49 protein-coding genes and 1 riboswitch (1 of these 50 running past the window's edge) are annotated in these 57,671 nt (G+C 58.0%); of the genes, 26 read left to right on the top strand and 23 right to left on the bottom strand.

Annotated features, from left to right (window positions below; all coding sequences use genetic code 11):
• Nucleotides 1-396, top strand: coding sequence for a RidA family protein (locus CR254_RS08695; RefSeq protein ID WP_097929447.1), 396 nt, complete (start codon nt 1-3; stop codon nt 394-396).
• Between the two features lie 6 nt (nt 397-402).
• Here the strand turns inward: CR254_RS08695 and CR254_RS08690 are convergent, their stop codons facing one another.
• On the bottom strand, nt 403-1,749 hold the full coding sequence (locus CR254_RS08690) for an aminotransferase-like domain-containing protein (RefSeq protein WP_097929446.1): 1,347 nt from the start codon (nt 1,747-1,749) through the stop codon (nt 403-405).
• Nucleotides 1,750-1,847: 98 nt separating this feature from the next.
• On the opposite strand from CR254_RS08690, the gene CR254_RS08685 reads away from it, so the two are divergent.
• Genes CR254_RS08685 through CR254_RS08665 form a run of 5 tightly spaced genes read left to right on the top strand, consistent with a single transcriptional unit; the run spans nt 1,848 to nt 6,685 of the window.
• Nucleotides 1,848-2,819, top strand: a complete 972-nt coding sequence (locus CR254_RS08685) for an ABC transporter substrate-binding protein (RefSeq protein ID WP_097929445.1) — start codon at nt 1,848-1,850, stop codon at nt 2,817-2,819.
• A 17-nt stretch (nt 2,820-2,836) separates the two neighbouring features.
• Nucleotides 2,837-3,718, top strand: coding sequence for an ABC transporter substrate-binding protein (locus CR254_RS08680; RefSeq protein ID WP_097929444.1), 882 nt, complete (start codon nt 2,837-2,839; stop codon nt 3,716-3,718).
• Nucleotides 3,719-4,693, top strand: a complete 975-nt coding sequence (locus CR254_RS08675; protein WP_097929443.1) for an amino acid ABC transporter permease — start codon at nt 3,719-3,721, stop codon at nt 4,691-4,693.
• Nucleotides 4,690-5,481: an amino acid ABC transporter ATP-binding protein gene (locus tag CR254_RS08670; RefSeq protein ID WP_097929442.1), complete on the top strand. Its 792-nt coding sequence runs from the start codon at nt 4,690-4,692 to the stop codon at nt 5,479-5,481. The genes CR254_RS08675 and CR254_RS08670 overlap by 4 nt, the downstream gene beginning before the upstream one ends.
• Nucleotides 5,482-5,515: 34 nt before the next feature.
• The gene (locus tag CR254_RS08665; RefSeq protein WP_097929441.1) at nt 5,516-6,685 is read left to right on the top strand and encodes a M20 aminoacylase family protein; all 1,170 of its coding nucleotides are present in this window, start codon (nt 5,516-5,518) and stop codon (nt 6,683-6,685) included.
• Nucleotides 6,686-6,745: 60 nt separating this feature from the next.
• On the opposite strand, the gene CR254_RS08660 is transcribed toward CR254_RS08665, so the two are convergent.
• The 8 genes from CR254_RS08660 to CR254_RS08625 all read right to left on the bottom strand — a co-directional run bounded on the left by CR254_RS08660 (nt 6,746) and on the right by CR254_RS08625 (nt 15,715).
• Entirely contained in the window at nt 6,746-7,762 is a 1,017-nt protein-coding gene (locus CR254_RS08660; protein ID WP_097929440.1) for a nucleotidyltransferase family protein, read from the bottom strand.
• A 221-nt stretch (nt 7,763-7,983) separates the two neighbouring features.
• Nucleotides 7,984-8,406 carry an Hpt domain-containing protein gene (locus CR254_RS08655; protein ID WP_145996725.1) on the bottom strand — a complete coding sequence of 141 codons (423 nt, stop codon included), beginning with the start codon at nt 8,404-8,406 and terminating at the stop codon, nt 7,984-7,986.
• Between the two features lie 772 nt (nt 8,407-9,178).
• A complete protein-coding gene (locus CR254_RS08650; protein ID WP_097929438.1) occupies nt 9,179-9,880 on the bottom strand; it encodes an RraA family protein in 702 nt (233 codons plus the stop codon).
• Nucleotides 9,881-9,887: 7 nt separating this feature from the next.
• Nucleotides 9,888-10,745, bottom strand: coding sequence for an ABC transporter permease (locus CR254_RS08645; RefSeq protein ID WP_097929437.1), 858 nt, complete (start codon nt 10,743-10,745; stop codon nt 9,888-9,890).
• Nucleotides 10,745-11,668, bottom strand: a complete 924-nt coding sequence (locus CR254_RS08640) for an ABC transporter permease (protein WP_097929436.1) — start codon at nt 11,666-11,668, stop codon at nt 10,745-10,747. Before CR254_RS08640 ends, CR254_RS08645 begins: the two co-directional genes overlap by 1 nt.
• Nucleotides 11,665-13,275, bottom strand: a complete 1,611-nt coding sequence (locus CR254_RS08635; protein ID WP_097929435.1) for a dipeptide ABC transporter ATP-binding protein — start codon at nt 13,273-13,275, stop codon at nt 11,665-11,667. The genes CR254_RS08640 and CR254_RS08635 overlap by 4 nt, the downstream gene beginning before the upstream one ends.
• The gene (locus CR254_RS08630) at nt 13,276-14,850 is read right to left on the bottom strand and encodes an ABC transporter substrate-binding protein (RefSeq protein WP_180955943.1); all 1,575 of its coding nucleotides are present in this window, start codon (nt 14,848-14,850) and stop codon (nt 13,276-13,278) included. It abuts the gene before it with no gap.
• A 25-nt stretch (nt 14,851-14,875) separates the two neighbouring features.
• The gene (locus CR254_RS08625; RefSeq protein ID WP_097929434.1) at nt 14,876-15,715 is read right to left on the bottom strand and encodes a carbon-nitrogen hydrolase family protein; all 840 of its coding nucleotides are present in this window, start codon (nt 15,713-15,715) and stop codon (nt 14,876-14,878) included.
• Nucleotides 15,716-15,820: 105 nt separating this feature from the next.
• Here CR254_RS08625 and CR254_RS08620 point away from each other — a divergent pair, with 105 nt between their 5' ends.
• Complete coding sequence (locus CR254_RS08620; RefSeq protein WP_180955942.1) at nt 15,821-16,690, top strand: LysR family transcriptional regulator; 870 nt, start codon at nt 15,821-15,823, stop codon at nt 16,688-16,690.
• 39 nt (nt 16,691-16,729) lie between these two features.
• On the opposite strand, the gene CR254_RS08615 is transcribed toward CR254_RS08620, so the two are convergent.
• Both CR254_RS08615 and CR254_RS08610 read right to left on the bottom strand, forming a co-directional pair.
• Nucleotides 16,730-19,777: an efflux RND transporter permease subunit gene (locus CR254_RS08615; RefSeq protein ID WP_097929432.1), complete on the bottom strand. Its 3,048-nt coding sequence runs from the start codon at nt 19,775-19,777 to the stop codon at nt 16,730-16,732.
• Between the two features lie 8 nt (nt 19,778-19,785).
• Entirely contained in the window at nt 19,786-20,823 is a 1,038-nt protein-coding gene (locus tag CR254_RS08610; RefSeq protein WP_097929431.1) for an efflux RND transporter periplasmic adaptor subunit, read from the bottom strand.
• A gap of 358 nt (nt 20,824-21,181) precedes the next feature.
• Nucleotides 21,182-21,271, top strand: a riboswitch (TPP riboswitch).
• A gap of 31 nt (nt 21,272-21,302) precedes the next feature.
• Between CR254_RS08610 and thiM the strand changes: the two genes are divergently transcribed.
• From thiM to CR254_RS08570, 8 genes are all read left to right on the top strand, one after another.
• Complete coding sequence (gene thiM, locus CR254_RS08605; protein ID WP_245851509.1) at nt 21,303-22,094, top strand: hydroxyethylthiazole kinase; 792 nt, start codon at nt 21,303-21,305, stop codon at nt 22,092-22,094.
• A complete protein-coding gene (gene thiE, locus CR254_RS08600; protein ID WP_097929430.1) occupies nt 22,085-22,717 on the top strand; it encodes a thiamine phosphate synthase in 633 nt (210 codons plus the stop codon). Before thiM ends, thiE begins: the two co-directional genes overlap by 10 nt.
• Nucleotides 22,714-23,514 carry a bifunctional hydroxymethylpyrimidine kinase/phosphomethylpyrimidine kinase gene (gene thiD, locus CR254_RS08595; protein ID WP_097929429.1) on the top strand — a complete coding sequence of 267 codons (801 nt, stop codon included), beginning with the start codon at nt 22,714-22,716 and terminating at the stop codon, nt 23,512-23,514. Before thiE ends, thiD begins: the two co-directional genes overlap by 4 nt.
• A gap of 13 nt (nt 23,515-23,527) precedes the next feature.
• Complete coding sequence (locus tag CR254_RS08590) at nt 23,528-24,466, top strand: ABC transporter substrate-binding protein (protein WP_097929428.1); 939 nt, start codon at nt 23,528-23,530, stop codon at nt 24,464-24,466.
• Nucleotides 24,463-25,149 carry a thiaminase II gene (gene tenA / locus CR254_RS08585; protein WP_097929427.1) on the top strand — a complete coding sequence of 229 codons (687 nt, stop codon included), beginning with the start codon at nt 24,463-24,465 and terminating at the stop codon, nt 25,147-25,149. The genes CR254_RS08590 and tenA overlap by 4 nt, the downstream gene beginning before the upstream one ends.
• Nucleotides 25,146-25,871 carry an ABC transporter ATP-binding protein gene (locus CR254_RS08580; RefSeq protein WP_097929426.1) on the top strand — a complete coding sequence of 242 codons (726 nt, stop codon included), beginning with the start codon at nt 25,146-25,148 and terminating at the stop codon, nt 25,869-25,871. The genes tenA and CR254_RS08580 overlap by 4 nt, the downstream gene beginning before the upstream one ends.
• Nucleotides 25,868-26,620 (top strand): ABC transporter permease, encoded by a 753-nt coding sequence (locus CR254_RS08575; RefSeq protein ID WP_097929425.1) that lies wholly within the window; start codon nt 25,868-25,870, stop codon nt 26,618-26,620. Before CR254_RS08580 ends, CR254_RS08575 begins: the two co-directional genes overlap by 4 nt.
• A gap of 159 nt (nt 26,621-26,779) precedes the next feature.
• Nucleotides 26,780-29,014, top strand: coding sequence for an ATP-binding protein (locus CR254_RS08570; RefSeq protein ID WP_180955941.1), 2,235 nt, complete (start codon nt 26,780-26,782; stop codon nt 29,012-29,014).
• On the opposite strand, the gene CR254_RS08565 is transcribed toward CR254_RS08570, so the two are convergent.
• The 4 genes from CR254_RS08565 to CR254_RS08550 all read right to left on the bottom strand — a co-directional run bounded on the left by CR254_RS08565 (nt 29,011) and on the right by CR254_RS08550 (nt 32,650).
• Nucleotides 29,011-29,793 (bottom strand): ion transporter, encoded by a 783-nt coding sequence (locus CR254_RS08565; protein ID WP_097929423.1) that lies wholly within the window; start codon nt 29,791-29,793, stop codon nt 29,011-29,013. The two genes, CR254_RS08570 and CR254_RS08565, sit on opposite strands and share 4 nt — an antisense overlap.
• A gap of 64 nt (nt 29,794-29,857) precedes the next feature.
• Complete coding sequence (locus tag CR254_RS08560; protein ID WP_097929422.1) at nt 29,858-30,559, bottom strand: GntR family transcriptional regulator; 702 nt, start codon at nt 30,557-30,559, stop codon at nt 29,858-29,860.
• Nucleotides 30,532-31,563: a Gfo/Idh/MocA family protein gene (locus CR254_RS08555; protein WP_097929421.1), complete on the bottom strand. Its 1,032-nt coding sequence runs from the start codon at nt 31,561-31,563 to the stop codon at nt 30,532-30,534. The genes CR254_RS08560 and CR254_RS08555 overlap by 28 nt, the downstream gene beginning before the upstream one ends.
• On the bottom strand, nt 31,556-32,650 hold the full coding sequence (locus CR254_RS08550; protein WP_097929420.1) for an isocitrate/isopropylmalate dehydrogenase family protein: 1,095 nt from the start codon (nt 32,648-32,650) through the stop codon (nt 31,556-31,558). Before CR254_RS08550 ends, CR254_RS08555 begins: the two co-directional genes overlap by 8 nt.
• Nucleotides 32,651-32,781: 131 nt before the next feature.
• Between CR254_RS08550 and CR254_RS08545 the strand changes: the two genes are divergently transcribed.
• The 7 genes from CR254_RS08545 to otnC all read left to right on the top strand — a co-directional run bounded on the left by CR254_RS08545 (nt 32,782) and on the right by otnC (nt 39,080).
• Nucleotides 32,782-33,789, top strand: coding sequence for a Bug family tripartite tricarboxylate transporter substrate binding protein (locus CR254_RS08545; protein ID WP_097929419.1), 1,008 nt, complete (start codon nt 32,782-32,784; stop codon nt 33,787-33,789).
• A gap of 83 nt (nt 33,790-33,872) precedes the next feature.
• The gene (locus CR254_RS08540; protein ID WP_097929418.1) at nt 33,873-34,631 is read left to right on the top strand and encodes a hypothetical protein; all 759 of its coding nucleotides are present in this window, start codon (nt 33,873-33,875) and stop codon (nt 34,629-34,631) included.
• Nucleotide 34,632: 1 nt separating this feature from the next.
• Nucleotides 34,633-36,144, top strand: coding sequence for a tripartite tricarboxylate transporter permease (locus CR254_RS08535; protein ID WP_097929417.1), 1,512 nt, complete (start codon nt 34,633-34,635; stop codon nt 36,142-36,144).
• On the top strand, nt 36,144-36,434 hold the full coding sequence (locus CR254_RS08530) for a putative quinol monooxygenase (RefSeq protein WP_097929416.1): 291 nt from the start codon (nt 36,144-36,146) through the stop codon (nt 36,432-36,434). The genes CR254_RS08535 and CR254_RS08530 overlap by 1 nt, the downstream gene beginning before the upstream one ends.
• A complete protein-coding gene (locus CR254_RS08525) occupies nt 36,431-37,228 on the top strand; it encodes an N-acyl homoserine lactonase family protein (protein WP_097929415.1) in 798 nt (265 codons plus the stop codon). Before CR254_RS08530 ends, CR254_RS08525 begins: the two co-directional genes overlap by 4 nt.
• A complete protein-coding gene (gene otnK, locus CR254_RS08520; protein WP_097929414.1) occupies nt 37,225-38,439 on the top strand; it encodes a 3-oxo-tetronate kinase in 1,215 nt (404 codons plus the stop codon). Before CR254_RS08525 ends, otnK begins: the two co-directional genes overlap by 4 nt.
• Nucleotides 38,436-39,080 (top strand): 3-oxo-tetronate 4-phosphate decarboxylase, encoded by a 645-nt coding sequence (gene otnC, locus CR254_RS08515; protein ID WP_097929413.1) that lies wholly within the window; start codon nt 38,436-38,438, stop codon nt 39,078-39,080. The genes otnK and otnC overlap by 4 nt, the downstream gene beginning before the upstream one ends.
• A gap of 5 nt (nt 39,081-39,085) precedes the next feature.
• Here the strand turns inward: otnC and uxuA are convergent, their stop codons facing one another.
• The 3 genes from uxuA to kduI are packed head-to-tail and all read right to left on the bottom strand — an operon-like array spanning nt 39,086 to nt 41,851.
• Nucleotides 39,086-40,240 (bottom strand): mannonate dehydratase, encoded by a 1,155-nt coding sequence (gene uxuA, locus CR254_RS08510; RefSeq protein WP_097929412.1) that lies wholly within the window; start codon nt 40,238-40,240, stop codon nt 39,086-39,088.
• A gap of 43 nt (nt 40,241-40,283) precedes the next feature.
• Entirely contained in the window at nt 40,284-41,027 is a 744-nt protein-coding gene (gene kduD, locus CR254_RS08505; RefSeq protein WP_097929411.1) for a 2-dehydro-3-deoxy-D-gluconate 5-dehydrogenase KduD, read from the bottom strand.
• On the bottom strand, nt 41,024-41,851 hold the full coding sequence (gene kduI, locus CR254_RS08500) for a 5-dehydro-4-deoxy-D-glucuronate isomerase (RefSeq protein ID WP_097929410.1): 828 nt from the start codon (nt 41,849-41,851) through the stop codon (nt 41,024-41,026). Before kduI ends, kduD begins: the two co-directional genes overlap by 4 nt.
• A 114-nt stretch (nt 41,852-41,965) precedes the next feature.
• Between kduI and CR254_RS08495 the strand changes: the two genes are divergently transcribed.
• Entirely contained in the window at nt 41,966-42,667 is a 702-nt protein-coding gene (locus CR254_RS08495; protein ID WP_097929409.1) for a GntR family transcriptional regulator, read from the top strand.
• A 53-nt stretch (nt 42,668-42,720) separates the two neighbouring features.
• Here CR254_RS08495 and CR254_RS08490 read toward each other — a convergent pair whose 3' ends face one another.
• Both CR254_RS08490 and CR254_RS08485 read right to left on the bottom strand, forming a co-directional pair.
• Nucleotides 42,721-44,928 (bottom strand): NADP-dependent isocitrate dehydrogenase, encoded by a 2,208-nt coding sequence (locus tag CR254_RS08490; RefSeq protein WP_097929408.1) that lies wholly within the window; start codon nt 44,926-44,928, stop codon nt 42,721-42,723.
• 158 nt (nt 44,929-45,086) lie between these two features.
• Nucleotides 45,087-46,196 carry a trypsin-like peptidase domain-containing protein gene (locus tag CR254_RS08485; RefSeq protein WP_097929407.1) on the bottom strand — a complete coding sequence of 370 codons (1,110 nt, stop codon included), beginning with the start codon at nt 46,194-46,196 and terminating at the stop codon, nt 45,087-45,089.
• Nucleotides 46,197-46,351: 155 nt separating this feature from the next.
• On the opposite strand from CR254_RS08485, the gene CR254_RS08480 reads away from it, so the two are divergent.
• From CR254_RS08480 to CR254_RS08470, 3 genes are all read left to right on the top strand, one after another.
• Nucleotides 46,352-47,023 carry a winged helix-turn-helix domain-containing protein gene (locus tag CR254_RS08480; RefSeq protein ID WP_097929406.1) on the top strand — a complete coding sequence of 224 codons (672 nt, stop codon included), beginning with the start codon at nt 46,352-46,354 and terminating at the stop codon, nt 47,021-47,023.
• Nucleotides 47,023-48,393 (top strand): sensor histidine kinase, encoded by a 1,371-nt coding sequence (locus CR254_RS08475; protein WP_097929405.1) that lies wholly within the window; start codon nt 47,023-47,025, stop codon nt 48,391-48,393. Before CR254_RS08480 ends, CR254_RS08475 begins: the two co-directional genes overlap by 1 nt.
• A 69-nt stretch (nt 48,394-48,462) precedes the next feature.
• Entirely contained in the window at nt 48,463-49,905 is a 1,443-nt protein-coding gene (locus CR254_RS08470) for an aldehyde dehydrogenase family protein (RefSeq protein ID WP_097929404.1), read from the top strand.
• Here CR254_RS08470 and CR254_RS08465 read toward each other — a convergent pair.
• The 3 genes in view from CR254_RS08465 to CR254_RS08455 are tightly spaced (at most 15 nt apart) and all read right to left on the bottom strand, a layout consistent with a single transcriptional unit that may run on beyond the window.
• Nucleotides 49,897-50,904, bottom strand: a complete 1,008-nt coding sequence (locus tag CR254_RS08465) for a radical SAM protein (protein ID WP_219617995.1) — start codon at nt 50,902-50,904, stop codon at nt 49,897-49,899. The two genes, CR254_RS08470 and CR254_RS08465, sit on opposite strands and share 9 nt — an antisense overlap.
• A complete protein-coding gene (locus tag CR254_RS08460; protein ID WP_097929403.1) occupies nt 50,891-51,745 on the bottom strand; it encodes a hypothetical protein in 855 nt (284 codons plus the stop codon). Before CR254_RS08460 ends, CR254_RS08465 begins: the two co-directional genes overlap by 14 nt.
• A 15-nt stretch (nt 51,746-51,760) precedes the next feature.
• On the bottom strand, nt 51,761-57,671 hold the 3' portion of the coding sequence (locus CR254_RS08455) for a hypothetical protein (RefSeq protein WP_097929402.1). Its footprint extends 5,783 nt past the window's final position; only the last 5,911 of its 11,694 coding nucleotides appear in the window; the start codon falls outside the window, past its right edge — the gene reads right to left on this strand; it ends in the stop codon at nt 51,761-51,763.

Raw genomic sequence — 57,671 nt, 5'->3', positions numbered from 1 at the left:
ATGCATCGCACACCCGTGAACCCATGGAACTGGTCCCTGAACCTTGGCTATAATCAAGGAGAAGTCATCGAGGGGACCTCACGCCAACTTATCATCGCCGGACAAACAGCCGTTGATCACGAGGGAAACCCCCAACACCCAAATGATATGCGCAGCCAGATCGACCTTGCGCTCAACAACTTGCAAGCGGTTTTGCAAAGCGCGGATATGGACCTTGGCAACGTCATCCGGCTGGGCGTTTACACCACTGATGTTGACGAGGCCCTAAAAAATTTCGACCTGCTCGGTATGCGGTTCGGCCCAATCCAATGTGCCCCGCCCATGACCCTGCTTGGCGCGACACGATTGGCCATGCCCAGTCTGATGTTTGAAATCGAAGCCACTGCGGCTGCGTAACTACACCTAGGTCGCAGCCGCGCCAAATGGCTCAGCTGCGGCCAATGCGACAATATCTGCCAGCCAGTGGCATTTATCCTCGCATAGGTTGCTTGTACCAATCCTGATATGTCCGGTGGGCTCGGTAGAGAAGCTGGCCCCCGGCACCACGGCAATGCCGTGAGCCGCCAATGTGATGAGCGCGAAGGTTTCGGAATGTACTGGCGCGAATAAACACAATCCGCTGCCATCAGCCACATCCACGCCGCGCTGTCGCAACGCGGCGGCCAACCGGTTGCGGCGTAGCTTATAGCATTCAGCGGTTTGCAACACGCTGGTGGTTGTCTCGGCATCTTGCAACAACCACGCAACTGCGGCCTGCAACAAACGGCTCGTCCAGCCAGCACTGAAGGCACGATAGGATTGTATTTGCTCAACCAGATCCTCAGCACCCGACAGAACCCCCATCCGCAAATCCGGCCCGAAGGATTTAGAGAAAGACCGGATATGGATTGTTCGTGCCGGAAACCTATCGCCTAACGACAATGCCTGACGCCCGGAAACGGCCCCCAGGCCATCATCCTCGATAATCAGCGTATCGGTTTGCTCTAACAGATCACCCAAATCCTGCATCCGCTCGGGACATAGATAATAGCCCGTGACGGAACTGATATTGGGCTGCAACAGGATCGCCGTCGGGCGCGATTTCAACACGTCCTTCATAGAGTCAAGCGTCGGCCCTTGCTCATCACTGTGCAAAGGCAGGATTTCCATTCCCAGATCCTCAAGAATATCCAGCAGGCGCAATGGCGCAGGCATTTGCAACGCGACAGATGCCCCCTGCGGCACCAGTGCCTGAAGTGTGATGTACACGGCATTATACCCACCATTCGTGGCGAGCATCGCCTGCGCATCACAGGGCCACAACGGACGCAGCGCCTGCTCCAACTCTGGCAGGATCCGCACACGCGCATAACTGTTCAGCCCCTCAGTGCCAGTCGCATGTAGCAATGCCTTATCCAGCCGCGGCAGCAGGCTGATATCCGGCGTTGCCATGGTTAGATTCAGGGCATCCGGCCCAAAATATCCCACCGCCGATGTCCGCGGGGGGCGCTTCGCGAATGTGGAGGCGCTGACATATGTCCCATTCCGCCCACGCCCCGTCAAAACACGCAGACGGCGAAGTTCCTTCCACGCTTCGGACAGGGTGCTGGGACTGACCTGCATCGCAAAGGCCAAGGCCCGCAGCGAGGGCAATCGCGCCCCGACGGGCAACACGCCGTTGCGCACAAGCGCGGCTGTGTCTCGCGCTATCCCACGTGTTGTTCTATCAGATAATTGAGCGGCCAATATCTCAGGATCAATGGATTGCACCGATACATTCCTTTAAATGTTCAGGTGCATCATAACATTTGATTCAGTAACAGACAAAGGCCAATGCTGTGAAAAATACACAGAGACAGGCTTACCAAATGCTGAACATTCGACTGGCAGTACGCGATTGGGACTATCTGACACCCCTTGCCTTGGGTGAGGTAACATCGTCCCGCATTTCGATCGAGCTCGACCGCGTCGGCACCCTGCCCGCGACGATCGCAGGCGACACTGGCTATGATGGTGGCGAGGCCTCGTTAAGCCGCTTCATTTCCGGCATCGCATCGGGTGATCGCAGTACAGTTGGGTTGCCGAATTTTCTAATGCGCAGCTTTCGTCACCAATGCATCATCACACGCAAGGACAGCCCCCTGACACGGGTAACGGACCTTGTGGGGAAACGCATTGGCGTAACCGGCTGGCGCGACTCCGGCAATATCTGGACCCGCGCAATTCTGCGTCAAGCTGGCGCAGAGATCGAAGATGTCCGCTGGTATGCCGGTCGCTTGACAGAGGCACATCCGATCATTGATCGCCTAGACGGCTTTGGCCAACCGGGCCTGATTGAACCGATGCCGGATGAGGCGGCCATGATGACCAGCCTGGCCGATGGATGGCTGGACGCTGTCTTTACCCCCTTTATGCCAGACGGATTTTTCGAGAACTCGTCTCAATTCCGGCTTCTGCTGCCAGACTGCACCGCGCAACAGGTCGCCTATTACGGTGCGGTCGGTTACGTGCCGGGCATTCACCTGCTGTCACTAGACGCCGAATTGGTTCAGAAAGCCCCGTGGGTCACTGAGGAAGTGTCCCGAATGGTCGATGCTTCGCGTGCCATCTGGACGCAAAAGCGCCGCCGCTACGCGGACACAACACCCTTCATGTTGCAGGAAATGATCGGCACTGCTGCGTCACTGCCCACCGACTGGGCCGCCAGCGGAATGGCCAAAAACCGCGACATGATCTGCGCCTTCATCGCAGAAATGCAGGCCCAAAACATCCTGCAAGAAACGATAGAGCCCGAAACCATCTTCGCTTCACAAGCCAGCGCTTCAGAACTGGCACTTTAAACCCAATGGAGAAGAATATGACACAAAATCGAATTCCGCAGGGCCTTGCGCTGACCGCACTGGTCGCATCGCTTCTCACACCGCTGAGCGCAAAGGCTGAGCAAGAGTTCAACGCTGACCTGCATGCGCGCCTTCCACAGGCAATTCGTGATGCGGGTGAGATGGTCGCGGTGAATAACGGCTCGTTCCCTCCCTATGAAATAGTTGAGGGCACAGACCTGACCGGCGCAACTGCTGATCTGTCCGCCGCGATTTCCGAAATCATCGGCGTAGAAATCCACCATGCATCGGTCGCTGGCCTATCCGCCTTGCTCAGCGGGATCAGCGCGGATCGCTACCAGTTTGCAATGGGGCCTGTAGGTGATTTCCCATCCCGTCGTGAGGGCAATGACTTCGTTAACTGGGTTCAGGAATACGTCGTCTTCGCCGTACGCGCAGGCAATCCAGAAGGCATCGAGGGCCTTGAAACCGTTTGCGGCAAGCGGATCGCGGTAATGTCCGGCGGATCGGCCGAGCGCGTATTGCTAGCCCAATCCGAGAAATGTGAGGCTGATGGCGATGACGCAATCGACATGCAGTCCTACACCGATCAGCCAACGTCCATTCTGGCCGTGCGCTCGAACCGCGCTGATGCATTCTTCTCCTCGCAGGCACCGCTGACCTACTTCGTTCAGCAATCTAACGGCCAGCTGGAACTGACAGGCGTTGGCTTGTCCAACGGCTTCCCTAACCTGTTCCAAGGCGCTGTTGTGCCAAAGGATTCCGAGCTTGGCCCTGTCTTGCTGGATGCTGTCGAGATCCTGATGGAAAACGGCACCTATGCCGAGATCATGACCGAGTGGGGTCTGGAAAATAATATGATTACCGTACCCGGCATGAACCTTGGCGAGGCTCTCTAAATGACTGATGCGCCCCATGCTATCGCCTCGCCCGTCACCGCGCCCACAGCTGCGCCACATCGCAATGGCTCGGATGATGCGCTGCGCGATGTAGCAGGGGCGCATTTGCCAATCCCGAAAACCAAGGTGCTTTTGTGGTTGGTTGTCCTGCTGTTCTCCTGCGACTTCCTGTTTGGAGTCAGCCAGAATCCGAATTTCGGCTGGCCTGTCGTGGCTGACTACTTCTTCTCACGTACGGTGCTGGATGGTCTGATCGTGACCATGTCACTCGCCGTTGTATCGATGATTATCGGCGTTGCGCTTGGTCTGCCCATCGCGATTGGGCGTATGTCATCGGACCCGCTGGCACGTGGTTTATCAGGCGCATTCGTGTGGTTCTTTCGCGGGACGCCACTGCTGGTCCAATTGATTTTGTGGTACAATCTGTCGATCCTGTTCCCACAGATTTCTCTCTCGATCCCGTTCGGGCCAACATTGGCTGCGTGGAATTCGAATGACGTCATCACGCCCCTAACAGCCGCAATTATCGGTTTGGCACTGAACGAAGCCGCCTACATGGCTGAAATCATTCGCGGTGGCCTGCTTTCGGTTGAACGGGGTCAGATGGAAACGGCTGAGGCGTTCGGCATGAAGCGGATGCGCGCCTTGCGCCGGATCGTCATTCCACAGGCGATGCGCACCATTGTGCCGCCCACCGGCAACCAGTTCATCAGCATGATCAAGGCAACCTCGCTGGTTTCCGTCATCGCTATGGCTGACCTGCTGTACTCGGTTCAGTCGATCTATAACCGCACCTTCGAGGTTATCCCGATGCTGATGGTCGCTGTACTCTGGTATCTGTTCATCACCTCCGTGCTCAGCGTGTTCCAGTCCATGATCGAGCGTTACTACGCCCGCGGCGATCAGCAGCGTGTGGTCTTTGAAAAAGTAGAAACACCCGCAGTGACGGTTGAGACGAAAGAGGCGACACAATGACCGCTTTAGCTAACCCTTCGACGCAAACCCAACCAATCCTGCGGGCCTGCAATGTTCATAAGTCATATGGCAACAATGAGGTTCTCAAGGGAATCGACCTGGAAATTGCACCCTCGGAGGTGGTCGCCATCCTAGGGCCGTCCGGCTCAGGCAAGTCCACATTCCTGCGATGCATCAACCGCTTGGAGGAGATCAACAAGGGCTTCATCGAGGTAGAGGGTGAGCAAATCGGCTACACCCTGCGCAACGGTAAACTGCTCGCGCTGACAAATTCGCAAGTGGCCGCGCAACGCAGCAAGATGGGGATGGTGTTCCAAGCCTTCAATTTGTACCCCCACATGACCGTCTTGCAAAACGTGATCGAGGCGCCCATCGGCGTGCACGGTGTAAAGCGGGCCGAGGCCGTGCGCGTCGCAACCGAGCTAATCGCCAAGGTGGGCCTGTCTGACAAGCTCAACGCCTATCCGCGCCAATTGTCCGGCGGCCAACAGCAACGCGTCGCCATTGCGCGTGCGCTGGCTGTGCAACCCAAGATCCTGCTGTTTGACGAGCCGACATCCGCCCTCGATCCGGAGCTGGTAGGCGAAGTTCTGTCAACGATGCGCGATCTGGCCAAGCAGGGCCTGACGATGGTTGTCGTCACCCACGAAATCGGCTTCGCGCGTGAGGCAGCAGATCGCGTTGTCTTTATGGATGGCGGGCATGTGGTGGAACAGGGAACACCGGATCAGGTCCTGTCGAACCCGCAGCACCCCAGAACCAAAGCATTTCTAGGCCGCTTCCTCTAATTTTTGAAAGGTGGGGCCAAGGCCCCAAACATTCATGACCCAATTCGCAAGTCTTAATGATTTTGCGGATGCTGAAGACATGCTCGTCAGTATCCGCCATCACCTGCACCAAAACCCGGAACTGTCCAACGAGGAGGAAAAAACAGCAGCCTTTGTCGCAGAGAAGCTGGAGGCATGGGGTTACGACGTCACGCGTGGCGTTGGTGGGCACGGTGTTGTTGGTGTCCTGCGCGCAGGACAAGGCAACCGGTCGCTGGCCATTCGTGCCGATATGGACGCCCTGCCAATCGCCGAGGATACAGGCAAGCCCTATGCCAGTCATGTCCGCGGTGTGATGCATGCTTGCGGGCATGACGGGCACACGACGATGCTGCTGGGCGCTGCGCAATACCTCGCCAAAACCAGAAATTTCTCAGGCACGTTAAATCTGGTATTTCAACCAGCCGAAGAAGCCGGCGGTCATAGCGGCGCCTGCGCCATGATTGCCGACGGCTTGTTCGAGAGGTTTCCCTGTGACGCGATTTTCGGCCTGCATAACCACCCCGGCGCACCCGCAGGCACTGCACTGATGCGTGAGGGGCCGCTGATGGCCGCCGCTGATAGCGCTACGATTACAGTTCACGGCAAGGGTGGTCACGCATCGCGCCCACACCTGTGCATCGACCCGATCGTTGTGATTTCCTCCATCGTGCTCGCCTTGCAGACGGTGGTGTCGCGCAGCGTGGATTCCACGCAAACGGCTGTTGTTACTGTTGGTACAATCAATGGCGGCACTGCCACGAATGTCATCGGTGAAAGCGCGGAAATCTCCGTCAGCATTCGTACCTTTACGCCGCAGGTTCGTGACTTGATCAAAGCTCGGATTGAAACCATCGCCCAGACCCAAGCCGCCACATGGGGCGCCACTGCAAGCGTCACATTCGATAGCGGCCACCCCCCCGTTGTTAACAGTGCTGAGGAAACAGCCTTTGCCACCGAGGTTCTGCGCGAATTGCTACCCGAAGAAAGGGTTTTGGAATGCCCTCTCATCCCCGGCAGTGAGGATTTCGCCCATTACCTCGCCCATAAACCCGGCTGTTTTGTACGCTTGGGCAATGGCGAGGAATCTGCTGGACTGCACAATCCAAAATACGACTTCAATGATGGCAGCTTGACCACGGGCGCAGCCCTATGGGCACGGATCGCGGAACGCTATTTGACATAACTACAGATTGCGGCGGGACTGACCCATGCCGTTAGTCCTGCCGTTAATACTGTAGGGTATCTAGCCTGCTAAGATAGCCGCAGTATCGGGTATCCGGCGCAAACTAGCGGCAATTGCGCCTCGCCAAGCAGGTCCCTTTTCACGCGCCTCATCTAATGCATCATATAAAGCATCGGGATCTTCCTGCACGAGAACCTTAATCAAAAATCTCGCCTGTGCACGATCCTTTCGCGCCTTAAAGGGGGCCTCACCGCCAAATCGGCGATGGGCCACGATTAGCTTATGGATAGCAAAGCGCGCGGGTTGTGGCACCTGCACTTGCGCGCCATCGCGATAGGCGACCGGCACGCGCACAGGTTCCGCAATCAGATAGTTCAGGAAATGCAGTGCCTGCGCGCTAACACCCAAGGCGGGAAGCGGGCGCACCCCCTCATCCGCCTCAAAGCTGGGCGTCAAGAACTCCACCAATGTACCCCGTGTACTTTGCCGCCACCGCCAAACTGCACCGGGCTGAAGTGACGGCTGTGGATCGAATTTCAGCTCCGCGAACACCTGCTGCAAATCAGGATCAGCCCGATCCCCAAGCGCAAGTGACAAGCGTTCAAAACTGGCAATATCAATATCATCCGTGGCGACGGCCTGATCCAAGCCCATTCGCACGCCCAATAGGCCCTCGTACAAGCGGAATGCTTGCGTCCCGACGACCGTTCCGCCCAATCGAAACACGCCCGCCCGTGCCATTGCCGATATTATCTGACCCGTGGCGAGGTCAGGCATTACCATTCCCTCCGCGCGCAGCAACCGGACAAGGCGAACCCTCTCACGCCGCGCCCCATCTTGTGCATCACGCAATGCACCAGCACGGGCAATCCGGTCGCGCAATTCCTCAGTATCTTCGCCTAGATAACGATCCGTAACCTGCGCACCGATCCGATAGCGATCATACCAATACTGCTTTGCCCCGACCCGTTTGCATGTCGCCTTGCCTCGCAAATCAGACAACGCGGCATCACCGAGCAATCGGTTCAAATCAATCCACGCGGCCTGCGCCACGGCACTTAAAGGGTTAATGGCCATGCCATACCCTACAAAAGATCTATCGTTAGGTAAACATCGCGCCACCTTACCCTACAAAATAACAGATGTAGGGTATACACCGGACACACGAATTCCGGCCGCCCATAAAGACGCGCCTTAATGTAATACTAAAAATGTGTGCGGGCGGAGGGGGGGGGTAAGTAGAGCGGATCACTGGAAGCAAAAAACGCCAGATCCGCCAATAAGCAACATATACAAAATTACAGCACGGCTGCGATCTGATCAATCATTTCCGTGATCTCATGTTCCAATGACGCGACAGAAACCTGATCCAACTGTTCGGTTTGCCCTTCAATAATTGCGGCACGCGCTGCAATATCGGTAAAGCCAAGTGTCACCGAAGAGCCACGCAACGAATGCGCCTGGCTTACAACACTATTGCGATCACCAGCATTGTTCGCCTCCGCCAACTTCGCCAAACGTGATCTGGTGTCGGCAATGTACTCACTCACACAATCGACAAGATCATCAGGGGACAAGAAGTTCAGCAACTCGTCTACGATTGAGCGCGCCATATAGGCAAACACTGGTGGTTCGACTGCCCCGCCATCAGGCACAGCTGCCGTTTCAGGGATGTCCCTGACTTTTGGTGATATCGTATTGATGGCCGTCTCCAATGCCAATTAAGTTCTACAAGTGGATAGGTTCGCACAAAACCTATCAGTTCAAACATGGATAACATCCTCGCCAGTCGCATCCATACCATGATCGGCGACTGCCAGAATAGGCGGCACATACTTAACCAACCATTTAGCACAAGCACCCCATCTCAGGCTTTGTAATATTCGTGAAATCTGAGTGAATTTTCCCTGTCGGCGCATAGTTAAATTGTTTCGGCAAGTGGCCGCATCAGAAGCATTTTACACCGCCCTTATCAGCTTAACAAATTGCACCCGTTATCCGCGATAGCTCCTCCTTAAACGCCCCATAGGCGGTGGGCAGGTTTTGACCTAAGGAACGCATCGCAATTACGCCCATGTATGTTTTCCACTCAGCCGCTTAGATAAATTAAAGTCAATGCTATACACTTTAACCACCACAACACTCCAAAATTCCACTGACACATAAAAATCATATACATTGGCAATAATCAGCCGATTATCATCAAAAATACTCTGAAATCACTGACCTAAAAATCAAAATTTAATCACAAATATCTAAATATTTTTAAAAATTAAAAATAATATGTTAAAATAATACTACACAAAAAATCCAAGAAAACTTTAAGTTCATACAATCAATTCAGCTTATCCGCGCCGATAACCCTGAAACTTCATCAGATGAACCACTCCCCTCCACAGAGTGCCGTTGCGTAAATCTGTGACAATTCGCACACTTTGTAAGTGCAGTGCTCCACTGTGAACAGCGCAATCGAATCCGAACTGCTCACAGTTTTCAATTTTCACCCGCCAAATCAGCCTCAATCATCTTCGTCGCGCCCGTCACTTGGCCCAAGGGCAATCCAGGTGCCCGCGTCGCCCGCCGTTGCTGCGCCATTTGCCCACGTGTTAACGCGATTTGCCCCATATAACGGGCCTCATCCGGTGGCAGCGCATAAACACCGTCAGCATCGGCCAGAACGATCGCGCCCGGCATCACAACGACACCGCCACAGCTAACCGGCACATGGGCGCGGCCCGCTGTGTTCAACAACCGCGTCGTAACCGGCGCCGTACCACGGCACCAAACGGGAAATCCTAGCTCCGCCATCTCAACCGCATCGGTACAGGGGCCATCGATGATAGCGCCGATAATGCCCGCACTCTGCGCAGCACTGGCGACGCCATCACCCAAACAGGCGTATTTATCGTCGCCCAAGCGATCAATCACCAGAATATCACCGGCACGACCCAAGCCGATCGCATGGTGCAGCATGGTGGAATCCGCACCCGGACATTGCACCGTCAACGCCCGTCCAACCGTACGCGGACCGAACCCTCGACTGGCCTGAATACCGCGATCCATGCATCCCCAATACAGGATATGGCCCAGCATGGTGGTTTCTAGCTGTGAGACCATATCAATCAGATATTGATCCAATGGTGCAGGCTGATCCCCAATGAAATACTTCTTTGGCTTAGGTAATGGCGTATTCATCTGGCCCTCAATTCTCTGTTCTTAATGTGGGATCAAATTTGTCGCGCACCCAGTCGCCGACCAAGCTGATCGACAGCGCGAGGAGAAAAATGATGACGCCCGGAAACAGCGTCAGCCACCAAGAGGTCAGCAGACGATCACGCCCCTCGCTCATAATCTGGCCCAAGCTGGTCAGCGGCGATTGCACCCCAAGGCCCAGAAAGCTAAGCGCGGTTTCCAGTAGTACCGTCAGCGGCAGGTTCACCGTGAACTGGACCAAGCCGACGGATATGACGTTGGGCAAGATATGCCGCAGATAGATGCGATAGGGCGATGCCCCCAATGCGCGCACGGCGGTGACGTATCCTTGCTCCTTGGCCGTCAATACAGCACCGCGCATCAGGCGGGCATAAACCTCCCACCCGCTCAGCCCGATCAACAGCAAAAACAGGGTGAAGCTGCTGTCAAACATGGCCAGCACGAACAGCGCCACCACGATAATCGGCAGCGAGGCTTGCACATCAACGGCCCCCACGACCAGCGTTTCGGCAAAGCCCCGCCGCGCCGCCGCCAGAATGCCCAGTAGTGAGCCAAGGACCGCGCCAATCAACGTACCAACAACCGCCACGATCAGCGTAATTTGCGCCCCTACGGCCAGCCGCACCAGCAGGTCACGCCCCCGCGCATCGGTGCCCAGTGGATATTCCCACGTGCCTCCGAACCCGACCGGCGGCTTCAACCGGTCAAATAGTGAGGTCGCCCGAAACTCATGGGGTGACAACCATTGCCCAAACAGCGCGAACAGGACGAATAGCGCAATAAAGATCAGCGCCAGACGTACCGCCATCGGCATGCCCGACCGGCGATTTTGTGTATTCGTATCCATCAGCGTGCCCGAATTCTGGGGTCGATCACCAGATACAGCAGATCGACGATAAGATTGGCGATGACCATAGTCGCGGCAATCGCAAGGACTAGGAACTGCACCGTCGCGATATCGCGGGTAGCGACAGACCGGACCAATAATTGTCCGACACCGGGCCATGCAAAGACTTGCTCGGTCACAACCGACCCCGCGATCAAGCTGCCCAGCGACAGCCCGACCAGCGTAACCAACGGGATCGCTGCATTGGGCAGGGCGTGGCGCAGCAGGCGGCGTTTATATGGAATGCCCCGCGCCTCCGCTGCCAACATGAACGGCTTATTTATTGTCTCCAGCAGCGAGGACCGCGTGAACCGCGCATAACTGCCCATTGAGGCAAGCCCCAGCGTCAGCGCCGGTGCGACCACTCCGAAAATCGAACCGCTCGCCCCCTGTCCGCCCAGATAGACCTGAAACATCAGCGAGCCCGTCAGGATCACCACCAGCCCGAACAGGAAATTCGGCATGGCAAAGGCAAAGACGGAAAACCCCATCACCGCCCGATCCACCGGACGCCCACGGTTCAACGCCGCGACCGCGCCCAGCCCCAGCCCCGCCACCAGCGAGATCACCAACGCGATCCCCCCTAGGCGCAGTGTCGCGGGCAATCGGTCGAGGAAGATTTGCAGCGAGGGCCGCCCCGAATGGATCGAATAGCCAAAATCACCATGGGCCAACCGGTTGAGATAACCCGTATATTGCACCCAAAACGGTTGATCCAATCCCAGTGCACGGCGGTACTGGTCAATCACCTCCTGCGGGGCATCAGGCGGGGCCAGCGCCGCCGCCGGATCGCCTGAAAACCGGATGAAAATGAAAACCAGCGTCACCGTAACCAGCAAAGTGATGACGGCGCGGGCGACCTTGGAAAAAATGAAGCCGATCATGCGACACGCCCCCGTTTCTGACCCGGCGCGGACTCTAGCAACGCGCGGGTATAATCCTCAGCAGGGTTGGCGAAAACCTCCACCGTCGGCCCCTGCTCCACCACGCGGCCATGCTGCATCACCAGAACCTGATCCGAGATTGCAGCAGCCACGTGCAAATCATGGGTGATAAACACCATCGAAAACCCCAGCCGTTTCTGTAGATCGGCGAACAGCTCCAACACTTGCACCTGAATCGAGACATCCAGCGCCGAAACCGCCTCATCCGCGATCAACACCTCGGGTTGCAGGACCAGCGCACGGGCAATGCAAATCCGCTGCCGCTGCCCGCCGGAAAATTCCTGCGGATAGCGATCCGCCGCCTGTGGTTTCAGGCCGACCAATTGCAGCATTTCCAGGGCGCGGGCATGGGCCTCCACCTTAGGCACACCGTGAATGATCAACCCCTCGGCAATGGCATCGATGGTTTTGAAGCGGGGATCCAGCGCCCCAAATGGATCTTGCAAAACCACCTGCACCTTGGCGCGAAAGGCCTGTAATTCTGCGCCACTGCGGCGGGTGATGTCCTGCCCCTTGAACAGAACCTGCCCGCTATCCACATCCTGCAATCGCAGTAAACATTTCGACAGCGAGGATTTACCCGATCCGCTTTCCCCGACCACGGCGAGCGTCTGCCCCTTGACCAAGGACAGCGACACATTGCGCACGGCGGGAACCTGCGTCCGGTTGAAAAACATGCCGCGCGTATAGGTCAGGGACAGGTCGCGCGCCTCGAATATCGGCTCAGCATGCAATTGCACGGGGCGATTGCCCTGCAAATCTGATGCGGCCAGCAGGCGTTTCGTGTACTCATGTTGTGGATTTTGCAGCACGTCCGGCGCGCTACCGGCCTCCACAATCTGTCCGTCCTTCATCACCACAACCTGATCGGCAATATCGGCCACCACACCGAAATCATGGGTAATGAACAGCACTGAGGTGTTGAACTGCACCTTCAGCTTTTCAATCAATTCAAGTATTTCCGCCTGCGTCGTGACGTCCAGCGCGGTTGTCGGCTCATCCGCGATCAGCAGGGACGGGTTCAGCAACAGCGCACCGGCGATCACGATCCGCTGCGCCTGACCGCCCGACATTTCATGCGGGTACGAACGATAGGCGCGTTGCGGATCGGGCAGCATCACGGCGGCCAGCATTTCCATCACTCGCCCACGGCATTGCTGCCGTGGCACGCCGTGCACCTGCAAGATTTCCTCAAGCTGGTGCCCCACACGTTGAATCGGATTCAGGCTGGAGATTGCATCCTGAAACACCATGGCCACCTGCGGGCCACGTAATTTATTATATTCGGGCGATCTCTGGGGCGGGTTTGACACCCCTTGCAATGCTATCTCGCCGCTTTGCACCCGCAAAACCGGTGCGAGCATCCCCATCACCGCCTGCGCGACAACGGATTTCCCCGATCCGCTTTCCCCGACCAGACACAGCGTCTGGCCCGGCGCAATCGTCAGATCAATATCGGTTACCGCGAAATCACGGTCCGCGCCTGACGGCAACGCAATCGTTAGATCGCGTACCGTCAGAACAGGTATGTCAGATGTCCGGCTCATTTATTTGATATACAGCCGGTCAAAGATGGTGACGGCGGAGTTGCCCGGATCCCAATTCAGATCCTCGCGCACGCCGTAGCTGACAACATTGCGCCAGAAATACATGCCGGGGGTGTCGTCCTCCCATTCGCGGACCATATCCAGATAGGCAGCGTTGCGCTCCTCGAATTCCTGCGCTGCGGCAAAGCGCTCGCCCGCCTCCAGATAACCCTCCGTCGGAACCCACGTTTTATGCGAGGCATTCACACGGCTGGAATTTGGCCCCCAATCCAGCCAAAGCGGCCGGTACGGATCGCCCGAAAACTCGCTAGACATCGACATGTTCAGCATGTGGAACGGCCGCTGATAGGCCAGCGAGAAGTTGTCCACCACGCGGATGCGCACATTGATGCCAATATCGCGCCACTGCTCGACCATGAATTCAGCGGCCACCTCATAGTTTGGATAGAACCCGCGCGTGATGTGCCAGATCAGTTCCTCACCATCATAATCCGTCATGGCCAGCAATTCGCGGGCGCGATCAGGGTCATAGGAATAGGCTGCCTTGCGATCAGGATCGAAATAATCGCCATATTCAGGGAAGTTGAACGGCGCAGGAACATAAGTCGCCCCACCCCACAGCGCCTGCGCGATGCCGTCACGATCCACGGCAGACACCATCGCCTTGCGCAAATTCACATCCGTGAGCGGGTTATCGGGCAGCTCCTCAGTGTTCAGCGTGTTAAAGGCGAACATCGGGTAGTTCTCGATGGATTTTTCCAGCGCAACGATACCGGGCGTGTTGCGCACCTGCTCGACCTGATCCGCTGGAATGCTGACAATCACGTCAAACTCACCAGCGGCCAAACCGGCAAAACGTGTGGAATATTCCGGCACGATGCGGAACGTCAGGCTTTGCGCGGGAACCGGTCCGTTCCAGTGGTCGTCAAATGCCTCGGCCACCAGTTCCGTCGAGGGATCGAACGAGACCAGTTTATACGGCCCCGTACCCATTGGGTTTTGGCCGAAAGCCTCCAGCCCGACCTCCTCGTAGTAATGTTTGGGTAGAACAAATCCGACCGGCGTAACCATGCGATACGCGATGGAGGGATCAGGAACCTCTGTCTCAATCTCGACGGTCAGAGGGCCTGTTGCCTCAACCCGAATGATCCCGTTGGCATAGCGGGTGCCGCGCGGGGCCTCCGGGTTTTCGCCCCATAGACGTTGCTCGGAGATCGAGAAGGCAACATCCTCGGCGTCCATCACATGGCCGTCATGGAATTTCACGCCCTCACGCAGGTGGAAGGTCCAGACCGTCGGCGTTGTCCGCTCCCAGCTGGTCGCCAACCACGGGACCAGCTCGGTTCCGTCGGCATCGTCCCAACGGTTGCGGCGGACCAGCGTGTCGAACAGGTTGTAATGCACCCGCGCGCCAGATGTCGAAATCCCTATCACCGGATCCATGGTTTCCCACAGCGCATCCACCGCGATCAACAGATTAGGGCGATCCTGCGCCAGCGCAGGCAAGGGGTTCATCATAGTCACGGTGCCGATGGCCGCCGCTGTGGAAAGTAGCGTTCTGCGTGTCAGTTTCATTCCATGTGCTCCTTGATATGTCGAATTACGTGGTGATGTGGCGGACGGTATAGTCACGAGCATTACGCAGGTTGGGGATCTGGTCGCGGCTGCGGCGCACCATCTCCATGTCCAGATCAACAACGGCCAAACCTGCCTCGGTCCCGCCCAGATCGGTTAAAACCTTGCCCCATGGGTCAATCACCAAGGAATGTCCCCATGTGATACGCCCGTCATCATGGTTACCGACCTGCGCGGCGGCAACTACATAGGCACCATTTTCGATAGCGCGGGCACGCAGCAGCGTTTCCCAATGCGCATCACCTGTCGGAACGGTAAAGGCGGACGGGATGAACATGATCGTCGCATCCCGCAGTGCATAATCGCGGAATAGATGCGGAAAACGCAGGTCGTAGCAGATCGACATACCCCACGACCCCCACGGCGTGTCCACAACCACGCCCTCCGCCCCCGGAGCATAGCGGCTGGATTCACCGGTCGCGGGTCGCCCCTCCAGAAACACATCGAACAGGTGGATTTTGTCGTATTGCGCGACCGAAATACCCTGCGCGTTGATCAGATTAGCGTGGTTCAGAAACCTGCCATCGCCGCTGGCCACAGGGGTGGAGCCGGTCTGAATCCAGATGCCATGCTCCGCCGCCAAGCGTTTACACGCGGAGATAAAGGGATCTTCCGCCTCAACCGTGATCTGCGTGCGTGCATCGTCACGATCCTTGTTCATCATGCCTGCCGCCTCGGGCAGGGCCAGCAGGTCGCATCCCTGAGCCACCGCATGCTGCACGGCGTGCTCGACAAAGGCGATGTTGCCCGCATGCCGGTTTGTCGATGTCATTTGGGCGATACACAGCCGCAGATTTTGTTGCATGCCATCCTCTTGGTCAGCTTCTGAGGAGATAGTCTCAAATCAAAATCGTAACTTAAAAAGCATAAATAACTTGGAAATGGTCTAAATTCGTAACATATGTGTCATATGAAAACACCCCGTCGTCTGCCTCCGCTAAAGGCCCTGCGCGCGCTGGAGGCGATCCACCAGAACGGTTCGATCACCGGTGCGGCGCGGCAGCTTAACGTCTCGCATTCCGCGATCAGTCATCAGGTTAAAATTCTTGAGGATTGGACCTCGGACCCGCTCTTCATCCGGCAGGGGCGGGCCACCCTGCTAACCGATGCAGGCCGCAGTTTGGCCAGCGTCACGCATGAGGCATTTGATGCCATTAGGCACGAGATGGACCGCCTGCCCATGCGCGGCGTGCGCAGCGTCTCAATCGCCTGCCTGCCGTTGATCGCGACCCGCTGGTTGATGCCGCGTCTCGTGAACTTTAACCTGCAACATCCTGAAATAAATCTACATATCAGCATGTCACATACGGATCGCCCAGTAACCCCCGCGCCCGATATCGAGATCAGGTTTGCTCGCCGCGCTCAGGTCACCCCCCGTGACATCGTGCTGAGCACGGGCGAGGCTGTTCCCGTCTGCGCCCCCGCGCTGTTACAGGATCGCACGGCAGAGGACCTGCTGACCAACGGCCCGATCCTGTTCGACGAGGATTTGCGCATGTGGTCGCAATGGTACACTGAATCCGGCCATCCACGCGGCGGCGCGGCCAGTGGTTCGGGCCTGATGTTAGAGGGTAGCGCCCTGTTGCAAGGCGCCGCGATTTCCGGCCTTGGCGTGGCTATTTGCCGGAAATGGTGCTTGGAAAAGGATGTCCGTGAGGAGCGCCTGACCGTTTTGTCAGATCACGCGATTGACGAGGATTGGTGCTATTTCATGCGCTGCGAGGCAGATAAACGCCAATTGCCCGAGGTTGAAACCGTCATCAACCTGTTGATTCCATAGAAAACAGGCGGTCAGGATGTTGCCTGACCGCCCGTCACTTTATGCCGCTGCGGCCGCTTGTGCCCGTGCATGCGCCTTGCGGAAGAACATGTAGTAGAACACAGGTGCCGCGATCAGTGTCAGAACCGACGCGAACGCCAGACCACCCATGATCGTCACCGCCATGGACTGGAAGAACGCATCCGAGATCAAAGGCAACATGCCCAAAATCGTTGTCGCCGCGGCCAGGAATACCGGACGCAAACGCGAGGTTGATGCCTCAACAATCGCATCATCCAGCGCCATATTAGGCTTAGCCTCACGAGTCAGGTCGATCTCCTCAACCAGCACGATGCCGTTCTTGATCAACATGCCCGACAGGGACAACAGACCCAGCAACGCGGTAAAGGTGAACGGCAATCCCGATCCCAACAGGCCCAAGCTGACCCCGTTTACCGCCATCGGCACCAACAGCCAGATGATGATCGGCTGCTTTATCGCGTTGAACAGCAGGACCGAAATCAGCACCATCACGATCAGACTGAACGGCAATTGCCCCCCCAGCGAGGCCTGCGCCTCGGACGAGCTTTCCAATTCCCCGCCCCATTCCATGGTGTAGCCGTCAGGGATTTCCATCGCCTCAATCGTGGCCTGAATCTGCGTCTGGACCTGAGCGGCTGTCACGCCACGCGGCACATCGGCACCAACGGTAATCACATCGCGACGATCACGCCGGTGGAACAGAGTGTCCTGCGGCTCGAAAACGAAACCGTCGATCACCTGATCCATCGGAACAAATCCACCAGCGCTGTCCGAGTACAGAACATGGTCCAGCAGGGACAAATCAACATCCTGCGGAGTGCGGATCACAATCGGAATTTGCCGATCACCCTCACGGAATGTGCCAGCAGCGATACCCTCCACCGCGAATTGCATACTTGTCGTGATATCGGACCGCGAAATACCGGCATCCTGTGCGCGATCATCAGCATAGATCGGACGCAACACCAGTTCGCGCTCTCTCCAATCCTGACGAGGTGCCACGATATTGTCCGAGGCACCGCGCAGCAACTCAATCGCCTCATCCGCTAGATCACGCAGGACATCGGGATCACGGCCCGAGAAGCGCACCTCGATCGGCGCACCGCCACCGGGGCCAAAGGCAAGACGCTTTACGCGGAACTCACCCTGTGGAATGGCGGTGTTGGCATAGGCCTCCAGCGCGTTCATTTCCTCCTCGATCACGTCAAGCGATGAGACGAGCACGACCAGATGGCCGTAGCTGGGGTTGGGATCCTCACTATCATAGGTCAGCATGAATCGTGACGCGCCCTGCCCCGCAAAGGCGGTGACAGCCGAGACTTCCTCACGTTCCTGCAACCAATCCTCCAGAACCTCCAGATCAGCGGAGGTCTGACGGATCGACGATCCCTGTGGCAGTTTGTAATGCACAAAATACAGGGGCGTGTTGCTGTCAGGAAAGAACTGCTGCTTGATTTGCCCAAACAACATATAGCACGTCGCCGTGGTGACGATCAGGCCAGCCACAACCAGCCAGCGGAACCGCAGACAGGCCCGCAGAACTGCGCCATAGCCGCGGAACAATGCGCCATCATAACCGTCGCCCTGCTCACCTGTGCCACGTTTAAAGAAATAGTGACCCAGCAGCGGCGTGGCGGTCAGCGCCAGCACCCATGACAGCAGCAGCGAAATCGCAATCACCGCAAACAGCGAGAACAGGAATTCACCCGTCGCATCAGGGCTAAGCCCTATACCGGCAAAGGCCATGATCCCGATCACGGTCGCACCCAGCAGCGGAATTTGCGTCTTGCTTGCCGCCTCTGTCGCGGCCTCACGCGAGGATTGCCCCTTACGCATTCCGATCTGCATGCCCTCGGCGACAACGATTGCGTTATCGACCAGCATACCCATCGCAATGATCAGCGCACCAAGCGAGATACGTTCCATCTCCAACGACCCAAGCGCCATGAAGAACAGCGTTCCCACAACGGTCAGCAGCAGCGTAACACCCACCACGACTGCCGCGCGCCAGCCCATAAAGATGGCCAGCACAACCACAACAATCGCAACCGACATGGCTAAGTTGACCAGAAAGGCGTTCGACGCTTCCTCAACAACAACGTGCTGTTGATAGATCGGCTCAACCGAGATACCCAGCGGTAATTCGGCACGCAATTCGTCCAGCCGCGCATCTACGCGGTGGCCAACCTCAACGATGTTTTCAGTCGCGATACCTGCGACGCCCAGTGTAAATGCCTCCACACCATTGTGGCGCACGATCAGGCTGGGAGTTGCCTCACGACCACGGTAAACATCTGCGAAGTCAGTCAGATTGATGACCTGCCCGCCCACACCAACGGACAGGGCCGCAATTTCCGAGACGGAATCCGATCCGGCAGGACGTTGAACCAGAATCCGGCCATCATCCGTCTGCATGGTGCCGCCGTCGACCATCTCGTTCGCGTCAGTAATCGCGGCCTGAATGATCGCAGGTGACAGGCCCAGATTGGTGGTAAGTGCCAGATCGGGTTCGATAAAGATCGTCTCGTTCGGAACACCGGACAGCGCCACATCAGACACACCATCGACCGCCAAAAGCTCACGCCGCAGGAAGGCAGAGACGTCGTTAATCTCATTATCGGTGAAGCCGGGTCCGGTTACCGCATAATACATGCCGTACACATCGCCGAAGCTATCGTTTACAAACGGGACCGAGGTACCGCTAGGCAGGCTCGCCTCACCCACGCGGTTGCGCAAAGTGGCCCAGACCTCGGGCAATTCAGTGCCGTCATACTGGTCCTGCATGTTGACGGTAATCCACGACAAACCGGGTTGGTTCATCGTCTGGATGTCGTCCACCTCACCCATTTTCTGGATTTCGGATTCGATAGGCTCCGACACCTCCAGCGCGACTTCCTCAGCCGAGGCACCGGGGTAGTAGGTGACGATTACAGCCGTCTTAATGGTAAAGGCCGGATCCTCCAGACGACCCAGCGAGTTAAAGCCCCAGATACCGCCCAGCAGACAGATCAGGATAACGATCCACGTATAGATCGGACGATTGATTGAGAAACGAGCGATATCCATGATGTGGCTCAGTCCCCGAAACCGACGAAGCGGCGAACCGCGTCACCGTCTTGCAATGCACTGGCACCGATCAGAACGATTTCCTGACCTTCCTCCAGACCGGAAATCACCTCAACCATCCCGCGGTCGGTGGGCACGATTTCAACGGGGGTGTTCGTCACAATCCCCTCATTCGCGCCGGTTGGATCAAACACCATCACATGGGTCGAACTATCATTGGCAACGATGACGGCGGATGCCGGAATCTCGATCCGAACGGCACCGGTGCTAAGATAAGCCGTCACCTTGGCCGAGGAACCGGGCAATACGTCCAGATCGTCCTGCGGCTCCATTCCCAAAGTAATGCTGTAGGTCTGTGCGACCTGTGCTGTCTCCGCGTTGAATTCGCGCACATCCATGCGATAGCTGCGATCACCGGACGGGAATTCCGCGATCAGCATCAGATTGGGGTCGCGACCTGCGCGCTGGAACAGCGTTTCAGGCACATCAATTTCGATCCGCACATCTGACATATCATGCAGACGCACAACCGGTGTTCCGGCCGACGCAGTGGAGAAGTTGGGCAATAGCCGCCCCGCAACGATTGCATCAAATGGCGCATGCAGCGTCGCCTGATCCAGCGCGCGTTCCGCGTTGCGCACGGCGATGGCACTCAGCTCCAACTGGGTTTCAGCGTCCTGCAAATTGCTCTCGGCGACTGCGCTGCCAACCAATTGACGATAACGATCCGCCAACCGCTCGGTTTGCGCATATTCGGCATTTGCTTGCTCCAGCGCCAGTTCGAATGGCTCCAGATCCAGCATGGCCACCAGATTACCGGCAGGAACGAAAGCGCCTTCCTCAATCGGGAATTCCAGGATTTGCCCTGCTACCTGAAAGGACAGATCGACGGTTTCACGCGCGACAACGCGCCCATAAAAGACACGCCGCAATGTATCATTGGCGGCAGAAACCGTTTCAAGTTTAACCACAGGCCCCTCTGCCTTTGCCGCGATTGGCATCATCGCGATGCAGATTAGTGTCGTGAGCCTGAGTAGTTTTCCCATCGAGATTTCCTTCAGATGGTTGGTCCTGAGTATCGCGGCCAACTATGCTTCGTTTTGCTGCACCGCAAGGTAGCTGACGGAGAACAATGCATTTCCATGTACGCTACAACCTGCACATAACAGAAATTGTTACGTAAAACATCATAACATCCTTTGTTTCGCTGACTGTTGCATGCAGCAAATATTGGTTACAACACGCCACGATTTGCTCGTGCCACCCTGTCCAATCACATCTAAGTTATTGAAATTATTTGACTCAACTCGTCATGCTGTGAGCAAGGCACTATCAGGCACGCAAACGACCAAACAGGCCCGACACGCGCAGCTCGCTTGACGTGATGCGCACGCTATCCTACGAAAAACGTACCGGGGGCGCCTAACGGCTGAGAAGTACCCTTTGAACCTGAACCAGATAATGCTGGCGGAGGGAGGGTAAAACGGCTCTGTCGTGGTCTGCCTTTTTTCGCTGGTCGGAGATCATGACCGTGAAAACAGATCAGATGCTGGCAGAACTGCGCGCACAATCGCCGCTGGTGCAATGCATTACCAACTATGTCGCGATGAACATTGCCGCCAACGTGGTTCTAGCCGCAGGCGCATCCCCCGCCATGGTCCATTCCGATTCTGAAGTCGCCGATTTCGTCCCGATCTGTGGCGCGTTGACGATCAATATCGGAACGCTGTCGCCCACATGGGTGTCCTCGATGCAACTGGCCGCGGACACGGCGGTTGCCTCGGGGAAGCCATGGGTGCTGGATCCCGTCGCCCATTTCGCCACCCCCTTCCGGCGCGAGGTCGCACGAGATTTGGTCAGCCGTAATCCGACAATCATTCGCGGAAACGCCTCGGAGATTTTGGCGCTAACAGGCGGCACCTCGGCTGGAAAGGGCGCGGATAGCGGGGACAGCGTCGCAGATGTCGAAAGCGCCGCAACCGTGCTCGCCCTAACCCAAGGATGCGTTATCGCCATCACCGGAGAGGTCGATTTCGTCACCGACGGAACCCGCACCGCGCGCATCACAGGCGGCCACGCCATCATGCCAAAAATCACGGCCATGGGTTGTTCCCTGACCGCATTGATCGGCGCCTTTGCAGCAATCGCCCCACCACTGAACGCAACAGTCGCCGCTCTCGCCATGTTTGCCGAGGCTGGAGAGCGCGCAGGAAAAACCGCACAAGGATCGGGCAGTTTTCAGGTCGCGTTCCTGGACGCGCTGATGCAAATCGCGCCCGATGACCTAGCCAATGATGCGCATGTCCAATGGCTATGATCCGCGACAGCCTACGGCTCTATCTCGTGACAGATCCCGATTTATGCGGTGAGGTGGGCGTTGTCGAAACCGTGCGCCGCGCCGTTGCCGGTGGGGTCAGCATGGTGCAACTGCGCGACAAGACAGCCACAACCTCCCAACGCATCACCATCGCCCGCGCATTGGTTGAGGTGCTGCGCGGTACTGGCGTGCCCCTGATCGTAAACGATGATTTGCAGGCCGCAATCCAGTCCGGTGCTGACGGTGCCCATATCGGGCAAAGCGATGGCCCGCCCGAACGCGCCCGCGCCCTGCTGGGACCGGATCGAATTCTGGGCCTGTCCTGCGAAACGGTTGAGCGGGTCAGGGCGGCGGAAAATTCCGGCGTGGATTACCTTGGCCTTGGCCCTGTTTTCGCAACGGATAGCAAAGCGGATCACGAGCGCCCGATCGGCTTTACCGGATTGGCAGAAATGGCCGCTGCAACCGCACTGCCAACCGTCGCTATCGGCGGGCTAAAACAGCAACATTTCGCGCCAGTCATGGCCGCAGGCGCGGATGGTCTGGCCGTTGTTTCCGCCATTTGCGGTCAGGCCAACCCACAACATGCCGCAGCACGTTTTTTGTCGGGAGAAATGCAATGATCCGAAATGTCCTGTCCATCGCTGGCTCTGACCCCTCAGGCGGAGCCGGAATTCAGGCGGATATCAAGGCGATTTCAGCCAATGGTGCCTTTGCCATGGCCGCAGTCACCGCACTGACCGCGCAAAATACCCAAGGGGTCAGTGGCGTGCACCTCGTCCCGCCTGCCTTTGTCGGGCAGCAAATCACCTCGATTTTTGACGATATTCGCGTCGATGCGATCAAGATCGGTATGATTGGCAATGCGGAGATCGCGGATGCCGTTGCCACCGCGCTTGGCCCGCACCTGGATATTCCTGCCGTTCTAGACCCCGTGATGATTGCCAAGGGCGGCGCGACCCTGCTGGCTGACAGTGCCATCACCATCATGCGCGACACTTTGCTACCGCTGGCCCATGTGTTGACGCCCAACTTGCCCGAAGCGGCCCATCTGCTGGGCGTTGCTGCGGCCACCTCGCGTCAGGAAATGATCGAACAGGCCACCACACTGCTGGCACTGGGTCCAAGGGCGATCCTGCTCAAAGGCGGGCATCTGGACGGCGACATCAGCCCCGATCTGCTGATTACCAAGTCAGATCAGCACTGGTTCGACGCCCCCCGCATTCCAACGAAAAACACGCACGGAACCGGCTGCACTCTGTCCGCAGCCCTCGCCGCGCAAATCGCCAAGGGCATGTCGTTGCCCGAGGCTGTCGCCACGGCCAAGGCCTATGTCGCGGATGCAATCGCAACTGCCGATCAACTCAGCGTGGGCCACGGCCACGGTCCGACCCATCATTTCACCAATCTCTACCAATAGAGAAAGAGCCCCCATGAAACTTGTTCCACTGACAACCGCCCTCATGTTCCTCGCCTCGCAGGTTGCGGCACAGGACCGGATGACCCTCGTGCTCGACTGGTTCATCAACCCCGATCATGGCCCGATCATTATCGCGCAGGAAAACGGCTATTTCGCAGATGCCGGACTGGAGGTCGAAATCATCGCCCCCGCCGACCCATCTGACCCGCCCAAGATGGTGGCCGCAGGCCGCGCCGATCTGGCCATTTCGTACCAGCCGCAACTGCACCTGCAAATCCACGAGGGCCTGCCCCTGCAACGTGTTGGCACGCTGGTCGCAACGCCGCTGAACTGCCTGTTGGTGTTGGAGGATGGCCCCATTGAATCCCCCGCGGACCTCGCAGGGCGCAAGGTAGGCTTTTCCGTTGGCGGAGTTGAGGAAGCGGTTCTGGGCGCTGTTCTGAACACGCACGGATTGTCGCTGGATGATATCGAACTGGTCAACGTGAACTGGTCGCTATCCCCCTCGCTAATGTCAGATCAGGTGGATGCGGTGATAGGCGCGTTCCGCAATTTCGAGCTGAACCAGATGGATATCGAGGGCGTTTCCGGTCGCTGCTTCTATATCGAGGAGGAGGGCCTGCCCCCCTATGATGAACTGATCTACGTCGCCAATACCGACACGATGGATCGCGACATGATCACACGTTTTCTGGGCGCAACGGAAATCGCGACGCAGTATATGGTCAACCACCCCGAGGAAAGCTGGGAGATTTTCGCGGCTACCTCCATCGAATTACAGGATGAGCTGAACGCCCGCGCGTGGGTCGATACCCTGCCCCGCTTTGCCCTGCGCCCCACCGCGATGGATATTGGCCGCTATGCACGGTTCGAGGCATTCCTGCACGAGGCGGGCCTGATCCCCAGCATCAACGATGCCGCCACCATTGCAATCGACGTGACTGCACCATGACCGCCCCCGATTACGGCCATGTTTTCAGCGCATTGCGGAATAGCTGCCCCGATGAGTGGGCAGCCTATACACAACATTCCTTTGTCACGGGGCTGGGCGATGGCACCCTGCCCCGCCCCGCATTCCTGCATTATCTGGTACAGGATTACGTGTTTCTCATCCACTTTGCCCGCGCGTGGTCGCTAGGCGTGGTTAAGGCGGAAACGCTAGACGAGATGAAGGTTTGCGCGGGCACCGTCGATGCCTTGGTCAATCACGAAATGGCCCTGCATGTCGAAACCTGTGCTGCTGTGGGCATTGATGAGGCAGCGCTGTTTGGTGCCAAGGAGGAGGTCGCGAACCTCGCCTATACCCGCTACGTCATTGATGCGGGATTGCAGGGCGATTTTCTGGACCTGATTGCGGCGCTTGCCCCATGTTGCTTTGGCTATGGCGAAATCGGTCTGCGGCTAGCCCGCGAGGCGGCGGCAGATACCCCCTATGCTGACTGGATCACGACCTATGCCGATAGCGATTATCAGGACGTGATGGTCGCCGTGGGTAAAATGTTCGACGCAGCGGTGGAGCGTAGGCTGGGCGCGGACTATCAAAACTCCGCCCGATGGGAACAGCTGCAAACCCGATTTACCACCGCGACTGAATTAGAGATCGGATTCTGGGATATGGGGCTGAACCCGGCATGACCGACGCACCCGGCATCACATTGCAAGGTGACTATCTGATTGAACAAAAGCCCTTGTTCACCGGAGTGGACTTGACCGTTCCAGCAGGCCAGTGGACCTGCCTGCTGGGCCGCTCAGGTGTCGGAAAATCCACGATCCTGCGATTGCTGTTGGGGCTGGATACCTCTGGTCAATTCAACGGTCAGGTTCGTGCCAATGATGATCGAGCCATCGGGCCACGCGCCAGCTACATGGCGCAATCCGATCTGTTGCTGCCATGGCTGAACCTGCGCGAAAACGTGGTGCTGGGGGCGCGGCTGCGCCATGAAAAGCCGGATTTGAGCAAGGCAGATACAATGATCGCACGGGTCGGGCTGTCAGCCTATGCGACCAAGAAACCGGGGGCATTATCCGGCGGGATGCGACAGCGCGCGGCGCTGGCCCGTACCCTGATGGAGGATCGCCCGATTGCACTATTGGATGAACCCTTCTCAGCCCTCGACGCGGGTACACGCGCCGATATGCAGGACCTGGCGGCGGAGGTCTTGCAGGGTAAAACCGTGCTGCTCGTCACCCATGATCCGGCGGAGGCCTGCCGCCTGGGCCATCAAATCGCCCTGCTAACCCCCGCAGGAATTGCGCCATGGGAATTGCCTGATACCGCCCCTATTCGCAGCGCTGATGATCCACAGACATTGCAGGCTCAGGCGGCGCTGCTCTCCTATCTACGGGCAGTGCCATGAACCGTTTACGTTATCCCCTTTTCGCGGCGCTGCTTGGCATCGGGGTGTGGCAAATCGTGATCTGGGCGACCAATGCGCCCCATTTCATTCTGCCCAGCCCGTGGCGTGTGGCAAATACCGGCTATGAATACCGTAGCTTGATCGCGCAACACGCCCTGATCACCGCAACCGAAGTGGTTGTGGGCTTGCTGATCGGTGCGATCCTGGGGGCAATAACGGCGGTGCAACTGGCCGCCGCCCCCAGAGTAGCCAATCTGATCCTACCGATCCTCGTCTTTACACAGGCCGTACCGGTTTTCGCGCTAGCCCCGATCCTGACGCTATGGTTCGGCTACGGCATGGCGTCCAAGATTGTGATGGCGGTTCTGATCATCTATTTCCCCGTGACATCCTCGTTCTATGACGGGCTTACCCGCGTCACGCCTGCCCTGCTGGATCTGGCGAAAACAATGGGAGCATTGGACAGGCAAGTCATGTTGCGCGTGAAAATTCCGCACGCCTTGCCATCGCTCGGCTCGGGCCTGAAACTGGCGGCGGTCTATGCCCCGATTGGCGCGGTTATTGGTGAGTGGGTCGGCTCATCACAGGGGCTTGGCTATCTGATGCTACTGGCCAATGGACGGGCAAAGATTGACCTGATGTTTGCCAGCCTGATCGCGCTAGCCGTACTTACGGTGACGCTGCACCTGCTGGTTTCGGCATTGGTGAATCGGATGAACCGCATGTCCCACGCGACCCCAAGCGCCTGAGCTTACGTGCACGGTTTTATCTAGTTTTATTACAGATCACATCTCGCAAAATGCCGTAACCGGTTGACTATTAATAAAATCAGCAGAGACTGAACAAGCTAACATTTAGAAATACAGACATTTTCGAGTTGCGTAATCTCACGAATGAAAGTGAGCGGTATGAGTCAGTTAAAGGGCAATTTCTATCGGCATGGGCGGTTGATTTCGGTGCTCGCCGCTGCGATCACTGGAATTGCGCTTTTTCTATATGTCGGCATTCTGTACCAAGGGATTACCAGAACACAATTGCAATGGAATACATTCAGCGCATCCCAAGCTGAAGTTTCCACCGACAGCTATATGCTCAAGACCTATTTGGGCTATGGCGGGATGATCCATAACTTCAAAAACTATATCATCCGACAAGATCCAGAATACGCTGAACGTACACGGCATTATATGGACCTTAGCACGGCCATAATTAAAAAATTCCAAGCCAATACAACCGACGAAAACGAATTGCGCATATTAGGCAGCATCGAAAGTGTCGTAACCGAATATGCCCAAAAGCTCTTGATAGCAGAGGACGGTATTGCGCGTGGGTTGAGCGTGTCAGAGATCGACCAGCTGGTTCAGGTTGATGACACGAACGCCCTGGTTGCGCTGGATTTCATTTCACGGCAAGTGGTGGTCGATCAACGTTCCACACAAATCGACACGCAGGAATCGATCGACTTCCTATCACGATTTATCTCGCTCGGCGGTGTCATCCTGTTACTCATCGTATCAGCGCTGTCATGGATGAGCTGGTATCTGATCGGTGCCCTGAAATTCGCCTATGATGAAAAGACGGCGGCCCTTGATCGCGCCGAAGCAGCATCCCTTGCCCGATTGCGGTTCATTGCCACGTTAAGCCATGAGATCCGCACGCCGCTTGGTGGGCTTCTGGGTATGATAAACTTGTTGGATGCCAAGGAAACCGATCCAGAGAAACGCGAACTACTGGAATTCGCGGCCGGTGCCGGCTCCTCGCTGAACAGGATCGTTGATGATGTGCTCGACTTTTCAAAGCTGGATTCGGGCGCAGTTCAATTCAAAATGGAGCCTGTCGATATACGCTCCATCACTGAGGGCGTCATAACACTGACCAAGCTTAAATCCGATCAGGCTCTCGATCGGATGACCAGTTCCATCGACGATCACGTTCCAGCCTATTTTGTCGGCGATGCCACACGCATACGGCAGGTTTTGGCGAACCTTGTCGGGAATGCCGTTCGCTATTCCAGATCCGGTCCCATCACAGTCTACGTGCACGAAATCACCAAACGTGGACGAACCATATTGCGTGTCGAAGTCGAGGATCACGGCGTTGGCATTTCCACCGCCGAGCAATTGCGCCTGTTTGCAGATTTCAGCCAAGTACCCAACGAACTTACCGCCGCGGCAAAGGGCGCAGGCATGGGTTTGGCAATATCCAAACGCATCGTTGAAGGTCTAGGCGGCCGTATTGGTGTTGAGAGCACTGCGGGACAGGGATCAACATTCTGGTTCGAACTGCCGATCAAACACACCGATGCCCCACCGCCTGCTCTGGCCACCCCTGATGAGATGGAAGGCCTCGACGGTATTTCAGATGCTAATGGCGCGCGCGTTCTGTTGGTTGAGGACAACGTTATCAACCGCAAGATACTGTCCACTTATCTCATCAGAATGGGCGTGGATGTCGAAATCGCGGAGAACGGCCGTATCGCGATCGAGAAGTTCTCTCCCAACCAATTTGATCTGATCCTGATGGATCTAGCCATGCCCGAAATGGACGGGCTGACCGCGATCAGGTTCCTGCTGTCGAATTGGAAGCCTGAACAAATCCCTGACATCTTCGTCCTGACGGCCCATTCAATGGAGCAGGATCAGGCAGAGGCTCTGGCGGCTGGTGCGAAACTGGTTCTGCTAAAACCGATCTCGTTTGAATCCCTTAAGGAATACGTAGAGCCCGCAATCATGCGCAATCGCAGGGCAATCCAATTGGTAGAACGCGCTGCGGTTCACGATCGCCACCTAGACGCTGACGCTCCAATTCGCAGCGTGATGAGCGAGGAAGCGCTAGAGAACCTGCTCGACATTTATCCAGCCACTAGGGTGTTGGAGCTGGTCGAGAAGTTCATCACAGATGGCCGCCATCAGCTCGCCGATATCACAGGGCAATTTGCCGCTGGAAATACCGCTGATGCCAGTCAGCACGCCCATAACCTAAAGGGCGCGGCGGGTATGTTAGGCTTTGCGACATTGGTTGAACTTGCCGATGTAATCGAAAGTAGCGCAGATGATCTGACCACTGAAGAAATCGACGAAATTGCCACCCTGATCAGCGCGGAACTGGACGAGATTTCGACGACGCTAAACGGCCCCGCTTAATCGGCCCGCTGCTTTTGCAGCAACGCGCGGATCTCGGCCAGTTCGGCCAAAATGCGACCGTTATCCGTGGTCAGGCTTTCACGTTCTGCCGCTGCCTCGGCCGCGTGCTCGGACTGCATTGCGTCCACGATCACACCGATGAACAGGTTCAAAACGGTGAACGCTGTCGCCAGAATAAAGGGCAGGAACAGCGCCCATGCCCACGGGAACTCCTGCATCACGGGGCGCACAATCCCCATGGACCAGCTTTCTAACGTCATAATCTGGAACAAGGTGTAGCCGGATGCGGCCAGTGTGCCGAACCATTCTGGAAAGGCGGCGCCAAATGCCTTGGTGCAGATCACCGCGAACACATAAAAGATCAGCCCCAACAGCAACACGATGGAGCCCATACCCGGCAACGCCTCCAGCAAACCGGTGACAACCCGGCGCATCGCAGGCACGTTCGCCACCAATCGCAACACGCGCAAAACGCGGAACGCCCGCAAAACGCTAAGCGCCCCAGTCGCCGGCACGACAGAAATCGCAACAACACCCGTGTCAAACCAGCGCCACGGATCGCGGATGAATGCGCGCGGATCAGCGATCAAACGCAGGGCCAATTCGATCACAAAGATGCCGACAATGATCCGGTCAATCGCGCTGAGCATCCCGCCCGCCCATGTGGTTAGGGCCGCAGATGTCTCCATCCCCAGAATCATCGCGTTAAAAACGATCAGCCCAATGACAAATCGCTCAAAATACGGATGCTCAACCAAAGCCCTGACATGTTCGCGCATAAACCCTCCCGCGTTAGGCGTCAGATGCCCTTCTTTGCGAATGTCTTCAAGGGGGCTATGCGCCCTATAGAAAGCGCAGCCGGTGCTTTTGCAGCAGCTCGACGATTATCTTCTTTGCCTCGCGACGATGGCTGCGGTGGGTGATGCGCGCGCAATCCCCGTCGCCACGTTTGATCGCCTGTAAAACCTTACGATGATCCTCGTTCGATTTTGTGGGCAGTGGGCGCATGAACAGGGTGGTTGTACGGGCGCGGCGCACCTGATCGCTCATCATATGGACAATCGAAATCACGCGGCTATTTCCGCCCAAGCGGACGAGTTCCGTATGAAACCGGTCATCCGCCTCGGCCCATGCGTCCAGATCATCGCGGGCAATGGCCACGTCCATATCGTCGATTGCCTGCGCCAATTCCTGCAACTCAGCATCGTCATATGCGGCAAGGGCGGCACGTTCGGCGGCCAAGCTTTCCAGCTCGGTCAACACCTCGTAAATCTCGGCCATATCATCGGCGGATAGCGGCACAATGCGCACACCCTTGCGCGGGCGCAATTCCAGCAGGCCCTGACTTTCCAGCGTTAAGACCGCCTCACGTACCGGCGTTCGTGACATATTGAGCTGCGTCGCAAGTTCGGATTCCAAATGATCCGAACCTGCGGCGAGTTCGCCCGCGAATATTTTCGAGCGCAGCTCAACAAGTGCGCGCTGAGAGCTGGAAATTGGTTTTTCGACAGGGGTGCTCAATTCAGGTTTAATGTCTTTTTGCATCCGCCCTCTGCCGAGGCGTATATCGCCTCTTCTATTATCACGACATTTAAGTAATTTTCTGCCGTGTTTTCAAGGGGAAATCCCTCCAGCACACCAGCTACGACATGGCTTTGCAAGGCATGGGCGCAATCACCACCGAAACCATCCCATGTATTCGCGGGCTGAATTTCCATCTGCGCCTGCTGGCCAAAGGCACGCAGCGTGACCGACCCATCACCGTATAGTGTCAACACGCCCTCGTTGCCCTCAACCAGGGCCTCACCCATAGTGCGGCGCAGATTGTCGGCATTGTGGTCAAGGTTCCGGTTCGCATCCAACAGCGCGCGCACGCCATTTGGATGCTCGAACAGGATATAGCCGGCATCCTCACCCGCGATTACAGGGTTCACTTGACGCAAATCGGCATAAACAGAAATCGGGTCGCCCAACAGGTAGCGGAACGTATCGACGAAATGCACGCCGGTTTCATGGACCATGAAGCGTTTCATCTTTTGGAAATACGGCTGACGATCCAGATAGGCATTCGAGCCCTGACCGTCACCGGGGCGCAGGCGATAGGTCATCTGCTGTACGGTGCCGATAGCCCCATCCTCAATCGCCCGCTTGATGGTCCGATACCACGGCTGAAACCGGAAGTTTTCGTGTACAACAATCGTTGCACCGGCGTCTTGGGCCTGAGCCACGATCTGGCGTGCCTCGGTCAGGTTTGCGCAGAACGGTTTTTGGCAAATGATCCATTTCACACCAGCGGCCAGCGCGGTTCGGATCGCCGCCGCATGGGCAACAGGGGGCAGCACCACGTCCAGCAGGTCAGGGTTTTGCGCAACCAGCATCTCACCCAGATCGGTATAGGCAGGCAAGCCTGTGGCCGTCGCCTTGTCCAAATCGTGATCGCACGCGCCGACCAGATCGACCCGATCCATGCGGGCCCAACTGCCGTAGTGGAACTGGCTGAAATAGCCAGCTCCAACACATGCAACGCGTAGTTTTGATGACTTACTCATCCCCAAACAGTGCGCGCTGAACAGCAGCCGCCGCAACCTGTGTTGTGGCCGAGCCGCCCAAATCACGGGTCAGGATATCGCCCTGTGCGATAACACCTTCAACCGCCTCACGCAGGCGCTCACCATCCTGCCGCATCTCGACGTTGTCATGCTTGATCCCCATCCAGTCCAGCATCATCGCCGCCGACAGGATCATCGCGAACGGGTTCGCCAAGCCTTGCCCCGCAATGTCAGGGGCCGAGCCGTGGCACGGCTGGAACACCGCATGCTCCAACCCGATATCCGCCGAAGGCGCCACGCCGAGCCCCCCCATCAGACCCGCGCCAAGGTCGGACAGAATATCCCCGAACATGTTTTCGGTGACCATAACGTCGAAATCCCAAGGCTTTTGCACCATCCACAGGGCGGTCGCATCGACATAGGCGTGATCGGCGGTCAGGTCCGGATGCTTGGCGGCCTCCGCGTCGAACATCTCACGAAAGAAGGCGAAGGCGCGGAAGACGTTGGCCTTGTCCACGCAGGTCACTTTACCCGGGCCACGGCCAGTATCCTTGCGCGTTTTGGCCAGATCGAACGCAAAGCGGAATAGCTTTTCCGAGATATCGCGGGTGATCAGCAGCGTTTCGCGTGCCTCGTCCTTGGTCACCTCACCACGGCCTTGGGTGTGGAACAGACCCTCGGTGCTTTCCCGAATCAGAACGAAATCAATCTCACGATCCGCAGGCATATTCAGAGGCGTCTTTTGACCCTTTTTCACGGTAACAGGGCGCACACCGGCAAACAAAGTCAGCGCTTTGCGCAAATCGATCTGCGGTGAAATCTCTGTGCCGTCCTCGTAACGGACATCCGGCAATCCCATCGCGGACAGCAAAATCGCATCGGCCGCACGCGCCGCCGCCATCGAGGCATCCGGCAGCGACTCGCCTGTTTTCGCGTAATGCGCAGCGCCCGCAGGGGCATTGGTAAAGGTCAGGTTATACTGAGTGGCGGCACTGCCCAGCCGCGTCAGGATATCAACTGTAGGCTCCATGATCTCCGGGCCGATCCCGTCGCCCTGAAATACCGCAATATCAAATGTCTTGGTCATGTAGCCTTCTCACCCTCCTCGGTTCGTCACTGTGCATCTTCCGATCGATTAACCGATAAGTTGACAGTGCATCATTTAATGCATACGCAATGGAATGCAATAAAAAACACTGAGCGTCTGGGAGGACCAAAATGAAAACCACACTAGGTAAGATTGCAGCCATCGCCGCACTGGCGACCGGACTGGGCAACGCAGCCGTCGCGCAGGACTATCCGTTCCGCGACATCACGACCGCAGTTGTCTGGGGCGCCGGTGGCGGCACTGACAGCATCAACCGCATGATCATGGCAGAGATGGAAAAGCACCTGCCCGTGTCGATAAACGTCATCAACCAGACGGGCGGCGTCGCCGGATCGAACGGCATGGTCTACGTTCAGAACCAGCCTGACGATGGCTACACAATGGTTGGTCTGTCCGAATCCAACGTGACCGCCGCCGTTCAGGGCGGCTGGGATCAACGGTTCGATTTCTGGTATCCGTTCATCGTTGGCGGCTCACCCGATCTGCTATCCGTACCGGCGGACAGCCCCTATGAAACGCTTGAGGATCTGGTGAACGCAGCGAATGCCGCCCCCGGCACGATCCCTGCTGCTGCTGGCGGGGCGGGATCGATCCACCACCTGAACCTGCTGGCAATTCAGAATGGTGCTGATGCCGAGTTCCTGTTCATCCCATATGGCGGCTCCGCACCGGGTCAAGAGGCTGCAATCGCTGGCGAAGTTGCGCTGGTCGTAACATCCTTGGCCGAGCAAGCAGCCCTGATCGAGGGCGGCCTGCTGCGCCCCCTCGCCATGTTGACCGAGGACAGCGTCGAGATTGCAGGCATGACCGTTCCGTCCGCCTTTGACATCTATGACGGTCTGGACGCCTATCTGCCGCTAAAGCAAGCCATCGGCTTTGCCATCCATGACAGCGCATCGGATGAGGTTAAGGCGACCATTGCCGAGGCATTCGAGCAGGCTATCGCCTCGGATGTTGTGGCTGACTGGGCTGCGGCCAACAATTACGACGTTAGCGGCCAGTACGGCGCGGATGCACAGGCGATCTTCGCAACGCTTGAGGCGAACTTTGCCTACACATTGCAAGAGCTGGGCGCGACCACAGTCGATCCTGCCAGCCTGGGCATTGAGCGTCCGTAACCGGCACGTCCACCCTGCCAAACCGAGGGACGCGGGCCAACCCCCGCGCTCCTCAACAGACGACCCGCGCAAGGATTCACAACATGCATGACGATACCACAGCCGAGGAGATCGCAGTTCTGCGCGCTCGGGATTTTTGGGGCGCTTTGGTCCTGCTGGCCCTGTCGGCCTTTTTTATGTGGCGCACCTTCGACATTCCGCTATGGGGTGCGAACCGCGCAGGGGTCAGTACGGCGGCATGGTATAATTCTGCGGCGCTCGTCCCCTTAGGTATCTTTTCCGCACTAATGCTGCTGTCGCTGGTTCTGCTCAGCATCGCGATCAAGGCCGGCGGCGCGAAACGTGCACTGTCATCCGTTGGCATCGGCTGGGATCGGGCCGAGGCCCTGCGCTTCACCACAATCGGTGTGATCCTGTTCTTCTATGTCGCGGGACTGGTCCCACGCGTTGATTTCATCGCCTGTAGTGGCCTGCTGATCACCGCGCTTATTTTCGGACATCATAAGGGGCAACCGCAGCGCATGATCCTAGCCGCAATCGCGGTCGCGCTATGCGGTTCCTATGCAATGATCCGGCACCTGCCCCAATCGCAATGGGGTGCTGCGGATGATGATGTCGTCACATTGGTGATCTGGGCTGCGCTTACAATCTGGGTCTTGATCCAAGCCCGTGGCGACCGTGTGTTGCGCATCATTCCCGTGCTGGCCATCGCCGCACCGCTGATCCTTGTCTGCGCCATGGCCTTTGGCTTCCGTCAAAACGTGCCCAATCGCGGCGGCGTGATCTTTAGCCAAATCCAATACCATTATTACGTCACCCTACGCCCGCTATGGAGCTCTTGAGATGGAATTCGTCCTCACACAGATCATGGGCTTTGGCGGTACGTTCTGGGCGCTGGCTATTGACCCGCTGACCTATATCTACCTGATCAGCTCGGTTTTTCTGGGCATTACCTTCGGCGCACTGCCGGGTCTGACCGCAACGCTGGCCGTGACAATCCTGACCGGCTTTTTCGGGAACAAGATCCCGCTGGATTATTCGCTGATCGCCCTGCTGGGCGCCTATGTCGGCGCGATTTATGGCGGGTCATATCCGTCGATCCTGCTCAACATACCGGGAACTGCCGCCAGTGCGGCCACAGCGATGGACGGCTATCCGCTGGCCAAATCGGGACGCGGTGGTGAGGCATTGGGCCTGACAACCACCGCCAGCTTTATCGGCACGCTGATCGGCACGATTGCACTGCTCGTCTTTGTCTGGGTTTTGCTGCTGCTGTCCAAGAATATCGCCAGCCCTGAAAAGGCGCTGCTGGCCATGTTTGGTATCCTGCTCTCAGGCACACTGATGTCCGAGGATCTGGTGGTTAAGGGCTGGATTGCTGGGCTGATCGGCCTTGCCATGGCGATGGCGGGGCTGGACCCGCTGCTTAGCGAGCCGCGCTACACCTTTGGCTGGTCCTATATGCTGTCCGGTTTTCAAGTCGTTCCCGTGCTGATGGGCGCCTTCGCCGTGCCCCAGATCATCGAGGGGTTACGCCATTTGGAGATCGGCAAGATGGCGGATCTGAACGGGCGCATCCTGCCCAACCTCAAAACTGTGCGCCGCTATATGCCGACCATTGCACGCTCCGGCGTGATCGGTACCGGTGTTGGCGCCCTGCCCGGTGTGGGTGAGGATGTTGCCGGTTGGGTCAGCTATGGCGTGGGCAAAACCGTCAGCAAGGAAGGGCACAAATTCGGCAAGGGTTCGCTGGAGGGACTGCTCTCCTCCGAAACCGCAAATAATGCCTGCATCGGTGGCGCACTGATCCCGCTGCTGGTTCTGGGCATCCCCGGATCGCCCCCCGCCGCCGCGCTGATGGGTGCGTTCAAGATTAACAACATCATCCCCGGCCCCACAATCGACCCTGCAATCATCCTGCGCGTGGTCGCGATTATGGTCATGGCCTCGTTCACAATGTTCATCATGGGCCTGTTTACGGCCCGCGTGTTCATGGCGATCCTGCGTATTCCGCAAACGGTATTTCTGCCCATTGTCATGGTTCTGACCACCATCGGATCGTTCAGCGTGGGGGGCGGTATCAACGACCTGTACCTGATGCTGGGCGTTGGTTTTGTCGCCTATTTCATGAATATGCTGAAATTCCCGATCGCCCCGCTGGTTATCGGCGTTATCCTAGGCGGATTATTTGACGAGACGTTCCGCCGGTCATTGCTCATCTCGGGCGGGGATGTCTTCGTCTTTGGCTCACGGCCTGTTGCCGGCATCCTGCTGATGCTCAACATTGCCTTGGTGATGAGCCAGTTCCCCGTCATCAAACGTGCATTTAGCCGTCTGCGTAGAAAGGTCCTCTAATGTTTGCAGTTGTCGTTACCCTTACCGTCAAACCGGATCAGATCGCCCTGTTTATGCCCGCGATGCTGAACAATGCGCAAACATCGCTCGCGACCGAGCAGGGATGCCAACGCTTTGATGTATGCACTGATCCCGCGCGACCGAACGAGGTTTTTCTGTACGAGCTGTACACAGACCGCGCCGCCTTTGACGCGCATCTGGCCAGCGATCACTATCGTGCTTTCGATCAAATCACCGGACCACAAGTCATCAGCAAGAATGTGCGCACCTTTACGCAGGTCGTATCATGAGCATGTGGGAGGTTTACTGCGTCAAATATGCGGATCGAAACCAACGAACCCGCGCCGACAGCTTTATCTTTGACGACAACCACGACGCACCCCATGCGATGGACTATTTCATGTGGCTGCTGAAATCCGAAGATCAGGTGATCCTCGTCGATACCGGCTATGATACGCAGGAAGCCGCCGCCCGTGGTCGCCCGATCCGGCTGGACCCTGTGGAGGCCTTGGCGCCGTTTGGCATTACACCGCAGGATGTCACGCAGATCATCGTGACCCATCTGCATTACGACCATGCGGGCGGCCTGCACCTGTTTCCCAACGCGACCCTGCACCTGCAAGCGGCGGAGATGGCCTATGCCACTGGCCCCTGCATGTGCCACGATACATTGCAGAAACCCTTTACCGCCAACCATATATGCGAAGCGATCAAGCGACTTTATTCCGGTAAAGTTATTTTCCACGATGGTGAAGCTCAGGTCGCCGATGGCGTTACCGTTCACTGCATAGGTGGGCACAGCCGTGGCCTGCAATCCGTGCGCGTCCTAACGCAAGCTGGCTGGATGGTCCTCGCCTCGGACGCCGCGCATTTTTACGAGAACGTCTTTGCCCGCAAGCCGTTTCCCATCGTTGTCGATTTGCAAAACATGCTGGACGGGTTTGAGACGCTGCACCGGCTCGCCTCATCCCCGTCACTGATTATTCCCGGCCATGATCCGCTGGTACGCGAATACTTCCCGAACACATTGGCCCCCCATATCCACCGCCTAGACACTGGCCCAACAAGGACGATCCCATCATGAAGCTAGGTGTTGTTGCTGATGATTTCACAGGTGCCTCGGATATCGCGCTGACACTGGCCGAGGCAGGCATGACCGTCGCGCAATTTATCGGCGTGCCGCAGGATGATGCGGACCCGACCCTTGGCGCAGGAGTTGTTGCGCTGAAATCGCGCACTGCACCGCTTGAACAGGCGATTGCCCAGTCCGTTGCCGCGTGTAAATGGCTACTGGCACAGGGCGCGGAGCAAATCATCCTCAAGGTATGCTCGACCTTTGACAGCACACCCGACGGCAATATCGGGCAGGTACTGGATGCGCTGGCTGATCTACTGGGCGAAAACTCGGTCATTGTCTGCCCTGCCTTTCCCGAAAACGGGCGCAGCGTGTATCAGGGGCATCTGTTCGTGAATGACCGCCTGCTAAGCGAAAGCGGCATGCAGGATCACCCGCTGACCCCCATGGTAGATGCTGACCTGCGCCGCGTGCTGGCCGCGCAATCCAACCGCGATGTCGCGCATATTCCGGCTGTGGTGGTGCAGAAAGGGGCCGCGGCGATTGCGCAGGCAATGGGTGCCACCGCGCATCTGATTACCGACGCGATCAGCGATGCCGACCTGATCGAAATTGGCCGCGCGGCCAAGGGGGCAAAGCTGCTTTGCGGTGGGTCCGGCATTGCACTGGGCCTACCTGCGAATTTCAACGTGACCGCGCAGCCGCCAAAATGGGTTGCCATTACAGGGCACGGCGCGGTCTTTTCCGGCTCATGCAGCCGCGCCACACGCGAACAGGTTGCCCGCTATGATGCGCCAAGCCTGCAAATCGACGCGGCCCGCGCCGTATCCGGCGAGTATAACATCGCGCAGATTGCCGATTGGGTCATGGCGCAAACCACGCCGCCGCTGATCTACTCCTCCGCTGATCCCGAAGTCGTTCGTGAGGCGCAAACACAATACGGACAAGGCGTCGCTGCCGAAGCAATCGAGAAGCTCTTTGCCGCGTTGGCCCCTGCCCTAGCGGAGCGCGGCTTACGCCGTCTGGTCGTGGCGGGCGGTGAAACATCGGGCGCGGTGGTGACTGGCCTTGGCCTGCGCGCGCTAACAATCGGGCCACGTGCCGCCGCTGGCGTGCCATTGGTCACGGCGGGGGGCATGGCGCTTGCCCTGAAATCTGGCAACTTCGGTGGGCCTGACTTCTTTGCCGAAACCCTAGCCATGATGGAGCGCGAAGCATGAGCGAGCACGCCAAATTGCGCGAGGACATCTGTACCCTCGCCAAATCCATGTTCGATCGTGGGCTAACCTGCGGGTCCTCGGGAAATATCTCCGCACGATTATCCGACGGCACCGTGCTGGTTACGCCAACGGGGCGGGCGATGGGTTTTCTGGACCCCGCGCAGATCAGCCATCTGGACGCGAATTTCAACTTTCTGTCCGGCGATGCTCCGACCAAGGAGACGCCGCTGCACTCCGCGTTTTACGAAACGCGCACCGGCACGGGCGCGGTTGTGCATTTGCACTCCACCCATTCCGTGGCCCTGTCGATGCTGCCCGATACCGATCCGGATAACGTGCTGCCGCCGTTAACGCCCTATTCGATCATGCGGGTGGGTAAAGTAAAATTACTGCCCTTCTTCATCCCCGGTGATCCTGCGATGGGCGACGCGGTACGCGGCTTGGCCGGCAAACGCTCCGCCGTGCTGCTCGCCAATCATGGTCCCGTTGTCGCGGGCAAGGATTTATGGGCCGCCGTTTTTGCCATGGAGGAATTGGAAGAGACAGCAAAGCTGGCCATGCTAACCCGTGGGTTACAGCCAGCCGCGCTGCCTACCGATACAATTCAGCAGATCGTGCGAAAATTCGACGTGGATTGGTGATGCGGTCAGCGGTGATATTGCAAACCAGCGATAACTCCGCGCAGTTCAGCCAAGCCCCTCAAACGGCCAACCAATGGGTAGCCGGGATGTGATTTCCGCAGGTCGTCATCCAGCAATGCGTGCCCATGATCGGGACGGAACGGAATAGCGGCGCGGCCAACCTCCGCATCTAACAGCGCGTTGATCACGGCGGGCATGTCGGTATCACCGGCCAGATGCGGGGCCTCCTGAAACGAGCCATCCGGCTCCTTTGCCACATTGCGCAAATGCGCGAAGTGGATGCGATCCGCGAATTGCCGCGCCAATGCAGGCACATCATTATCGGGATGCGCGCCCAGCGATCCGGCGCATAGAGTCAGGCCGTTTTCGGGCGCGCTGTGCATGGCAAGGATCGCCTCAATATCCGCACCTGTGGAAACGATCCGTGGCAGTCCCAGCAGGGGGCGGGGCGGATCGTCAGGATGGATTGCCAGCTTCACGCCCAGTTCATGCGCGGTCGGAATAACCTCTGCCAGGAACCGTGCCAGATTGGCTCGCAATGTATCGGCATCCACACCGGCCCATGGTGCCAGCGCCTGCCGCAAACCCTCAATATCGTAGCGCGCATATGCGCCGGGCAATCCGGACATGATCGAGGCCAGCAGGCGCGCACGCTGCGCGTCATCCATCCGGCCCGCCAGATCGGCGGCGGCGTCCTGCACCTGCGCACTCCACAAATCCTGCGCACCTGTGCGCTGCAACATGTGGATGTCGAAATAGGCCATTTCCGGCGCTGAAAACCGCAGGGCCGTTCCACCCCGTGCAACCGGCGCGTCCAAGGTGGTGCGCGTCCAATCCAATAACGGCATGAAGTTATAGCAAATCGTGCGCACCCCCTCAGCCGCGAGGTTGATCATCGACTGGCGATAGGCATCGAATAGGGCGGTCAGATCGCCCTGCCCACGCTTGATATCCTCATGCACCGGTAGGCTTTCGACCACATCCCAGCTTAGGTCGGCATCCTCGATCAAGGCCTTACGCGCGGCGATATCGGCGCGGGACCAGACCTGACCATAGGGAATTTCGTGCAGCGCCGTTACAATGCCCTGTGCACCGGTTTGCGCAATATCGGACAGTGTAATTGCATCATTAGGGCCGAACCAGCGCCACGTTTCTCTCATCTCATCTGCTCCTCGACAGCGCGCTGCGTGTCAGAATTCCGGCTCAGCGGGCCAGCCAGCCGCCATCGACATTCAAAATCGTTCCCGTGATGTATTTCGCTGCTGGCGTGCACAGGAACGTCACCGCGCCGGCAATATCTGTCGGATCACCCCAGCGGCCCGCAGGGATACGGCCAAGGATATCGGCAGCACGCTGTGGGTCATTGCGCAAAGCCTCGGTGTTGTTTGTCGCGATGTAACCGGGCGCGACGGCGTTCGCGTTGATGTTCTGCGCGGCCCATTCATTGGCGAAAATCTTGGTCAAACCCGCAACGCCATGTTTCGAGGCCGTATAGGCAGGCACACGAATGCCACCCTGAAAGCTCAACAATGAGGCGATATTCACGATCCTCCCTGCGGCGCCACGGGCCAATGCTTGCTTGGCAAAGGCTTGGCTAAGCACAAAAACCGCCTTCAGGTTAACGTCCATCACGTCATCCCAATCGGCCTCGGAATAATTGACGGAATCCTCGCGGCGGATGATCCCTGCATTGTTCACCAGAATATCCAGATCACCCAATTGCGACAGCACCGCCGCACCTGCCGCTGGATCGGCCAGATCCATGACGCATTCCTCAGCCGACCCGCCCACCGCGTGGATTGCAGCAACCGTTTCCGCGCAGGACCTGCGGCCAGCGGCGATCACATGGGCCCCTGCCTCGGCCAAGCCTACGGCGATGGCCTGCCCGATACCGGTATTTGCACCCGTCACCACTGCACGTTGGCCGTTGAGGGAAAATACGCTCACCGCAATTCCTCCATGCTGACCATGTCCATATCGGTGAAGTCGACATTATCGCCCGCCATGGCCCAACAGAATGTATAGGCCGACGTGCCCGCCCCCGAATGGATCGACCACGGGGGGGAGATCGCCGCCTGCTCATTCGCCATGACGATATGGCGGGTTTCGTCGGGCAGACCCATCAGGTGAAAGACGCGTTGATCCTGCGGCAGATCGAAATACAGATAGGCCTCCATCCGGCGATCATGCAGATGCGCGGGCATGGTGTTCCAGATCGAGCCATCGGCGAATTTGGTATAGCCCATCAGCAGTTGACAGCTCTCGCACACATCAGGGTGCAGGAACTGGATGATCGTGCGCTCATTCGCGGTTTCGCGTGCGCCCATCTGAACATGGCGGGCATCGGCCAGCCGGATCAACCTTGTCGGGCAGGTACGATGTGCGGGCGCGGACAGGATATAAAACCGCCCCGCGCCGGAAAACGTCACCGGACCGGAGCCCATGCCGATATACAGCACCTCGCCATTGTTCAGCGTGTAGCTGTCGCCGCCAACCTCAACAGTACCAGTTTCTCCGATATTCAGGATTGCTGCCTCGCGACGGTCCAGAAAGGATGGCGTGCCGGTCTCACCCACATGATCCAGCGTTAGCGGCCCGTCGGTTGGTACTACCGAGCCCAAGATCAGGCGGTCGTAATGCGAATAGACCAGCTTGATTTCATCCGATGCGAACAGGCCCTCGACGTGGAACTGATCACGCAAACCCTGCGTATCCAGTGCCTTAGCCGTGGCTGGATCAATCGCGTACCGTGTTTCAGTTCGTAGGGTCATAGGTATATCCATCTGCTAGAATGGGCAAAGCGATGCGTTCATCAATTATGCAGACTAATATGCTAGTCTTGATATTGAGTCAATCGCGCCACAAACTGCACCAAAGGACCCGCAATGCCAGACACCCCGCTGCTCACGCCCAAGCAAAAATCGAGCCAGACAACGACAGATCAGGTGTTCACGTCCCTGTGCGAGGCGGTGATTTCCCTACAACTGCCCCCCGGAACCAAGGTGTCCGAGGTTGAGATCGCCAAGCAATTCGACGTTTCACGCCAACCGGTACGAGATGCGTTTTTCCGGTTGTCGAAATTGGGGTTCCTGTCCATCCGTCCGCAGCGGGCGACCCTGATCACGCATATTTCGATACAGGCCGTGCGGGATGCGATTTTTGTACGATCCGCGCTAGAGGGGGAATGCGCCGTTTTGGCGTGCGAAAATCGCAACTCCGACGACTTGCAGCGATTGCGGGCGACCATGGATGAACAGCAAACCGCATCTAGCGCGGCGGACGCGCATAGCTTTCACGCCAATGATGACGCATTCCACGAATGCCTGTGCAACATCTCTGGCCACGGCCATGTTTGGCCGCTGATTCAGGAACAAAAGGCTCACATGGACCGTGTGCGCTATATCAGCCTGTCCGCCGAACGGCGCGTACAGGTGATGCAGGAACATGACGAGATTATCACCGCGATTGAACATCACGACACACAGCAGGCGCGCACCCTGACCCGCAACCACATATGCAGCGTGTTGGACGTTCTGGACGCGATCCGCAGCACATATACGGATTATTTCGAACCCTCGCAGACGTAAAAGGGCGCACCGCTTCCACGATGCGCCCCTCAATTTAGCCAATGGCGACAGGCTTAGCCGTCAATCAGACCGTTCAGCGTCGGGGATGGGCGCATGATGGCCGCAACCTTGTCCGTATCCGTGCGGAAATACCCGCCCAGATCGACCGCTTCACCACGGCCCTGCTTCAATTCAGCGCGGATCACGTCAGCCTTGGCCGACAGTTCCGTTGCCAGATCGGCATATGCAGCAGACAGCTCAGGCACGTCGGTCTGTGCGACCAATGCCTCGGCCCAGTACAGCGCGAAGTGGAAGTGGCTGTCGCGGTTATCGTCCTGACCAACCTTACGGCCCGGAGATTTCCCCTCACCCAGCAGCTTGGTGATTGCGGTATCAGCAGTATCGCCCAGAACCTTGAGCGTCAGGCTGTCATTGCTTTCACCCGCGAAACGCAGGGATTCAGCCAATGCGCAGAATTCGCCCAAGCTGTCCCAACGCAGGTGGTTTTGCTCAACCAATTGCTGAACGTGCTTCGGAGCGGAGCCACCGGCGCCCGTCTCGAACATACCGCCGCCATTCATCAGCTTCACAACCGACAACATCTTGGCCGAAGTGCCAACCTCAAGGATCGGGTACAGATCGGTCAGGTAATCGCGCAACACGTTGCCCGTCACCGCGATGGTGTTTTTACCGGCAAAAATCGTCTCGAACGCATCCTTGGTCGCGGCGCGTGGTGCCATTACGGACACCTTGTCAGATGCGCCGGCCGCCTCGATCTGTGGCGTGATCATCTTGAGCAATTCGGCATCGTGGCCACGGTTCGCATCCAGCCAGAACACAGTCTTGTATCCGGTCAGGGCCTGACGGCTCAACGCCAGTTCGACCCAGTTCACAACAGCCGCGCGGCGTGTTGTTGCCATGCGCCAGATGTCGCCCGTCTCAACATCATGCGAGATCAGGACCGTATCGCCCGAACGCACCTCAACCGTGCCGTTCGCTGCAATCTCGAACGTGGTGGGGTGGGAGCCGTATTCCTCGGCCTTTTTCGCCATCAGACCGATATTCTGGACCGTACCTGCGGTGACAGGGTCCAGCGCGCCATTAGCCTTAAAGAACTTAACGCTCTCATCATAAACACCGGCATAGGAGCTGTCAGGGATGACGCAATTCGTGTCACCCTCAGCACCGTCAGGGCCCCAGCCCTTACCACCAGCGCGCAGAACGGCAGGCATGGACGCATCGATGATAACATCGGATGGAACGTGCAGGTTGGTGATGCCCTTATCCGAGTTCACCATGTAAAGCGGCGGACGCTCACCCAGCACGGCATCAATGTCAGCACGGATTTCCGCGCCGTTCGGCATACCGTCAATCACGGCCAGCATGGAACCCAGACCACCGTTCGGGTTCGCACCAGCGGCGGCCAAAACCTCACCGTATTTATCGAAGACCGGCTTGAGATAGGCGCGCACAGCGTGGCCAAAGATGATGGGGTCCGAAACCTTCATCATCGTTGCCTTCATGTGCAGCGAGAATAGCGTGCCATCAGCCGCGGTCGTATCAATCGCGCCCAGCAGGAAATCCATCAGCGCGGTGCGGCTCATGTAAGTCGCGTCAACGATCGTGCCCTCGGGCAGGTTCAAACCGCCCTTTAGCACTGTCTCACCGTCGGCAGTTTTGTGCACGATGGTCAGATCAGCCGCAGCGTCCAGCGTGATGCTCTTCTCGTTCGAGAAGAAATCGCCGCCCGACATTGTGGAAACACGGGTTTTGCTATCAGCGCTCCACGCACCCATCGAATGTGGGTTGGATTGGGCATATGCCTTGACCGCAGCAGGCGCGCGGCGGTCGGAGTTACCCTCACGCAGGACAGGGTTCACGGCGGACCCTTTGATTGCGTCAAACCGAGCGCGGATGCTTTTTTCCTCATCCGTCTGCGGGTTCTCAGGATAGCTGGGCACGGCATAGCCTGATGCCTGCAATTCCGCCACAGCCGCAACCAGTTGCGGAACCGAGGCAGAGATGTTTGGCAGCTTGATCACGTTCGCCTCAGCCGTCGTGACCAGTTCACCCAACCATGCCAGATCGTCGGACTGCTTTTGCGCGTCGGTCAGGCTCTCGGGGAAAGTGGCGAGGATTCGGCCCGCCAGCGAGATATCCCGCTCAACCACATCAATCCCTGCACCCGCTGCAAAACGGCGCACGATAGGCAAAAGCGATGCGGACGCGAGCTGTGGCGCCTCGTCTGTGACGGTATAGATGATGGTGGCGGAACTGGGCATGACGCGTCTCTCAACTGTTCGGACAATGAATTTGGGACCCTCATACTCCGATCCGCAGGGATTTGCATCCCTCACTGTGTGCAATGGGATACATTTAATGATCTGCAGCGGTTGTGCATCCGGCATTGCGGCAAAACCACACTGCCGGATGCGCGAGATTATGCCTCGTTCGCGCCCAATGTGCCGATCACAACGTCATAGGTCGTTTCTGCCCCTTTATGCAGCACCACAACCTGAGCCGTTTCATCGGGCGAGGTATCGGCAACCGCGCGGGTCAAATCACGCAAATCGTCAATTTCCGTACCGTTAAAGGACAGAATGATATCGCCGTTCACCAAACCGGCCGCGGCGGCGGGGCTGTCCTGCATCACGGATTCAACCACCGCACCGCGTGGGCCGTCATATCCCAGAACCGAGGCAACCTCCTCAGTCATCGGACGGATTTGAACGCCCAGCCAACCGCGTGTGATCGTGCCATCATCGGACAGATCATCAACGATCGTCTGCACCAGATCAGATGGGACAGAAAATCCGATCCCGACCGAGCCACCATCAGGCGAATAGATCGCGGTATTCACGCCGATCACGTCACCCTCAACATTGAACAGCGGACCACCGGAATTGCCCCGATTGATAGCGGCATCTGTCTGGATAAAGTCATCATAGGGGCCGCTATTGATATTGCGCGAAATCGCGGAAACGATCCCCGAGGTGACAGTACCGCCTAACCCGAACGGATTACCCACTGCAAAAACCTCATCCCCAGGGCGCATCTGGGCCGAGCTACCGAACTCGATCGCAGGTAAATCCTCAGCATCCACATGCAGCAATGCGATATCGGTCAGCGGGTCACTGCCCACCACGGTTGCCTGCAAATTACGACCATCGGACAGTTTCACCATCACCGTTGCCGCGCCGTCGATGACGTGGTGGTTCGTTACGATCTGACCGTCCTCGGAAATGATGAACCCCGAGCCAAGCCCATGCGTCGGAGTGGAGCGCTGACTGTCCGGCATCAGCTCCTCAAACCGGCGGCGCAGATCATCGGGCATGTTTTCCGGCAACTGGTTCTTGAAATCGACCTCGGTCGCCATGCCGGTTACTTCGATATAAACGACGCTGGGGGAAACTTCCTCGACCAGATCGGCATATCCGCCCGCAGGAACCGCCAGCGCCGCCGTGGGGGCAAGTGCAAGCACGCTGACCGAGCCGAGTGCCGCCGCAAAGGCCAACGATGCGGTGCGGGATTTTGCGTTAAACTGTGTCATTTCGATGCTCCATGCATTCTGTGATGACAACAGATATTGGGTCCGTTTCTGACAGTGACCTGCCCTACGCTATACAAATTTGTTAGATTCCACCGCAGGCTTGCACAACTCCTGCAATGCCCAATGTTTATAGGGGGTAACAGGGAACGAGACAGATGAAGCTACTGGTGGTTGAGGATGACGAAACGACAGGGTCCTATATCGCGCGCGGCCTGCGTGAGGAGGGCCACCGCGTCGATCTGGTCACCAGCGGCCGTGACGCGCTGATACAGGGGACCTCTGCGCAATATGACGTGCTGATCGTGGACCGCATGGTGCCGGAGGTAGACGGCATGACATTGGTCAAAACCCTGCGCGGCGCGGGCAATCGCACCCCGGTCCTGTTCCTGACATCGCTGGGCAGTGTCGAGGACCGGATCGAGGGGTTGCGCGCCGGTGGTGATGATTATCTCGTCAAACCCTTCGCCTTCGGAGAGCTATCCGCCCGCGTCGCCGCGCTGGCCCGTCGCGCGCAGAGTGTTGAGCAGGAAACCATCCTTGAGGTTGCCGACCTGAAAATGGACCTGATCGCCCGCCGCGTAACCCGTGACGGCATCGAAATCCCGCTACTACCCCGCGAATTCGCACTGCTGGAACATTTGCTGCGGCGCAAGGGGCGTGTTCAGACCCGCACCATGTTGCTGGAGGCCGTGTGGGATATCAGCTTCGATCCTGCCACCAATGTAGTTGAAACCCACATTAGCCGCCTGCGCGGCAAGATCGACCGGCCGTTCAAAACCGAGCTGATCCACACCGTGCGCGGCTCCGGCTACAGGATCGACGCATAATGCCCCGTCTGCCCACCCAGTTTCGATCCATGCCGGTGCAACTGGCACTGGCGCTGGTGGCGTTGTTTACGATGGTCAGCCTGATCAGCCTTGGCGCGACATATCTGATCACGCAACGCTCCTTTCAACAGGCGATGCAGGCGGATTTGACCCAAGATATGGCCGGTTTCCGCGCCGCGCCCAACGCACTCGCCCTCGCGCAATTGGTTGAGGCCGAGGCACAGGCAACTGATCCTGAGCGTATGGTCCTCAGCTATCTGGCACCCAACCGACGCCATTTCGGCAATGCGATGATCTCGCGGGACGAGGACGGCTATCACATTCTGACCGGCATCCCCGACAACCCCTTGATCGAGGGGCAATATATGTCGCTGACCGCCTCCATGCGCGGTGGGCACCTGACCATTGCCCGCAATTTGAGGGAGATTAACGCTCTGCGCGATGTGTTCTTGCGCGTGCTGGGGCTCAGCCTCGTGCCGACAGTGCTGATTGCCCTATCAGGCGGATTATACCTGTCGCGGCGCAGTGCACGCCATGTCGCCACGATCAGCGGTACATTGGGGCACCTGACAAGCGGGGACCTAACCGCGCGGGTCGGACCGACAAAACACTGGCCCGCCGATCTGTCCGCCATCGCGCGCAAGATTGACACGATGGCTCACGCACAACAGGAATCCATGACCGCCATCCAGCAGGTTTCCTCGGACATTGCGCATGACCTGAAAACCCCGATCCAGCGGGTAGCCGTCCACCTTAGCGATCTGTCACAGCAGCCCGAGCTGCAAGGCCCCTCGCAGGACTTGCTGGGCAAGGCGAAGGAGGAGCTGGACGGCATCGTCTCCGTCTTTCACGCCCTGCTACAGATCGCCCGGATCGAAACCGGATCGCCCAAGGCGAATTTCGAGCGGATCGACCTGTCCCAACTGTGCGAAACCCTGACCGAGCTGTACGAACCTGCCGCATCAGAGGCGGAGCATATCCTGACCTTTCAGCGTGTTGACGCCTCCAATATCGCGGTGAACGGTGATAAGGGCCTGCTGGGGCAGCTTTTGGCCAACCTGATCGAGAACGCAATCCGCCACACGCCGCGCGGCACCTGCATCATCGTAAACCTGACGCGAAAGGGCGATCACCCGACCCTGACCGTCACCGATAACGGGCCCGGTGTGCCACAGGCGGAACGGGATCTGGTCCTGCGGCGTCTGTACCGAATGGATCGCAGCAGAACCTCACCCGGAACGGGGCTGGGGCTTAGTCTGGTCAACAGCATTGCCTCCCTGCACGACGCGGAAATCAGCCTGACCGACGCCAGTCCAGGCCTATGCGTTTCGATTGTATTCACGCCGATTGGTACATCCGAACGGCTTTGAATTGTTCCGGTGTCAATGCGACGGCGGGGCATGGCTTGACATAAATCACTGCGGCGTCGACGCAGGTGTATGGAACAACTTGGCGCTATCCCACTCAATCTGATCGGCCCCCTGCGTGAGCATGGCCATGGCGAAACCGTGGGCGCGCAGCATGATCCGGCGACAGGGCAGCCACGCCCCACATTTGCCCGCGCAGATAGCGATCAGGTCAACCGCGCCGTTCTGGCCGCCCGCACCTCAGGCTGGAACAACAGCACCCAGGCGGACCGCCTGAACGCCCTCACCGCCCTGCGCGACCACATCGCCGCACGGCGCGAGGAATTCGCACAAACCATCTGCCACGAGATCGGCGCACCGATTGATTTTGCACGCGACGCTCAGGTCGCCGCCGCATTGGTGCATCTGGACGCAACGATTGCCGCCATTCCTGCGGCCCTAACCGAACAGACGCTTGGTGGCCCCGAGCATCGCGTGCGGTTCGAGCCTGTTGGCCCAAGTGCACTGATCACCCCATGGAACTGGCCGATCAATCAGGTGGTGTTAAAACTGGCCGCTGCACTGGCCGCCGGATGCCCCGTGGTGCTGAAGCCGTCCGAACTTGCCTCGCGCAGCGCGGGCCTGTTGGTGGAATGTTGTGAGGCCGCAAACCTGCCGATCGGCACCGTAAACCTGCTGATCGGTGATGGTATGACGGGCGCCGCGCTGGCCGCGCATTCTGGCATCGCCCATATCTCCTTTACCGGATCGACCCGCGCAGGCCGCGAAATCGCAACGGTTGCAGCGGAACGGTTCGCGCGGACAACCCTGGAGCTGGGCGGGAAATCCGCAAACCTGCTCTTTGCCGACTGCGACCTGCCCACCGCGATCCGGCAGGGCGTCGCCCATTGCGTGCGAAATGCAGGGCAAAGCTGCAATGCAGCCTCGCGCATGTTGGTGGAGCGGTCAATCTACGATGAGGCTGTCGCCCTCGCCGCTGAATACATGAACGAGATTACCGTCGATCTACCCGCCCGCACCGGCCCGCATATTGGCCCGCAAATCTCGCATTCCCAATTCACACGCGTGCAAAACCTGATCGAGCAAGGCATAGCCGAGGGCGCATCGCTAGAAGCCGGCAGCACCGGATTGTCCGCTGGTATCGACAGTGGTTTCTACAGCCGCCCAACTCTATTCGCTGATGTGACGCCCGAAATGGCACTGTTCCAGACGGAAATCTTCGGGCCTGTTCTGACCATGACCCCCTTTGATACCGAGGCCGAGGCCATCACGCTGGCCAATGCGACCCCCTACGGCTTGGCCGCTTATGTGCAAACCACGGATGCGGCCTGCGCCGATCGCGTTTCCTGCGCACTGAATGCGGGCATGGTGCAGGTCAACGGAACCAGTCGCGCACAGGGCGCCCCCTTTGGCGGTGTCGGCGCCAGCGGCTGGGGGCGCGAGGCCGGAATTTGGGGCATTCGCGCCTTTCAGGAGATCAAATCGATCAGCGGCGCGCATCTGCACCTAGGTTAAGGGACGCAGCAAATCACGCTCATCCCCGAACTTCGCAACATAGGCCGCGCTCAACCCCAGACATTCCGTCGATTTACACACCTCACGATGCGGGCATTGATGAAAGTCGTTGCGGTCAAATTCGGTCCAAAACTCGGGGTCAATCACCAATAGGGGCTGCGCATTTACCAACGCATCCGCCTGTTGCCCCAGCAAACATTCGGGGAAGTTCTTAACCTCCACAAACCGCCCCAATTCCCGCGCCCGCGCAATTGCCATGCGCAAAGGGGGCAGGATATCGGTATTGCGCGCGGCCAAACCCTTCTCATCCGTTTCTGCCATGGGAAAATAGGTCCAGAACTCCATCTGCACCAAGCGTTTCAAATGAGCCAACGCATCAACCATCGCGGGCAGCAGCGGATAGCTGAGCTGCGTCACCACCGAATTGCTGATCATCTTCACGTGGTCATAGCTGTCGAGGTGATCCATCCCGCGCAGCATTTTATCCCACGCGCCCTTGACCTGAACAATCCGATCGTGGCTTTCCGCATCGCTCCCCGCCACGGAGATAAAGAACTCGTCCACGCCTGCGTCAATCAGCCGATCCGCGTAATCCGTTCGGGCCAGATGCATGCCATGTGTTTGGATGCGCACATGCTTGAACCCCGCCGCCCGCGCGCGTTTCGCCAGATCAGGCAGGTCGCGGCGTAACGTGACCTCGGACCCTGTCAGGACCAGCCCCTCCCACCGGCCATGTTCGGTTTGATCGGCCAGGATTCGGGAAAAGGTCTCATCCGTGGTGGGGGCCAAACGGTCCATCGTGCCCTCAATCATGCAATGCAAGCACCGCAGATTGCAGCGGAACTCCATAGTCAGGGACACGTATTTTTCATGGTCGCGCAATGACATGCGCGGCAGATCGCGCAACCGCTCCGCAGGGGTCGTCAGACCACCGCGCGCGCCATCACTCGCCACTGCGGCCAGGGCAGCCTCAATATCAAATGGTTCAGACGAGGCCATAAAAGCTACCCTTCACAGGAACCGGCACATCGCCACGCATCTCCCAATCCCAGCCCACATCAAATAGGTGGTGCGCTAACGCATCGCGATGCTCGGCCAAAAACGAGCAGATCGGCGCCGGATAGTTCAGACGCCGCAGGCAGGTCAGCAGATCATCCGCCCCGATCCGCGAAAAATACAGCCCGTCGCGCTGCCGCTTATTCGCAACAACAATCGTTTGCGCCTGAACATCCGCCCATAGCCACGGCGACAGGTCGTCAGGCTCCGTCAGCATATGCGCGCTCTCGGTCAATTTAGCGCGGATGGCGCCGCCCTCGGCCAATGCATCGAAAAAGAAATAGAAATTCCGCAGCTCCATTCCCTGCGATGACCACCCGTAACAAATGCCAGAGGAAACCGTCGAACCGGGATTGCCAATATACAGATCGACCTGATCCAGCGACGTGGTGTTTCCGTCCACCTCAACCGAGAACATGAAATATGGCACATGGTCCGGTGCCGTCAGATCACTGATTAGTTGCTCCGCCGTTGCGTCCAGAAAATCAGCGATATTCCGTCTGCGATCCTGACGGGCATAGTCATAGAAATAGAACTCCCAGCTCAACTGCTGACCGTCCCATTTCACGCCCCAAACCGTTGCAAACCGGCCAAAGCGTTGGCGGATTGCCTGCACCAACGGCTCCATCCGTTCGGTGACACCGGCAACTGCAAAGCTGTGCCATAACAACGCACTCGTCCGCAGCGCCGTCGCGCCCGCGGGTTGCGGGCGGTCATAGGGCCATAGGCAGAAATCCAGCGCCGGATCCGTTGCCCGATATCGGTGAGCGGCGAGGTCAATCACCCCGCCGCTCCCGTTTTAGAAGCGTAGCGAAACACCGCCGGTCACGCTCGTCTCATTGCGGTCCTGACCGCTTTCAAACCCGACCTCACCAAAGAAGCTGGAGGTCGAACCCGCTGGTGCCGAACGATAACCCCCGGTCAGCTTCACAGATGCACCACCTTCCTCGTAGCTCAGCACGGTGCTGGCAACTGTGGTATCCGTTGGGCCGGACAGGTTGCCGATCACATCGACACCGCCATACAGCATACCGCCATTTGCCTGCACGTGTTCGGCGCGGACACCCAGACGAAGCTCGGCAAAGTTGCCATCGTCAAAATCAACCGCCACGCCGGTATTATCCGTGAAGCCGTCGATCTGCGTTTGGCCCAATGTCAGCTGCGCCTGCGGGATAAGGGTGTACCCCTCCATATCGATCCGCTGACCTGCCTCAATCTTGGCCGTGGCAGACATACCATCCGTTGTGCCGCTGCCGGCCCCCACAGTTGCGAAGGTGTAATCATAGCTCGACACGTTGATACCAGCATCCATGTAGAAGCCTGTATTTGTTGTGTAAGTCGCGCCGAAGCCCAGACCGATCACATTCGCGTCGCCCGTTGTTCGCAGCGTTCCACCTGCGCCCGATCCATCCTGTCCGACCCGCCCAACATGGCCCGAAACGCTACCCATAACAGTTGAGGTTGCATCGCGTGACAGCTCGAAATCATAGCCGACCTGAATGGCGGAGCGGGTTTGATCAAAGCTGGCGGAGATTGGCAGACCCGTGATGTCCCCATCAGACGAACCTGTTGAGGCAAGGAAGCGGATCCAGCTACCACCAGCCGAGCCGCGCTGAACCTCGGCGAAGCTAAGCTGTTGCACCTCACCCAGACCTGCACCCTCACCATAGCCCTGACGCCCCGCACTGCGCGCAGCAGCGGTGCCCAGCAATTCAGCGCCAAAGCCGAATGCCGCATTGGCCACGACCGGATATTGCATCCCCGCGCCCGTTACCTCGGACCGCAACACGAATGCAGTACCGGTAAAGTCGAGCTTGTACAGGAAGCCTGCCGTGGCGATCTCTCCACCCTCAATGGTAAAGTCGGTCGCCGATGCTGTTCCGCCAACCTCAACCAGTACAATACCGGTCGCGCTGGTCAGTGAGCCGACACCGTTGCCGATATCGTTGATCACAATCTCAGTCGATGTGCCGCTGACATTGCCGTTGATCACGATCAGATCGGAATCCGGCGTATCGGGGTTAGCCGTCCCATCCGCCGCTCCGTCGCCAGTGGCATCCAGTGCGACGTCCAGATAAATCTTGCCACCGTCACCGATATAATCGGCACCGATCACCAGCGCATCATCACCATCTGTCGCCACCGCATCCACGACGCCCAGCGTCTGATCCCGCAGGTCGATGCCAATGCCGCCATTGGTGACGTTGCCGATAACCTCGGTCCGCATTGGCGAATTGCCATCCGCGATCAGGGTCGATCCGGCACCGATCACGATGTTCTCGAACACCATCGTGCGCTGCGTGCCACCAACCTGCGCGGTGTCGAAGCGAGTATTGGTCAGCTGCAAGGTTTCAAACTCGGTAAAGCCCTCGAATGCCTCAGCCGAGGTATTCGCACCCGTGATCGTAATCGTATCGGTCCCCACCCCGCCCGAGGCAGTGAACAACGGTGCGTTCGATCCGCTTTCGCGCACGTCCAGAATGCCGTTGCCGTCTACATCGTCAAATGCACCACCAGTACCGGCCACGTTCAGCTGATCGTCATCCGCGCCCAGATCCAGCTTTGGATCCGTGGCACCACCATCTGTACCAATGCGCTGCGTGCCATCGGTCATATTGACGACATCGCTACCGCCGCCCGTGCTGACATTGCCTGTCACGCTAACCGTGCCCAGGTTCAGCGTATCCACACCAGCCCCGAGTGTCACATCACCCGTGATCGTGCCCGAGGTGAACTCCAGCGTCGATCCCGGTGCACCGCCAACGATGCTGCCGACAACCGTGCCATCAACCGTCAGGTCCAGCTCCAGACCGCCCGCATCAATCGCCGTGCCACCTGTACCGGTTAGCGATCCGTCAACCGTCACGACAGCCTTCTCACTGGTTGTTCCCGATAGGGTCAAACCGGTATCGCCCGACGCCGTTCCGTCAATATTCAGGGCCAGCGTTGATGTGCCGTTCACCTCGAATGCAAGCGCCGAACCGCTCGTGCCGGTAACACTCGCACCACTCAAAATATCGGCGGTAATGGCTGTTGCCGCACCCGATGTGACGACAACACCATTGGTCGCTCCAGTCACGACCGCAGTTCCCGCCAGATCAATATCAATCGCGCTGCCAGCACCGGTGATTTCAGCGGCAGTCGTTCCCCCCAGTACAGTTCCCGCAATATCCACATCAACCGGCGCGCCAACCTCCGACACGCTGAGACCAGTGGTCGAACCGTCCAATGTACCTGTGCTGGCAACATTCACTGTTGTCGACGTACCAGTCGCGGTTGAGGAAACGCTCAGTGCCGATCCGCCTGTGGCGCTGACCGAACCCGCAACATCAACGTCAACCGCACCTGTACCAGCAGCGCCGCTATCAATCGAAATACCGGTAATACCCGACGATACTGTTCCAGACGCAATGTCCACATCCGTCAGTGCGGTGCCAGTATTCACGATATTCGCAACCGCACCCGTGCTACTGGTCAGCCCGGCATCCAGATCGACATCAACCGTGCCATTGCCATTTTGCGTGACTGACAGCGCATCCCCGATCACATCAATCGCGGCGTTTACATCCGCGACGATCGCACCGGCTGTTGTAATATCCAGACCTGTAGTCGCCGTCGCACCGGCGCTCTGGCCCAATGCACCATCAATCGTGGCAGTTACAGCGCCGGTTTGCGCCAGCAGGCTAACCGCCGCACCGGTACCGGCATCAATCGCTGCCGAGTTGCTGAAGCTCAGCCCGCCAGAACCGGTTATCACCGTAACCACACCCGAGGTCGCGGCATCGATAGCCGCATCAACAGTGATCGTTGCATCGGCATTTGTCGTGCTCAACTGAACACCGGCGGCATCGGAAGTGATCGTACCCGTTCCGGTGTTCGAGAAGTTCAGCACCCCGCCGCCATCCGCAGCCGCGTTTACGCCGGTACCGGTGGCATCAATCGCACCCTGCACCAGAATATTCGTCGCGCCACTGCCAGCATTCACGGCAATGATCGCATCACCACCCGAGGTGATGGTACCTGCCGCAGTTGTCGTAACATCCAGCGCTGCTGTTGAGGCCGCGTTGGTCATCTGTGCATCAATGCCCGTCGTGCCGGACACAACCGCGCCAGCAACGTCGATATCAACCGCACCGGTTCCGGCCTGATTAACATCAATACCGATGCCCGAGGTGCCCTCAACCCCGCCGCTCACATCAACAATATAGTCGCCGGTTCCAGCATCCGCGGTATTGCCAACAACGATACCATTCACCGATCCGGTCACTTGATCCGAGGTGGTCAGCGCAATTCCAGCAGCGGTTGAGCGTGCCACAATCCCGTCGCCACCCGTTGCCGTAACCGTATCGGTTGCCGTTATGATGACCTCGCCAGCCGATGTCGCGCTGATACCCTGCGTTACACCCTGAACCGCGCCATTGGCTTCGACAGTTGTAGAAACCGAACCCGTCGTGGTGATCGCCGCGCCTGTCGTCGCCGTTACCGTGCCATTCGTTGTGACATCAGCAATGCCCGCCGTCACATCGATACCAGTTGCACCGGAAACCGCACCCGCAGTCGTTACCGTCGTTTGCGCCGTGCCGGAATTCACGCTGATCGCCGCGCCCGAGGTCGTGGTGATAGTCCCCGCAGCAGTCGAATCAACCGTTGTAGCCGCATTTGTTGTGGCAACTTCGATACCGCCGGTCTGTGCGATCATTGCTGCCGACAGGTCGATATCAACCGGAGCCGAAGCCGAGCTCAGCGTCAGGCCCTTACCTGAGGTCGAAGTGATCGCACCGCTAACGTTAACAGTATTCATCTCCGCCGCGCTGGCAGTACCAGTGTTCACGAATTGCAGTGCAGTACCATCGGCCGTTACTGCACCCGAAATATCCGCGAGGATCGAATCCTCGGCCTGAACATTGACACCAACACCACCGGTCGAGGTGACAGCCGCGTTCACATCGACATTGGCCGTTCCCGTGCTGGCCACCGCGCTGATACCGCCGGTCGCGCCAGATACAGCGCCATCCGTTGTCACAGTTACATCGCCAGAAACGCTGCTGATCATCATGCCCTGGGCGCTGGAATCCACGCTACCCGTAGCAGAAATCGTTGCCGTCACATCGCCCATCGACATGTTATTCGCCGTCACACCGTTACCGGTGGTTTCAACACTGCCATTGACAACAACAGTAAGAGCACCCGAACCAGCCACCGAAGCCAAGACGCCGTTGCCGCTGGCGCGATTGCCCGTTCCACCAATACCCGTCACGTCTCCGTTCAGGGTAACTTGCGTTGCGGCCGTGCTGGCTGCATCCGTGCTGTTGACCACAACGCCATTGGTTGAGGCCTGAACATTGGACAGGATAAGCGTTGTCGCACCTGCTCCGGACTGTGTTGCCGTCACGCCGTCACCAGCGCGTGCAATCACATCAGCCGTCGTCGTCAGCGCCAGATCGCCATCCGCACCATTGGCCGAAACCGATGTGTTGATGCCGGATCCACCCGCATCAACCATTGCACCGATATTCGCAGTGCTTGCCGTGCCGCTGGTCGAACTCAGAACGATACCATTGCCAGTCCCTGCGATCGAAATCGCAGCGGTTGTGTCCAGCGTCAACGCGCCTGTGCCTGCATGGGTGACCTTGATCCCCGCATCCGAAGCCGCGCTGGCGCCGGTCAGCGTGATTGCGCCCGCAATGTCGATATCCGTCGCAGCACCAGTTTGCGTATTGACGAGCAGACCCGTGAACCCGCCGCTAATCGTTCCTGCCGAACCGGTAGTAACCGTGACGTCGCTGCCCGCAGCACCGCCTGATTGCGTGATCGACACACCGGTCGAGCCAGCAGCAGCGGTATCAACAGTAACCGCTCCATCCAGCAGCAATGTCGTTTCAGCAGATTGCGTGCCTGCATTGTTGATCAAGATACCGGAATTCGCACCGCTACCCTGAACCGCGGCATTGATATCCGCATTTACACCAGACCCGGTATTCGAAGCCTGAATCTCAACGCCGTTTCCATCTGCACCGATTATCGCAGCGGAGGTATCCAGATCAACCGCCGCCATACCTGTGCTGGAAATCAGCGCACCATCTGTGCCGCCAGTCACTGCCGCCGTGATATCAACATCCATGACGCCCGAACCGGCACTGGTTAGCGACAACCCCTCAAGCCCGCCGGAAACTGCACCATCAATGTCGATATCCATACCGGTACCGGCCGCACCTTGCGTCACCAGAACGCCCTGCTCCGCCGTGCCCGTAACAGTCCCGTCAATATCGACAGTGACCAGATCCGCGCCATTCCCCTCAACAGCCAGACCCGCATCCGAACCTGTCAGTGACGTTCCTGCGGTCGTGGCAACCCGCGTTGCACCTGTCGAGACGGAAACAGTAACCGCATCGCCTGCTGCCCCGTTGATCGCAGCATTATTGCTGACAGTGACTTCACCCAGGCCGGAACCGGCATGAAGCAGCTCAACCCCAGCATCCCCGCTAGTGATATTATTGGTAACATCGACCGTCGCAGTGGTGGAGTTCGATTTGGAATCCAGCAGCACAGCCGAGTTTATGCTCCCTGTGGTCGTAACCGTACCATCAACATCAATCCGCGCAGCCCCACTGCCGTTATGCCGCAGGAAAATGCCCATATCCGCGCTGTTGATCGAACCGCTAGATGTCAGCGTGATCGCACTGCTCGTCCCACCGGAATTGGATGCAATC

The organism is Pontivivens marinum, assembly GCF_900231835.1.
Classification (GTDB): domain Bacteria; phylum Pseudomonadota; class Alphaproteobacteria; order Rhodobacterales; family Rhodobacteraceae; genus Pontivivens; species Pontivivens marinum.
Note: the sequence above shows the minus strand (reverse complement) of the source record. Positions and strands in the feature narration are given on the sequence as shown.

Coding starts and splice junctions, on each gene's coding strand:
- CR254_RS08695 (WP_097929447.1), top strand. CDS start 1: ATGCATCGCACACCCGTGAACCCATGGAACTGGTCCCTGAACCTTGGC.
- CR254_RS08685 (WP_097929445.1), top strand. CDS start 1,848: ATGCTGAACATTCGACTGGCAGTACGCGATTGGGACTATCTGACACCC.
- CR254_RS08680 (WP_097929444.1), top strand. CDS start 2,837: ATGACACAAAATCGAATTCCGCAGGGCCTTGCGCTGACCGCACTGGTC.
- CR254_RS08675 (WP_097929443.1), top strand. CDS start 3,719: ATGACTGATGCGCCCCATGCTATCGCCTCGCCCGTCACCGCGCCCACA.
- CR254_RS08670 (WP_097929442.1), top strand. CDS start 4,690: ATGACCGCTTTAGCTAACCCTTCGACGCAAACCCAACCAATCCTGCGG.
- CR254_RS08665 (WP_097929441.1), top strand. CDS start 5,516: ATGACCCAATTCGCAAGTCTTAATGATTTTGCGGATGCTGAAGACATG.
- CR254_RS08660 (WP_097929440.1), bottom strand. CDS start 7,762: ATGGCCATTAACCCTTTAAGTGCCGTGGCGCAGGCCGCGTGGATTGAT.
- CR254_RS08650 (WP_097929438.1), bottom strand. CDS start 9,880: ATGAATACGCCATTACCTAAGCCAAAGAAGTATTTCATTGGGGATCAG.
- CR254_RS08645 (WP_097929437.1), bottom strand. CDS start 10,745: ATGGATACGAATACACAAAATCGCCGGTCGGGCATGCCGATGGCGGTA.
- CR254_RS08640 (WP_097929436.1), bottom strand. CDS start 11,668: ATGATCGGCTTCATTTTTTCCAAGGTCGCCCGCGCCGTCATCACTTTG.
- CR254_RS08635 (WP_097929435.1), bottom strand. CDS start 13,275: ATGAGCCGGACATCTGACATACCTGTTCTGACGGTACGCGATCTAACG.
- CR254_RS08630 (WP_180955943.1), bottom strand. CDS start 14,850: ATGAAACTGACACGCAGAACGCTACTTTCCACAGCGGCGGCCATCGGC.
- CR254_RS08625 (WP_097929434.1), bottom strand. CDS start 15,715: ATGCAACAAAATCTGCGGCTGTGTATCGCCCAAATGACATCGACAAAC.
- CR254_RS08620 (WP_180955942.1), top strand. CDS start 15,821: ATGAAAACACCCCGTCGTCTGCCTCCGCTAAAGGCCCTGCGCGCGCTG.
- CR254_RS08615 (WP_097929432.1), bottom strand. CDS start 19,777: ATGGATATCGCTCGTTTCTCAATCAATCGTCCGATCTATACGTGGATC.
- CR254_RS08610 (WP_097929431.1), bottom strand. CDS start 20,823: ATGGGAAAACTACTCAGGCTCACGACACTAATCTGCATCGCGATGATG.
- thiM (WP_245851509.1), top strand. CDS start 21,303: ATGACCGTGAAAACAGATCAGATGCTGGCAGAACTGCGCGCACAATCG.
- thiE (WP_097929430.1), top strand. CDS start 22,085: ATGGCTATGATCCGCGACAGCCTACGGCTCTATCTCGTGACAGATCCC.
- thiD (WP_097929429.1), top strand. CDS start 22,714: ATGATCCGAAATGTCCTGTCCATCGCTGGCTCTGACCCCTCAGGCGGA.
- CR254_RS08590 (WP_097929428.1), top strand. CDS start 23,528: ATGAAACTTGTTCCACTGACAACCGCCCTCATGTTCCTCGCCTCGCAG.
- tenA (WP_097929427.1), top strand. CDS start 24,463: ATGACCGCCCCCGATTACGGCCATGTTTTCAGCGCATTGCGGAATAGC.
- CR254_RS08580 (WP_097929426.1), top strand. CDS start 25,146: ATGACCGACGCACCCGGCATCACATTGCAAGGTGACTATCTGATTGAA.
- CR254_RS08575 (WP_097929425.1), top strand. CDS start 25,868: ATGAACCGTTTACGTTATCCCCTTTTCGCGGCGCTGCTTGGCATCGGG.
- CR254_RS08570 (WP_180955941.1), top strand. CDS start 26,780: ATGAGTCAGTTAAAGGGCAATTTCTATCGGCATGGGCGGTTGATTTCG.
- CR254_RS08565 (WP_097929423.1), bottom strand. CDS start 29,793: ATGCGCGAACATGTCAGGGCTTTGGTTGAGCATCCGTATTTTGAGCGA.
- CR254_RS08560 (WP_097929422.1), bottom strand. CDS start 30,559: ATGCAAAAAGACATTAAACCTGAATTGAGCACCCCTGTCGAAAAACCA.
- CR254_RS08555 (WP_097929421.1), bottom strand. CDS start 31,563: ATGAGTAAGTCATCAAAACTACGCGTTGCATGTGTTGGAGCTGGCTAT.
- CR254_RS08550 (WP_097929420.1), bottom strand. CDS start 32,650: ATGACCAAGACATTTGATATTGCGGTATTTCAGGGCGACGGGATCGGC.
- CR254_RS08545 (WP_097929419.1), top strand. CDS start 32,782: ATGAAAACCACACTAGGTAAGATTGCAGCCATCGCCGCACTGGCGACC.
- CR254_RS08540 (WP_097929418.1), top strand. CDS start 33,873: ATGCATGACGATACCACAGCCGAGGAGATCGCAGTTCTGCGCGCTCGG.
- CR254_RS08535 (WP_097929417.1), top strand. CDS start 34,633: ATGGAATTCGTCCTCACACAGATCATGGGCTTTGGCGGTACGTTCTGG.
- CR254_RS08530 (WP_097929416.1), top strand. CDS start 36,144: ATGTTTGCAGTTGTCGTTACCCTTACCGTCAAACCGGATCAGATCGCC.
- CR254_RS08525 (WP_097929415.1), top strand. CDS start 36,431: ATGAGCATGTGGGAGGTTTACTGCGTCAAATATGCGGATCGAAACCAA.
- otnK (WP_097929414.1), top strand. CDS start 37,225: ATGAAGCTAGGTGTTGTTGCTGATGATTTCACAGGTGCCTCGGATATC.
- otnC (WP_097929413.1), top strand. CDS start 38,436: ATGAGCGAGCACGCCAAATTGCGCGAGGACATCTGTACCCTCGCCAAA.
- uxuA (WP_097929412.1), bottom strand. CDS start 40,240: ATGAGAGAAACGTGGCGCTGGTTCGGCCCTAATGATGCAATTACACTG.
- kduI (WP_097929410.1), bottom strand. CDS start 41,851: ATGACCCTACGAACTGAAACACGGTACGCGATTGATCCAGCCACGGCT.
- CR254_RS08495 (WP_097929409.1), top strand. CDS start 41,966: ATGCCAGACACCCCGCTGCTCACGCCCAAGCAAAAATCGAGCCAGACA.
- CR254_RS08490 (WP_097929408.1), bottom strand. CDS start 44,928: ATGCCCAGTTCCGCCACCATCATCTATACCGTCACAGACGAGGCGCCA.
- CR254_RS08485 (WP_097929407.1), bottom strand. CDS start 46,196: ATGACACAGTTTAACGCAAAATCCCGCACCGCATCGTTGGCCTTTGCG.
- CR254_RS08480 (WP_097929406.1), top strand. CDS start 46,352: ATGAAGCTACTGGTGGTTGAGGATGACGAAACGACAGGGTCCTATATC.
- CR254_RS08475 (WP_097929405.1), top strand. CDS start 47,023: ATGCCCCGTCTGCCCACCCAGTTTCGATCCATGCCGGTGCAACTGGCA.
- CR254_RS08470 (WP_097929404.1), top strand. CDS start 48,463: ATGGAACAACTTGGCGCTATCCCACTCAATCTGATCGGCCCCCTGCGT.
- CR254_RS08465 (WP_219617995.1), bottom strand. CDS start 50,904: ATGGCCTCGTCTGAACCATTTGATATTGAGGCTGCCCTGGCCGCAGTG.